Below are 57,494 nucleotides of genomic sequence, written 5' to 3'. Positions count from 1 at the left end.
CCAGCTTAAAGGTAGTTTTTATCATCCCATCAGTCTTCAGGGTATTTTTGGTAATACCATCAATGACAAAGGGGAAACAGTAGGGGGACAGATGTGAACCCAGGATGTCCAGTTCCTTGCGATCCCCGATGATGGACCAATCCACCGTGGTGGGGCCGGAGAACACACTGAATTCTACAAAGGTCCCAAGCTTACGAATAGCGCTAAGGCCCTGAATGACGCTGGAGGGATGGCCGGTGGCCTCAATATAAATATCACAGCCGTAGTTATCGGTCATCTTCATGATCTCGGCGATCACGTCCATCTTACCGGGGTTAAAGACATGGGTGGCTCCGAAGGCCTTGGCTTTGGCAAGCCGGTCATCAACCATGTCAAGGGAGATGAGCGCCTTGGGGTTTTTCATGGCCGCATAGGTTACCATGCCCAGCCCCAGGGTACCGGCGCCGGAGATTACAACGATATCTTCACACTGGATCTTGGCGCGGTCAACGGCGTGTTTAGAGCAGGCGTAGGGTTCGATAAGCAGGGCTTTATCAAGGCTCAGATCCTTGGGGACCTTGTGCAGAATCGCGTTTTTTGTATAGCGTACATATTCGGCCATACCGCCGTTAAATTCCTTATGGAAACCGTGCATACCGTGGGGCTGACACATCCAGTACTGCCCGCTTTTGCAGAACCGGCACTCACCGCAGGGAACTATCTGATCCGCAGTAAGCCTATCCCCAATTTCATAACCCTTAACGTTCTTGCCCATTTCAACCACGAAACCTAAAAATTCATGGCCGGGAATAAAGGGGGGCCTTACCCACGAAGGCTGAATATCATCACCCCAGAACATCGCTGCGCCGTGCTGACATTTCACGTCCCCCGCACAGATGCCGCAGCCCTCAACTTTAATGATGATATCATCATCACCGCATTCCGGAGACGGGTATGCTTTTTCGAAACGGTAATCGGTCGGGCTATACGCGACCAAAGCCTTCATGGTTCTCGGATAATTACTCATAATATACTCCCTATGTAAAAAAATAAATTTTCTGAAGCCTTATTTAATAGAAACCCCTGTTTCCGCACTGAATAGGTGCGTTTTATCGGAATTAAATTCCAGATGAATGATGTCGCCATGCTTATAAAATACTTCCGATGTGGTCGTGAGGTTGAGGTGATTCTCCCCGACACGAACACTAACACGGCGCTCATCACCGAAATTCTCATAGATCGACACCGGCGCCGGTGTGCTGGAATGTTTTTCGGTGATAAGCACATCCACCGGCCGCACCCCGAGGGTCAGGTTCATGCCATCGGTAACAACCCTGTTATACCGCTCGGGGACCTGTACCCGCAAATCGCTGGCCGCGAAGGTAAAAAAGAAACCCTCCTGGGTCTTTGCGATGGTGGAATGCAGCAGATTCATGGGGGGCTCGCCGATGAAGCCCGCCACAAACTCGTTCGCCGGATTATCATACACCTCAAGGGGGGTACCCATCTGCTGCAGCCTGCCGTCCTTCATGATGATAATCGTATCCGCCATGGACATGGCCTCGATCTGGTCATGGGTAACGATGATGGTGGTACACTGGATCTCCCGGTGCATACGTTTGATTTCCTGCCGGAGGGTCTGACGCATTTTGCCGTCAAGGTGTGAAAGGGGTTCATCCAACAACAGCAGCCCGGGCTGACGCACAATGGCGCGGGCGATGTTAACCCGCTGTTTCTGCCCGCCCGAAAGGGCGCTGGGCTTCATACGGAGAAGCTCGTCAACCTTCAGCAGGGGGGCGACCCGATCAATGGCTTCCTTTATCTGAGGCGCCGGCAGACCCTTTGCTTTCAGGTTGAAGGAAAGATTGTCATAAACCGTAAGGGGCGGATAGAGCGCATAATCCTCAAAGGCGAGCCCTATGTTCCGATCCTTGGGCAGAAGTTCATTGATACAAACATCATCAATAAACATCTGTCCATCGGTAATTTTTTCCAACCCCGCAATCATGCGCAGGGTTGTGGATTTTCCGCAGCCCGAGGGGCCGAGGATACCGATAAATGAATTGTCCGTACATGAAAAGGAAAGATCCTTAACGGCGAATTCGTTTTCAACCCGCTTGCCAAAAAGCTTCTTTTCTCCGTCCTCATACCGTTTGTATATGTTTTTCAGGGTAAGACGCGCCAATTTTTTCTCCTTATCCCAGGTATCGCTCAAGATCGCTTCGGGTGATAAATTCTTCCGTTTCGCCGTTAAAATAAATGGCGTTTTTCATGTTGAACTTGACATACACAACCTGATCCATGTCTGCTAAAGTATCGTTGGATGCGGAAATCCGTATTTTCGTACCGTTCACATCGATGGTCATGATAACCTTATTACCGATAGGTTCGTTGGCGTATACGACGCCGCGTATCCAATCCTGCCCCTGTGCGGAGAAACTAAAGGATATGTCCACGCCCCTGATGCCCACATCTATCTTTGCGGCCCCGGAATCTTTGAGGGGCTGAAGGACATCGGCCTCCGGCACAAGGGGTGTTTCCTGTCCCAGGGCGCGGAGGGTAAGGGCGCCGCCTTCACTTACCGGATCGCAGGGAAAGATATTCAGTTCCGGTTCGCCGAACAGGCGGGCAACAAATTCATTCTTCGGCGTGTAGTACATGTGCAGCGAGGTACCAAGCTGTTCAATCTTGCCCTTGTTAAGCACCGCGATACGGTCCGCCAGGGACATGGCTTCCATGAAGTCATGGGTAACGTAGATTGTTGTTGTGTTAAAGGCGCTCTGCATTTCCTTGAGCTCCCCCCGCATAAAATGCCGCAGCTTAGCGTCAAGGTGGGCCAGGGGCTCGTCCATGAGGAATACCGAAGGTTCCCGTACCAGGCAGCGGCCAATGGCGACGCGCTGACGCTGGCCGTTGGAAAGCTGGCTGGGTTTGCGCTGATAAAGGCCGTCGATTTTCATCATCTTGACAACCTTTTCTACCGCCTCTTTTATATACGCCTCGTCCTTGCGGTGCAGTTTACTCCGCAGGGGGAAGGCGATATTGTCGTAGACGCTCATGTGGGGGTAGAGGGCGTAGTTTTCAAAAACCATGGACACATTACGGTACATGGGTTCTATGAGGTTGACGATCTCGCCGCCAATCTTGACCAGCCCTTCCTGGGGAAACTCTATGCCCGCGATTGTTTTAAGGGTCGTTGTTTTGCCCGCCCCGGCGGGGCCGAAGAGTACAAAAAACTCGTTATCCTTAATCGTCAGACTCAGATTATCTACCGCAACCGTATCTTTGTACTTTTTAGTAATATTAATCAGTTCAATTTCTGCCATGTATCAATCCTTTAATTAGCCTTTAACCGCGCCGAAACTTAAACCCCGCACCAGATGTTTCTGAATAAAAAGACAAATGATAATTTCAGGCAGCACGGCGATGAGCGCCGCCACCGCGACCTGTCCGTAGTGTACGGAATCGGAAGCCAGGAACCTGAGGGATGTGATGGTGATGGTCTGCACACGGGTCCCGGAGAGAATTAACGGGAAGGTAAAACTGTTCCAGGCAAAAATAAAGGCCAGGAGACCCGCCGCCACAAGGCCGGGTTTGATAAGGGGAAGCAATATCTTAAAGAAGACCTCGTACCAGGTATACCCATCAAGCTGGGCCGCCTGTTCTATCTCAACGCTGATATCCTCGAAATAACCACGGACAACCCAGATGAGCAGGGGCATGGTGATGAGCTGATAAACCCAGATGAGACCGAAGTAGGTATCGTAAAGTTTGAGCCGCTGGAAGATCATAAATACCGGAAGTATTACCAGAATCTCCGGGGCAAACTTAAAGGACAATATCTGGAAAGCCCAGCCTTCTTTATTCTTAAAATCGTAACGGGCAAAGGCATAGGCGGCCGGTACACCGACGAGTACGGTAAGGAGAATGGCGCCCCCGGACACAATAAAGTTTTGGAAAAATGCCAGGATGAAATTTGAATCCTGGCGGAAAAGTACCACCTGGTAATTTGAAATGGTCGGCGTGAATTTAAAAACCGTACTTACCACTTCCGCATCCGATTTAAGGGAACAGATAAGCATCCAAAACAGGGGGAAAATGGCAAATACCAGCCAGATGGTCAGGGCCACATACCGAAGTACATTCAGCCCCGCACCAATAGTTTTCTTATTCCGTGTTGCCTTTTCTAAGGCGCTTATAGTATCCATACAACCCTCCTTTTTTATAATCCCGCAGCTTCTTTGGCATACTTGCGCTGCTTTTCAACAATGAATTTGGCCGTAACATTTACGACCAGCCAGAGTATCAGCAGATAGGGCATGGCCCTGGCAAGCCGCTGGTATGTAAAAGCCGTCAGGTATGCGGTGAGGGAAATGTTCATCAGGGTATTACCGGGCCCTCCCTTGGTGGTAGCAAAGATAATACCGAATTCCTGGAGCGCCGCCATGGAGCGGAATAAAATGGCGATGTATATAAAGGGCTTCAACATGGGAAGCGTTAATGTTCTAAAGGTAAACCACGCGCCGGCGCCGTCCACCTGTGCGGCCTCGAAGGGAGACTTAGGCAGGGACTGGATACCCGCAAGTACCAGGAGCATGACAAAGGGAGTGTTCACCCAGGCGTCTATGAAAACAACGGTGAACAAAGCGGTTTTTGGAGAAGCGGCCCAGGGGAAATTGAACAACCCGAAAAGATTGAGAAACTTTTCCACAATACCAACCGAGTTGGAAAGCATGAGCTGCCAGATGAGTACCGCGATGGCGGGCGCAACCATGAGCGGAAACATAAACACTACCTTGAGGATATGGGTGTACCGGTTTTCCTTACGGAGGAGGAAGGCAATCCCCATTCCCAGGAGCAGTTCCGATCCGGTGGCGCAGATCGCATAGGAGAGGGTGACAAAAACGGCGTGATAGAATTCGGGATTGGTAATCATTTCAATCCAATTTCCCAGCCCGGTAAACTTCCATCTATCCATGGGTAAGCGGTAGGAAGCGTTGGTAAATGACAGTAGTATTGCGACTATAAAGGGGACCATGATACCAATCAAAACGATCATTCCCGGCAATATAATGTAGTACGGCCGCATTCGGATATTTTTAGGTAACTCATTGTAATTGATTGCCGCAGCGTCCGGCTTACTTTTTCCCATAGATCACCCCGTTTTAATCTAAAATCTCTAAAAAACAGTCTATTTTACCGCAAAAGGTGCAGAATACATTTGTATCCCGCACCTTCCGCAAATCAGATCATAAAAATAGTAAACCTATTCCTGAACCATCTTGTCCTGAAGGGCTTTCAGGGCATCCAATCCTTCCTTGATTGAGCGGTACTTGGTACCGGCCACGAGATCCTGAAGGGTCGCAGCCCATTCATAGGTAGTCTGGAAGAAGGCCGGCTGGGGGGTAAACTGGACCTTCGTAGTGGGAGAAGTCTTCTGCCATGACGCATACCAGTTGGGCAGTTTGGCGATCTTCGCCTGGAACGCCGCATTGTTGTAGATGGATGTCCGGACGGGGTCCATGTTGTTCGAATCAACCGACGCAGAAAGGAGGAATTCCTTGCTGCTGAAATACTGGAGGAAGAGCCACGCGGCGGTCTTCTGCTTGGAATAGGAGTTCATCGCCATTGACCAGATCCAGTAGTTGGAGTTGATCGTATCCCCGGGCTTCGCGGTCGGCGAAGGGGCGTATTTGATATAGGGAGATTCGGGCATGTTCTTGAAAATGGTCTGCGCCTGGACATTGGAAGCGTCCCAGAACATGGCGGCCTGGCCGTTTTCGAAGTCAACTTCGCAGTCATACCAATACTTGCTGGACCACTGGGGAGAACCGCCCCTCTTAATCATGTCAACAAAGAAGGTATTCATGGCGACAGATTCGGGGGAATTTACCTTGGATACGAGCTTTCCGCCTTCAACGGCAAAGTCTGTGGCGCCGAAGTTCTTGTAGGTGGTCATGTACGCGGGGTGAATGGTTCCCCAGTCACGGGCGCCGCGGACGGCGATGGCATAGGAGCCGGGTCCGTTCCAGCCCTTGAGCTTATCAACGGCGGCAAGCAGTTCGTCGTAGGTTTCCGGAACCTTGGTGATACCCGCTTTGTCGAAGGCGCGCTGGTTATAGGCGAGCGTATAGAGCTCCATCCCCAGGGGGATGGCCAGGTGAGCGCCGGTACCCACGGCATGACCGGCCACGCCGTCCCATTTGAGGGAGGAGAAGGCGCTGGGCACAAAGTCCCCGGGCTCATAGCCGCTGTTGGTAAGGGAAGGGTTGCTGAGATAGGTATCCAGGTCTTCCACGTTACCGGCGGTGTAATAGTCCCAGAGCTGATAAACCCCCGACATAAAGAGGTCCGGAGATCCTGACCGGCTGGACAGGGCATTCGATACCTGATCGAAATAATTGGCTTCCGGGGTAACCTGGGTGTTTACTTTGATACCGGTTAGGGCGGTGAATTCAGCCAACTTTGCTACGATGGATTCCTGGGTAGGATGCTGTACCATATATACGGTGATTTCCGAACCCGTCGCCCGTTTCCAGTCAAATGCGCCGGTGGATGTTGCCGCTGCCGAATCGGTTGTGCCGCTTTTCTTAGCGCCGCAGCCGGTAAAAACTATCCCTACCGTGATCAGCAGGAGAACCCCTACTACCAATACATTCCTTTTCATCTTTGTACTCCTTAGCTTGCTTGATTTTGTTTACAAGCTTTGCATTTCTTCATTATACACCCCTTCCGTTTATTACACAAAGGAAAAGAATAAAAAGGCCGGTTTTTCAAATCATTACTATTTTAGTAATGATTTTTAGGCCCTTTTCGATATGATTCGGTAAAAATTTCCCGAATAAGGCGCTTTAGTGGCAATTTTCGGTATTTTTTACTTGTAAACTATTAGGATTTCTGGTAGTATTTACTCGTAATGAAAAGTACTATAGCAACTACAGTTAACCGCCGCATCAAACAGGTACGGGAGGCGTTAAGTCTCTCCCAAATGAAATTCTCTAAGGTTATCTCTCTCTCCAGCGGCTACCTTGCGGGGGTAGAAGTGGAAAAGAGGAAGGTCAACGACCGGATTATCAAGCTAATTTGCGCTTCCTTTGGGGTTAATGAGAAATGGCTCAGGAACGGCGAAGGCGAAATGTTCAACATTGATCCGGATAAGGAATTTACCAAACTGGTATCCCTTTATAAGGAACTTCACCCTAAGTACCAGGATTATATCCTAAAGCAGATCGACCTGCTTCTTGCTATACAGGATACCCTTAGCTAGCTTTTCCGCCGGCCAAATATTTTCGGAGCAGATCCATCACCTCATTAAAATCAATGGGCTTTCCAACGTGGCTGTTCATACCGGCGGCGAGGCATTTTTCAACGTCCTCTTTAAAGACATTTGCGGTCATGGCAATAATGGGGACCGTTTTTGCCCAGGGATGATCCAGGGCCCTGATAAGACGGGTGGATTCGTAGCCGTCCATGCCGGGCATGTGTATATCCATAAAAATCAAATCATAGCTTTCGGGATTGGCGCTGAACTTATCATAGGCAATCTTCCCGTTCTCCGCCTCCTCTATGACCAGCCCCGTGGGCTCCAGGATGGTTACCACGATTTCACGGTTGATATCCACGTCCTCCGCCAGAAGTACCCGCTTGCCGGTGAAATCATCCGCGGGGGGCTCTGCGGGAAGTGCCGCCTCTTCGGGTAGAGCCCCGGTCTCCGATTGGATCGCCGGGGTTTGGTCCGGAAGCTTCACCGGAAGCGCCACGGGTAAATCCGCCTGTATGGTAAAAATGAAGGTCGAGCCCTTATCCGGTTCAGACTCAATCCAGATGGTTCCGTTCATCATCTCCACAATCCGCTTGGAAATGGCCAGTCCCAGCCCGGTGCCGCCGAATTTGCGGGATATGCTGCCGTCAACCTGTTGAAAGGACTGGAAAAGATTGGCCTGTTGCTCCAGGGAGATGCCTATGCCCGTATCGGTAACCCGGATTTCCAGGGTACACCGGGACGCAGTTTCGCTTTCCTCGCCGGTTTCCGCCCCGGGCAGCTGGTCCGGAAAGGCTGCGTTCATATACTTCGCCGGTATCTCCATGCGGAGCCCCGCCTCGCTGTCCGGCAGCCTCCTCGCCGAGATGGTGATACTCCCCCCCTCGGGGGTAAACTTTACCGAATTGGAGAGGAGGTTGGTAATAACCTGGGCAAGCCGCTGTTCATCGGAAATAAGCCGCTGGGGAATATCGGGCTCCACCGTAACCGTAAGGCTCTGTTTTTTTTCGGCTACCCGGAATTCCTGCACATTGACTACCCTGTTCAGCATCTTGGAAAATTCAAATTCCGTATTGGATAGTTCAAACTTGTCGGCCTCTATCTTGGACATATCCAGGATATCGTTTATCACCCCCAGGAGATGGGTTGAGGCGCCCTCGATTTTTTCAAGGCAATAATCCCGGCGTTCCATGTCGCGGCTCCCCTTGGCGATGGTGGTCATGCCGATGATGGCGTTAAGGGGGGTGCGTATTTCATGGGACATATTGGCCAGGAAGCTCGACTTGGCAATATTAGCCTCCTCCGCCCGCTGTTTTGCATGTTTAATTTCGGTTGTGTCGTGGAAGAGCACAAAGGCGCCCTGATAAATTCCGGCGTTGTTGTACATGGGGGTAAAGTGTATTTCGTAATTCCGCAGGTTACCGTCCCCGCTCATATCGATGGTTTCCTCGGTTACGGTGGAACTCTTCTCTTCTATGGAAAGCTGAAACATTGAGTCCAGAGCGTCCAGCAGTTTTGCTGCGCCAAACCGGGAAAAAACATCCCGGTAATTCTGCTTCCTGATACTTTCAAAATTTTTTACATGTATCCGTCTGAGAAATATATCCGCACAGTAAATAAAACCGCCGCTTTCATTCAGGAGGATAATAATATCCGGACTGTTGGCAAAAACCATGTTCATGTAACTGTCCTGACGCATGAGCCACCGGTCCTTTAAGGAACGGACCACTTCGTAGATCACCGTCAGGGTCATGACAAAAAAATACACACCGCAGATCAGCATTGCCTCGGAAACAGTATACCTAAACGCCGCTAATCCCGGCACAAAGGTCCCCACAAGGACCACCGCAAAGAGGAGCAGCGCGGGGATAAGCCCCAGGGGCAGACCCAGGGTAAAGATGGACATCAGGGGATAGGAATAGATCCATACACTGTCAAAACCCTGGCTGCTGTTTTCGGTAAATATGGTTGCCCCGCAGAATACGCCGAAGATGGCGGTAACAATGAGCCCCCCCACAATGAAGGGGAATTCGGTGTGCAGGAGAAGCAGGTTTGCAAAGATCATAAACCCGATGATCATCTGCATGAGCCCCTGCTCGACGAGTCCCCTCTGCATATCCGTTACACCCACGGCGAGGATAATGACCGTGACGATGGTATAGGTGATATTAAGGACGATCAGACGGATTATTTCGTCCATGGCCGTCTCATCCCGCATACCGGAGTATTTGCCGCCGGTTAACAGTAAAAAAAGCCGGTCCTTGATGGATACCATGCCTATGCTCCTATCTCCGCTTTGGATAGTTCGGGGAACTCATCCTTCTCCCATATTTTTACTATACAGGAGATGACCACCATGATTCCTAACACAAGGAGCAGGACGGCTATGATCAACTGCAGGCCGTCGGTGGCGAAAACAAAACTGCCGCCTTGCAGCCGTAAAATTTTGCTCCTGATGGTCAGGACCAGGGAACTGAAGGTAACCGCAAGCATAATAAAGGTGGGGATATACAGCATGAAGCTCCGGCGTTTTGTTTTTTTAAGGAAAAGTATGCAGGCAATAAGGGTAAGGGCCGCTAAAAGCTGGTTCGCCGCGCCGAAGAGGGTCCAGATATTCTGATAGCCCGTTACCGCGAGAAGGTAGGCGGGTAACAGGGTAAACACCGAAGCCGCCGGTTTGGAAGCCAGTATTTTGCTTGAGGAAAAGAGTTCCTGAAATGAAAGACGCCCCAACCGGGCAACCGTATCCAGGGTGGTGAGTACAAAGGAGGAAACCGCCAGGGAAACAAGGGTAAAGGAGATCTGACTAGGCAAGCCGATCTGGTGCAGGAAACCGGAAACCGCGGTGGCAAAAATTACCGGCGGGGTTCCTGAAGGAAACTTACCCCCATGGGCCAGGGAACCCACGGCAATTAACGCCAGGATGGCCACCAGGGTCTCCACCAGCATGGCCCCGTAGGAAATAGGGAGCATATATTTTTCATTGCTGATTTCCTTGGACGCCGCCCCGGTGGCGACCAGACTGTGGAACCCGGATATGGCCCCGCAGGCTATGGTTATAAAAAGGGCAGGAAAAAGGTAGTTACCCTTCACCTCGAAGCCGACAAAGGCGGGGATGGCTATTTCCGGGGCGGTAAATATCACCCCGATAAATGCGGCCAAAATCATGGCGATGAGCAGGAAGGAACTGAGGTAGTTCCGGGGCTGCCCTAAGAGCCAGACGGGGACGATGGAGGCGACGAATATGTAGGCAAATATCAGATAGAGCCAGATGGACTGGGACAAAAAGATGGGATTAAAAATCCCCAGGACGATGCAAACGATGAGCAGATCCACCGCGATAATACCACTGGCCAAATCGGAGGCCTTTCTTTTCCTGATGAGGAAGCCGATGAGCACGGCGGCGACGATAAACAGGGCGGAAGCGGTTGCCACCGAGCCGCTGGTCCGGTTATTAAGGCCCGCGGCGTCTATCCCCGCAAAGGTTCCCGCCACGATATCCGAGAAGGCGGCGGCTATGAGTATGGAAAAAAGCCAGACAAAGATGAGGAAAAGCCGTTTGCCGGTCTTTCCTGCGTAAATTTCGATTACGTACCCTATCGATTTCCCCTTGTTTTTTACCGAGGTATAGAGGGCTACAAAGTCATGGGCTGCCCCAAAAAACACGGTCCCCACCAAGAGCCAGAGCATAACCGGCAGCCAACCGAACATGGCGGCAATAATTGGCCCGTTAATCGGTCCCGCCCCGGCAATGGAGGCAAATTCATGGCCGAATACCACCGCCGGGGTGCTGGGCACATACTCCGCCCCATCCTCAAATTCCCGGGCGGGAGTTTTTTTCGATGGATCTATCCCCCAGGTGCGAGCCAGATAGCGCCCGTATAAAAGATAGGCCAAAACGAGAACTACAACGGAAATAATAAGCAGCACAAGCCCATTCATACACAAACCTCTTTAATGGCAATCACCCGGAAAATTATACAAGAATTATTTAATTTATGCAAATATGCCCCGGGGAGAGGGAATAGGGGCTGATAGTAACAAAAGCCCCGGAAAGCACAAGCTCTCCGGGGCTTTTAAAAAGGCGCCGGGCGCCTTTTCCTGTGTTTATTGCTAGTCCGTCACTTTAATGTAGTAAACCACCGAATTAAGATTCGTACTAACCGCTGATGCAAAGTTGGATGTCACAATCGTAAGCTTATAAATCCTGCCCGCAGTTCCTGTTAAGACGCTGGCTTTGATTGTATACGGATCGGCGCCTGTAGCACGGGTTAGTACCGCAGTGATGGCCGGCAGCGCGTCAGCGTCCCCGCTCTCTTTCACTATCGAACTAAAAGTACGGCCTGACAGCACAATAGCTTTCGCAAAATCATCGTTGTTAAAGGCAATAGTTTCGCTCTTGAGCACATCAATAGTAGCCGTTGCGGTATTAGCATCAACCCAGTTCCCCGAATCACCGCTACGCGCCAATTTGGGGCGGGCAATAATTTGGTTTACCGTAAAAGTGGGTGTCTTGTAAACAGTGCCGGAGGTTATTGAGAGTGAATATGCACCCTGATAGCCCGCTGCAAAGAAACCGTCTTTCAGCGTAATGGCTATTTCGCCGTCCGCTTCCTCCAGTGCAAGTTCGTAAGCAGCATTACCAACATTGGGGACATCCGCTGTGCCCTTTTTAAGTACCCCGCCGTTTGCAGCGAAATCCGATAACGCAGCAGCACTCAAACCGGTAACGTGCAGTACCTTAGGAATGTCCAAACCAGTACTGTTTTTGAAAGTCGCGCCACCGCCCGTTCCCTGTGCATAGAAGACCGAACCTTGTTCAATAGACGCTTCGCTGTCTTCGTATCCTACTACGGCCTGATCAAAAATAATGTCCGGCAAACCGTAGGCAAAGATCACCACGTGTATAACGCCCTCCGGGGTTAAATCGTCCATGCGGGAAATACCGGCGCGGTTAAGGGCTACTTCAAAATTAGTGTGTCCCCGGTGGGAAAACAAATTCTGCAGCCAGACAAGAGGCTCCTTGTGTCCGGTCGAATCTACAACATAACCGCCGTAAAGCTTCTCAAAATAGGTACTCCAAAGGCCTGCACTGTCCAATGGCGCTGTTAACGGTCCAAAATCTGCGGCTATAACCTTGTCCGCCCAGGTACCGCCGTAAGAAACACTCGTCACCGGAGTTTTTGGCCATGTACCGACCACAGACCCATTGAGCGGGTCCTGGTCACGTTTACCCCATGCCCCATCAGGCTGCAGGTATTTGGCCTTGTAAATTTCTCCCGCCCCTTTCCAGGAAGAGATGGCCGCTACTTTTTCCCATACCGCATCCGCTGTCTCTATCTCTTCGCCGGCCGCTCTCAAAAGCGCTGCGTTGGCGAACAAATCAAAGTCCACACCAACTTCTACTTTTTTAATCCCCGTAATTTCATGACCATCCGCTTTAGTCATTGGATCATCATAGTTTATTGCAAGGTTTCCTGTCGGGACAAAATGCGGATTATCGCCATAGGTGGCGCTGGAAACGGTATCAACCCGGTCCTCTTCGTCCGTATCCACCCACTTGGGATATTGGGTTCCGTCGGTTCCGCCGGTACGTGTGCCGGCGGTGATAAAGTACTCCGGCTCTGCAACTTCTCCTGTTTTTGCGAAGACCGTACTCGCAGGACGTATAGCCGTGATATCTGCCGTAACATCATGATAATAATCACTGAAGGTCATGGATGTTTCACCATACAAAACAGCCGGCGCCGCCACACTGCCCGGGGCTAAGCTTACCTCGCTATTCAACACGGGTCTTCCGCCCTTTGTGGCCTGCAAGGTGAGTGAAGTAACGCCTGCCGGCGCCTCAATTTTTATAAATTTTACCTTGCCGCCATCGGTCAGAACGGGTGTCGGCGTTACCACCTCTCCATCAATGGTATAGACATTATCGGTATAAGCGCCTGCCCCCACTGCCAATACGATGTAATTGGTTACCGATATACTATTCGGATGGGATACGCTATAGGCATTACCCATGGTCAGCACAAAATCATCGCTAATACCACCAGGAGTGGGGCAACCGATCAACACGAATAATCCGCAGAGGATCGGCAATGTCCACTTTAGATACTTTGAACTCATAGAGACCTCCTTAAAGGTTGAGTAGATATTTATAGTTAGATATATATAACTATGTTGTGAATCTATAACACTTGTGAGTTTATGTCAACTAACAATTTGAAATTTAATCGTTTTTTCCATAAAAACCGACCCCTCGCCGCCAAATGTCCCTGGACAAGGTGCGCCTATAATATGGTAGATTTATCTATTGGGAAAACCACAAGGAGCCGGCATGAAGGGAATACTTCCCCTTAAACCCCTGGACTTTGCAGCCATATTTTTCTCCGCCGCCCTGACCGTTTTTTCTGCGCTCATGGTCTACGGCCGCCCCCGGGACGTTGTCCAAGTGTTTATCCGGGGAGAAGACCGAACCTGGGTTTTCCCCCCGGATGCCGAAGAAACCGTAACCATTCCCGGTCCCGTGGGGGATACGGTGGTGGAGATCAGCGGAGGCAGGAGCAGGATCATCTCCTCACCCTGTAACAACCAGATCTGTGTAGCCGCCGGGCATATTCAACGCCAGGGGCAATGGGTGGCGTGCCTGCCTAACAAGGTATTTCTATTTATAGAAGGAACCGGGGATGAAAACACCGATCTTGACAGCATCGCCTGGTAAGGCGGAACACCGGCGAACCCTGGCCCTGTTGGGGGCCTTTTGCATCTTCCTTTCTACCATTGAATACCTGATCCCCAAACCCATGCCCTTTATGCGGATAGGGATTGCTAACCTGCCCCTTTTGATGGCCCTGGATATACTTCCCTTTACGGCGTTTCTGGCCCTCCTGGGGGTCAAGGTCATTGGTCAGGCGCTGATTACCGGGACCCTTTTCTCCTACATCCTGCTCTTTTCCCTGGCCGGCGGAGGTATATCCGCCCTTTCCATGTTCGGCCTCCGGCGGCTCCTGGGGCGGGATCGAATCAGCCTTATTGGGATCAGCGTCCTTGGGGCGCTCCTGTCCAACGGCGCGCAGCTTGCCCTGGCAAGGGTCTTCATCTTTGGAGAGAGCGCCCGGTACATCACCCCCCCGTTCCTGGCTATGGGAATAATCACCGGCCTGGGTCTGGGCATCTTCTGCGAATACTTTATACGACGATCACGGTGGTACGCAGGATTTCAAACCACAAAGGGAGAAGAAATTCTCGCAACGAGAGAAGAAATTCTAACCGCGAAGAATGAAGAAATTCAAACCGCGAAGGCGCAGAAGGCGAAAAAAGGGGGGGGAAGAGGGGAAGGAGGGGAAAGAGAATTTCTGCTCTCTTGCTCTTCCTCTTCTTCACCTTCTTCCTCTTCTTCTTCTTCACCTCCTTCCTCTTCTTCACCTTCTGCGCCTTCTGCGCCTTTGCGGTCCATATCCTCTTGGTCCATATCCTCTTTGCGGTCCCGACTCAGAGAAAGGCGGCATGGAATATACGAAAGGCTTTTCGGCAGCGGGGAGCTTTGTTTGGCGGGACTGCTTATGATGCCTGCTATGGTCTTTAACTCTGATCCTTATTTTCGGGTAATGCAGTTTTTGTTTTTTTGGTTTCTTGCATGGCTTTCGGGGAAAAAAAATAATCCACTCATCACTATCCTTATTATCCTGGGAATTGTGGCTTTCAACCTTACCGTTCCCTACGGGCAGGTACTGTTTTCCCTGGGACCAGTTAGAATTACTGTGGGGGCGCTCCTGGCGGGGCTCCAGCGGGCAGTAACCCTGGAGGGGCTGATCATGCTGTCCCGGGCGGCTATACGGAGGGACCTGAGTCTCCCCGGCCCGTTCGGGGAACTAATGGGCGAATCTTTCCGCATCCTCGCCCTTGTCCAGGAACGGAAACACACTATTACGAAAAAAAACCTTGCCATGGATATCGACAATCTGATGATCGAGCTCTGCGAAACCGAAACGCCGGGAGAAACAACCGCCGGACAGCGGGGCTCCACAGCGGCGGGGCGGATCATCCTTGCCGCCGCAGTAATACTGGCGTGGCTGCCCTGGGTCTTCACCAGGTTATAGGCCCTGCAACAGTTTCACAAAGGGATCTATCTCCGCCCGTACCCGCTTGAGGAAGCCAAGGTTACTTAACCCCGGTCGTCTGCCCTCTGCGCCGGCACAGTCCGGGAAGTGGGCCCAGAGATAGCCGCAATGGTCCAGGAGCGTTTCTAGCCGCTGCGGGGAAGCGGAGGCTTCTCCGGTAAGGATACTGCGGAGCTGTACCAGGGATGCCAATTCTTCCCGGATAAAGGCGGCCACCGCTTCCGTTGTAATTTCAACCGTGTTCGTTGTATGTATACTATTCTCTCTCCCGGTATTTTGAGTGCCTTCAACCGCTAATAGGGCATAGGCTTTTTCCGGAGTAAGGGTTTGGAGCCCCAGGGGAAGCCCCGAACCAGCTATGTCACGGATTCGGCTGCTTCCCGCAAATTCCCGTTGAAAGAGATCCCGGTAGGTCTTCATTGCCTGATTGGACCGGACGGGCTCGCCGGTTTTTGAGGAGGTAACGAAACAGCCCTTACGAAAAGCGGCCGCCGGGTCTACGAGGCTGAAAAACCGGGTCTGCCGCCTGAGCCGTTCAAGATGGGCCGGGGCGGAGCGGGCGTGGGAATGGTCCAGGGTAAAGGAAAAATCGATACCCCCCAGGATTATCGGACCGGCGGAAAGGCGGCAGGCAATGGCTGCGGCGCTGAGGCCCACGGAGCCCAGGGGGGGCAGCCTTTCCGGAAGGAGGCCCGCTGTTTTAAGCCGGTCAAAGAGGCTGAGCTTGGTCCAGGGTGTAAAAAACAGATGGGGCCGGCCGCCGAGAATCTCCCCCGTGGCGGGGAGAGCGGAAAGATCCATGGCGACCGGAACTTCCCAGGGAAAGAGGCCGATAAAATCCCGAAGGTTCCAGTGCTGACTTTCCAGGGCAATCACCAGATCCGGCTTGATCCCCCGTTCAAAGAGGGGGGAGAGGGCGGTATCTACGCAGATTATCCTGAAGGGCCGGCGAACACTCTGTGAAAGATCTCCGAAGGCGGCGGAAAGTCCATCCAGAACGCCGTCCAGAGAAGGGCCGGCGCCCAGAACCAGGATCGGCAGAACGCCGAAATTAAGAGCCCCCATGGGGAGCGAACGGGGAAGCAGGGCCAGATTCCGCAGGGCGTTCCGGGCGTAACGGCGGCCCAGTTTTACCAGGGTCATGGCGTTGCCCCAATCCACGGCTATATCCTGCCGGAGGGCGTCCTCCAGACCGTCGTAGAGCTCCGGATTTAGCTGCCAGCCGCCGGTCAGGCGCAGCTGTTCCACCCGGCGGAAACTACGGCCCCCCCAGGTTTCCCGGACCAGGGTGCAGAGAAGGGCCGGATCGCCGGTCTGTACCAGCCGGAACCGGGGCGTTTTCAGTATGGATTCGTCGATCCGCTCCGTAGACAGGGCCATCAGTTTTTCGTCGATCTCCACGCAGAGGACCGCCGAATCGGGGCTCATCCTTTCGAGAAGAAGCTTGAGACCGTAACCGAAAAGGGGGGAGGGGCAAAAATAGAGGGTACCTTGAGCAAAGCCCTTCCCAAGGGCCTCCACGGTTCTATCCGCCAATGCAACGGGGTCCATGGTCGAGAGAAGGGTTTTACCCTTATAGGAAACAGAAAAACCCCGGCGAGATGCAAACTCCCGGGGCGTTTCATCAATCATTTAATTATTTGAATAAAGATACTGCAAGAATGTTACGGCGAATTTATCCTCCAGGTTTTTACTATGGAGGAAATGGGAACGCAGGCTTGTTTCAGCGTTGCGGCTGACAAAAGTTGAATAGAGGGTATTAATCTCTTCGATATCCGTCGTGTCTTTTATTGTTTCTTCCCGGGGATATAAAACCAGTACGTTATCCCCCACAACCAGGGGTTCCGAAGGAGTTTCCAAGGGAGTATAGAAGGCGAGCTGCCAAAATTTTTCATCGGATTCCGCGAACTCCAACTCCGGAATCGACTGGGACTGAAGGGTGACAACAAGGTTTTCCATGCTTATCCCACCGTAATTCAGGGGCAGGGGGCCAAAATCGCGCTTCTGCAAACCCCGTTCTTCCACTGCGGCGTCAAAACCGCTTTCTCCGGCGGCGGCGGTCAAGAGGCCGGCCTGATCGAAGAGCCAGTTTTCTATCCGTCCGCGCTCAAAGCCGCGCATATAGGACCGGACCTTTTCAATATTTGCCGTATCTTGGGTATCCAGGGGACGGACCGCTTCCTCCGCCCGGAAAAAAGCCCATCCAGAAGGGACCTTTACCACGGGGCTGTAATTGCCGGGAAGGACGCTTATTACGGCTTCCCGCTCCTGGCTATCCGGCACATCGCCGGTCAATTCATAGGCCAACCGAACCCCCATTTCCCCGCCCCGGTCCGCATAGGTATCCGCCGATAGTTCCCGGGCCGCTTCTTCAAAGGTTTTGGTCCCCTCTTTAATAGAATCCAGAACCTGCCGGGCCTCCCGTTCGCTGGAATTGATGGTGATCCGGGACAGGTGGGTTATCCTGAACAGATCCGGTTCAGAAAGGACATAACTGATGACCTCTTCATTGGGGTAGCTATCCAGGGGAAAGATCGCCATACCGAAACTTCGCACCCGGGCCGTCATTTCACCGACAAAAATCCCTTCGCCGGAGGGTATTCTGAGGCCCATATTATCATCCATGTAATGCTGCTTGGAGATCAGCTCCTGTACTTCCCGCCACAGGGCAAGCCGGGAAATTTTGTCCATCTGCCGGTACCGGGCTGCGAAAAACCGGCCGTTTTCCTGAAACTGGGGCAACTGTGCAACTTTCCGGTCCACCACCGCCTCGGGCGCCGTATAACCTGCCTGTTTCATCTCCTGAAGCATGGCGATATGGAGCACCGTTTCTTCAAAGGCCTGGCGCCAGACCATCTGGCTTATGCTCTGGGCATTGGATTCATTGAGATAATTCTGATACCACCGGGCCAGATTCCCTTGCACGTTGGCCAAATAATTACCCGGCACATAGCTTATGGGGACTTTATTGTAGGAACCAAAGTTGAGATCCACCGTAGGGCGACTTGCCTCGGGGACTATGGCGGGTACCACAACAAATGCGACGATGACAATGATCAGAACGACGATAGTCCCGATAAAAACAAAGGGATTTGCCTTAAACCGGCGAATCCATTCCCCCTTGGTGGGATTATCTTCATGGACAAGCTGTTTTTTTTGCCTGGGAGCCATAGCGGTTAAACCTCTTATATTGAACGCTGAATTTAGACAGTATTAAACCTTATCATCTTATGCGGTAATCGTCAATTAGGGTCCATGGTATTCATAGGCGCCCATATCTACTGCGGCGCCGACTAAACGCAGATACCCGTCCAGGTCCGTGGTCCCACTCGTATAGTAACTGTTGCTGCCCGCGTTTATTGCGGGGCTGCCGGATTGCAGGCGGTAGTTTCCGCCGTCGGAAGGAGCTACGCCGGGGTCCAGGGGACTGATAAATTGGGGATTATCACTTCGATTGCTATCGCCGGGATGACCGCCCTCCACGATGCTGTAAGTTACTATCGGGTCGGGAGTGCCATAGGTATTGGAAATACTGCTGCTGTTCCCCCAAATAATACTGTTCCGTATCTGTGGGTTGGAACTGCTGGCGTTATACATACCGCCGCCAGTTCCCGCCTTATTGCCCGAGATAGTAACATTGGTGAGGACCGGAAAAGAGGATGTATAGTCGGATATGCCGCCTCCCTGACCCCCTGCGCTATTGCCTGAGATGTTTACATTAGTCAGAGTCGGCGAAGAATTGCTGTTTAATATACCGCCGCCGTTGACTGCGCTATTTTTTTTGATGGTGACGCCGGTTATGGTCAGCGAAGAATTAGTGTTGTATATACCACCACCGCCACCGGTATTGCCGATAGTCGCCGCTTTATTGCCCGAAATGGTGACGCCGGTCAGGGTCGAAGCTGAACCGGAGTTGTACATACCGCCACCATTGGTGCCCGCTTCATTAAGCTCAATAGACCCGACGTTAAAGATAGGGCTGGAAGAACCGGTATTGTATATGCCGCCGCCGCTGTTTGCTGCGATGTTATGCACAAAACTAACCCTGGTGAGGTTCGGCGAGGATGCGCCGAGATTATGTATGCCTCCCCCGCCGCCGCTAGAACTATTGGAGGTATTATCTTTGATGGTAACGTCGATCAGGATCGGCGAGGAACCGTTGTTGTACATACCACCCCCATTGGTTCCTGCGGTATTATTCTGAATTATTCCGTTTTGCAGGGTTGGTGAAGAAGAAGCCAAATTGTATATACCGGCTCCATTACCGGTAACTACATTGCCGCTTATGTTGACCTTGTCCAATATCGGATGGGTTGAAGCGCCTGTGTTAGCCATGCCGCCGCCGTCAACACCGGTATTGTCTCTAATAACAAGCCGTGTCAGGGTCGGAGAAGAGTCATCGTTGTACATGCCGCCGCCGCGGTAACGTAAAATTGATTTACTATTCACTGATAGACTGCCACTTCCATTTGCGTTGCCCCCCGTAATGGTAAAGCCATCCAGTTTTGCCGCGGCGGTCAGTCCCACGCCGAGTACCACATGGGAGCGCGCATTGTTGCCGTTTAAGGTCGCCCGGTAACTTTCGCTCTTTGGCGTTCCATCGGTATTAAAGCGGCCTTGCCGGGTAGGTTCATCAAGATCGCCTCCGGCGGCATCGTAAGCTCCCAGAATACTTATCCCCTCCCGGAGTATAAAAACCGCGTCCGGATCATTGGCCGGGGTTGAGTAATTGGTGGTTCCATCGGAATTCGGTTTGTATAGGGGAATATAGGTCCCCGCGCCCACAAGGACGCTTAAGTCGTTGCCGGGGAAGATGTTCTTCATTTCCCTTGCCTGATCTATCATTTTTTGCAGGTCCCCGGAGGCGTTTGTCCAGGAGGAGCCGGTCCCGGTCCCGGTGGCCACAGCCTTGACGTACCAGTGCTTCTGCAGCGTCAGGGTCACCGTCGCGGAGGTATTTCCCAGAATGTCCACCGCTTTTATTTCAAAGGCACAATCCGAGGACACCGCTTTATAGTAGGTATTCGAAGTTCCGGATATGGTTACAGCAGAGTCCGGCGGATTTGTTTGGTAAATAATAACATCATAAGCATTGGCGTCATATCCCGACCAGTTCAGGGTGGCGCCTGTTCCGTTGTGGCTCAGGGTTGGACTTGTGATCACCGGAGGGGTGGTGTCAATGTCAATGCATATAAGGCCGGTGACCGGTATCTCGTTGAAATTAACCGTATCATCCCATGGGGAAGTCAGGGCGTCGGTGATCCTCAGTACCGGCTTATATTTACCATCGGGCAGGCCTTCCAGAGACAATTGATAGCCGCTTGTGGTAGGAGTGATAGGATCCGGATTGGATATTGGTGTCCATGCGCCGAACCTGCTTACGGCGCCATTGCTTACGCCGAATTGCAATTTAACATCGTTTGATCCCTTAGTCCAGGGAAGATCATTCGTACTCGGCATAGAAATACCGGTGGTTGAAGTAAAATCGGTTACTGTTCCGGTGATCGACATATCCATGTCCATTTTTCGGGAAGCTTCCGGACCGCCGAAATATTTAGTAGGATCGGGACTCAGTCCGCCGCTTACACCCAGGGGAACAGTACCGGTATAGATCGGCCCTTCCCTGTTCAATACTACCCGCAGGTAATTGCCGCTTGCCCGAGCCTGCGCTTCCGTATCGTACATACCCAAAAGGGTATCCGAAGGAAGGATGTACAGGTCGATGATACCGCTTTCTGTGGTTTGCAGATCGTATTCAACAAGGTAGGGCAGCATATTAAACTCCCCGTTATATGTATGCGCCAGGACCGTTTTCTGGGTTTGGGGTTCTGCTAACGCCGACTGCCGGATTGCAGGCTGCGGGGCGGATTTATGATCGCTGTCATCGCTTACCGGACCACCATTAAGATTATTGACTCTTTTTTCCAAAATGTAAAAATCTTTTACCTCGCTGTATTCGTCTGTCGCGTTAAACATGATATACACGGTCCGTCTGTTCCCCGAACTTCCAAGGATACGCCGGTCCTCAGTGGCATACTCGGCGCCGATAATCCCGTTCGGCCTCAAGGTCAGCCCGTCACTATCAAAGGAGCGCAGGGACGCCCCCCGAATATTGCTTACCGTGGGCGGCGTGGTGTCCGCGCTGGGGCCGGTACCAAAGACAAAGCTCGACTCTCTCAGCATCAGGATAGCGGGATACCCCTGGGCGCCGATTCCTCCCTTGAGCGTTATGGTAATGTCGCTGGTTATGGGCAGGTTTTTATTGGCAATCGGAACTATTTCCAGGAGAGTTCCGTTTTCCTTTAACACAAAACTATCCTGGTTAAATGTCTGGCCTTCCCCGTCCCCGAAAAGATCCACCGCGGTCTCGCTTCTGCCATAATCGCCCTTGGCGATAACACTGATATTTTCAGTAATAATCGTTTCCCTGGCCACGGGGTTCTTAAACCGTATCCGGATAGGGTAATTGGTGGGGACCCGGGTAAAGGTACTGTTGGGGAGATTGACGCTTTCCACCTTGGGCCGCTCAATGGCCAGGGGTTTTATACGGAAAGGCTGCTCCACCCGGACTTCCGCCGTTGTATCGGGGTTATTTTCGTCCGCAAAGAATACCAGTTTGGAATCGGTAACCAGTTTTTCCGTTTTTTCAAGGAGATCAAAGGCCTGCCATTTGACGAATACATAGTCCTCGGTGGGGGTAAAAAAAACACGAAAGGGGATACGGAGTTTCGGCTGCGGATTCATGGGACCCGTGGGGGGTACGCTGGTCCCCTCTACCTGGGGCACGTCCATAAACACCTCCAGCTGGGGCGCTTTGGCGTTCCATACCGATTCTTCGATGTCCGTGAGGATGTTTCTCTCTGGTTTATTGATAAAGAGATCACAGCTTCCAAGGAGGGAAGAGATAACAAGGACAAGGATGATACCGGTATTTCTCATACATCCCCTATATAAACCGGTATAAGAATACAACTAAGTAAGTATATTTTTCAAGATCATAGTGACGGATAGTGCATACACTACCATGGACCACACGGACCTCACGGACAAAGAAGACTTACCGCAGAGGGACATAGAGGGGGAGGAAGATTTAACACAGAGATCTCAGAGGAGACACAGAGGACACAGAGGGGAGGAAGATTTCACATCCCGTCAGATTCAGAGTACCCCTTTCTGGCCTTTATCATATAGGCTTCGCGGTAAAAACTTCTTCATAGCCCGAGGTATAGCATTGGATAGCCGCTTTAGGCTATTCTTCCGGTAAGGCAGGTTTGATATGGCGGAAAGCAAGGGCACAGTTTCTGTAACGCGGGTTACCGAATTTGGGAAACGGGACGCAACGGTTCTGGAAAATGATCATTCCCGTATCCTGGTGGACGATCAGGGGGGAATGGTTCCCGAATTTTCATACCGCGGGGAGAATCAGTTTATTAACGCCCATTGGGTTCCCCGGTTCCGGACCAGCCCGGGGAAAGAGGGGCTGCTGAACAATATTGCAGGCAATTTTCCCTGTCTGCCGAATTTCGGCCCGGACCATACCGTTGATGGAGTGGCCCTACCCGCCCATGGCTGGACTGCCAATGAACCCTGGCGCTTTGTGAACAGCGGTATTGACGCCGAATCCGGAGGGGCCTGGACCTATTCCACCCTGGAGAGTCCGGACGCAAAGATGCCCCTTTCCTTTAAAAAAGTTGACGCCCTTTTTCCTGCAGAGGCTGTCCATTACACCGCTGTCCGGGTTATAAACCGGGGAGACCGGGACCTCGAAATTACCGCCGCCTGGCATAATACCGTGGGCGCCCCGTTCCTCCAGGCGGGCTGCCGTCTCAGCGGCGCCGCCGACCGGTGGGCCACTGCGCCCGCGGGTGGGGAGTTTGACGCCACTACCCGGTTTGCCCTGGGGAAGGAGTTCTCCTCCCTGGATAAGGCCCCGCTGGCCAAGGGCGGTACGGCGGACATTTCCCTGGTTCCCGGCCCTTTGGGGTATACAGATTTTGCAACCGGGGTCATCCCTGGTTCGGCGAAGCTCGGTTGGTCCGCCCTGGTGAACCCGGCGCTCAAGCTGGCTTATATTTGTTTCTTTACCGGTCAGGCCGCCGCCGCCCCGGAGGATATTATCCTTCGCTTTAATGAACTCTGGATGCAATACGGCGGACGCCGCTTTACCCCCTGGGCTGCCTACGAGGGCGGCACAGACCACACCTATTGCCTTGGCACGGAAAATGCAATCAGCGCCTACGCCTATGGCCTTGAATACTCCCGCAAAGCGAAAACCCTGCTGGGCGCTCCCACCACGGTGATCATCCCCGCCCGGGGCGAACGTGTTCTCCGCTACGGCGTCCTCTTTGCCCCCTATGAATCCGCTCTGGACGAGGGCATAGGGACCATTGAACCGGAGGCTTCCAAACTGGTTTGCAGCGGCGCTAAAGGAACATGGTCCTTCAGTGCGGACCCGGGCTTCGGCGCACTGAGAAAGCTGGAAACGAAGACTGCGTCCCTGGGGTAAGGGCGGTTCCACTCCATAGGCGAAGAAAGAACGGGCTTTTCTTTGCCTATGGGGTTGCGTAAAGGGGTATGATGAGGAAGTAAGCGGCTATGAAATTAGGGAGGAGGAATTCGTCCAATCTTCAATGGTCAAAGTGTTGATATGGATAAAGTGCTTGGGGTTATGCGTAACCAGGGTATATCTATTTTGTAAGCAAAATGCTGCTTGCAATAAATCCGCGTCCTCCATGGTGTGGTTTATTTTCCTGCATTCGGCATACAGTTTTGCTGCTTGGACCCAATCACCCTTCGTCATATCCTGCAAACCTAATTTTAGGCAAGCAGCTTCAAAAATTTGAAGCTTGTTAGAAGAATTATGCGCATATAAGCCTCGCAAAATTTCATAATACGTCATCGGTGGAATTATCAGGGTATGCCCGGCTTTTAATACTGTGTCAAATTGAGACTCAAGGTTATAAAGACCGCGCAGCCAGAATGAAACAATATTGGTATCAAGGGCGTACATCATAGGAGATCAGTATCCTGGAATTTTGGGCGATTTTTTAAAATTATCTCAAATTCCTCGCCGAGTTCTTCCGGATCGGCTCGTAAAGCAGCGTAACATTCCGCAAAAATCTTCCTTTGCCGTTCTGACTCAGTTTCGCCCCTTTCTTTGGTATCCAAAATAGTAATAATTACTGGTTTTCCTTCGGGTATGGGGATATGACTTTCATTGATAAACGTATCGTTTTTGAAATAGCCTTGTACCGCCACCATTTTATGCCTCGTAATTCAAGTATACTCAAAAAACAGGAATCTGTAAATCACGGAAGACAGGAGGAATTGTACCGGGGGGATGCCGCCCGGATAAAAGGGTAAAAATACGGGTCTAAGCCCCGCTTAGAGCTCTATAAAGGTGGACCTTTATGCCCTGATCCTGATAAAATAGATCCGTATTGAGGAGCGTTCATGTCGAATAATGAAGATACCCGCATCAGACGGGTGTTTGTTGAAAAAAAAGATGGGTTTGATATTGAGGCCCGGCGTTTGCAGTCGGATATCGCCGGTTTTCTGGGCGTCCAGTACCCCGAATTAGCGGGGCTGCGGCGTCTGCGGATATTGCAGCGTTACGATGTTGCCAGGCTCAGCGCCGAACAGTTCGAACCGGCGGTAAACCTGGTCTTTTCCGAACCCCAGTGCGATAGGGTGTTTTACGGCGAGGAAGTTCCGGCGGCGCTTCCAACGGAAAAAAGCTGCGCAGTTTTTGGGATTGAGTACGTGCCCGGCCAATACAACCAGCGTTCCGATTCGGCGGAACAGTGTGTGGAACTGGCGGTGGGGATTAGGCCGGTGGTACGGACCGCCCGTATTTTCATCCTTGAGGCCGGGGAACATGCCATCGGTGACGCTGCTCTGGAGGCGGTTAAGCGATACCTGATCAACCCCGTGGATTCCCGGGAAGCCGCTATGGAGCTGCCCCGAAGCCTGGAGGATGAGGGAGCGGAAGGCGGGGACGTGCCGGTTCTTACGGGCTTTTCCGTTGCCGCCGAACCGGCCTTGGCGGAGCTTGCCAAACAATACGGCCTTGCAATGTCCGCGGAGGATCTCCTCTTTTGCCGGGACTACTTCCGCAGCATAGACCGGGACCCCAGCCTAGCGGAATTACGGGTCCTGGACACCTACTGGTCCGACCACTGCCGCCATACCACCTTCACCACCGCCCTGGAGAATATCAGCATTGATGATGCCGGGGCCGCATCCTCCGCTCCGGCCCTGAAACAGGCCCTTGCTCTTTACGAGGATGCCCGCCGGGAAGTCTACGGCGAGGGGACGAAAAACCGGAAGCAGACCCTGATGGATCTGGCCACCATCGGAACCAAGGTCCTGAAAAAACGGGGCCTTTTGGGGGATCTGGACGAATCCAAGGAGATCAACGCCTGTTCCATCCGGGTCAATGCCGAATTTGGCGGCGCGGCGGGGGAAAAAAGTTCCGAACCCTGGCTTTTCCTCTTTAAGAACGAAACCCACAACCATCCCACGGAAATAGAACCCTTCGGCGGGGCCGCCACCTGTCTTGGCGGGGCTATACGGGACCCCCTTTCCGGCCGGGCCTACGTGTACCAGGCCATGCGGGTAAGCGGGGGCGCAGATCCCCGGAGCAGCCTGTCGGAAACCCTGCCGGGAAAGCTCCCCCAACTGAAAATCGCCCGGGAAGCTTCGGCGGGCTACTCCTCCTACGGTAACCAGATAGGGCTGGCCACGGGGCAGGTGTCGGAATTCTACCACCCTGGCTTCCTCGCCAAGCGTATGGAGCTGGGCGCAGTTGCCGGAGCGGTTCCCGAAGCCTGGGTACGCCGGGAAGAACCTGCCGCCGGGGATTTGGTGATCCTGGTGGGCGGTAAGACCGGCCGGGACGGCATAGGGGGCGCCACCGGTTCCTCCAAGGTGCATACCGGCGAGTCGGTGGAAAGCGCCGGCGCGGAGGTGCAGAAGGGGAACGCCGTGGAGGAGCGGAAACTCCAACGCCTCTTCCGCAACCCCGGTGTTACCGCCCTGATCAAACGCTGCAATGACTTTGGCGCCGGCGGAGTTGCAGTGGCGGTGGGGGAACTGGCCGCCGGCCTGGACATCAACCTTGATAAGGCGCCCAAGAAGTACGCCGGTCTGGACGGTATAGAATTGGCCATCTCCGAATCCCAGGAGCGTATGGCCCTGGTGGTTGCCGCCAAAGACGCCGACAGGCTGATCGAATACGCCGCAGCGGAAAACCTGGACGCCGTGGTCATCGCTGTCGTCACCGCAGGTGATGATGAGGATGAACCAGCCTTTACCCCGGCGACGTCCGATACGGGTCCCCGGCTCAGGATGAGTTGGCGGGGAAAAACCATCGTTGATATTTCCCGGCGCTTCCTCAACTCCAACGGCGCGCCCCGTTCGGCTGCGGTGGTGATCGATGCGGGTTTGAAGGGACCATACGATAGAGCCTCCGATTGGCAATCCTATGATTTGGATAGCTTAGAGCGGGAACTGGGTTCCCTCCGGACCGGCAGCCGCCGGGGTCTGCAGGAACGGTTCGACGGTTCCATCGGGGCGGCCTCGGCGCTCTACCCCTGGGGCGGGGCGGAACAGGGCGCCCCGGAATGCGGCATGGCGGCGCTGCTCCCCTCGCCGGATAAGGAGAGCCTCACCGCGGGCCTCATGAGCTTTGGTTACGATCCGGATCTGGCCCTGCACAGCCCCTACGAGGGGGCAAAGGGGGCAATCCGGGAAGCCCTGGCCAAATATGCTTGCCTGGGGGGTAATCCCTGGGCTGCCCGGCTTTCCCTCCAAGAGTACTTTGAACGGATGGATAAGCCTGAATCCTGGGGCAAAGTCCTGGGAGCCCTGCTGGGAGCCCTGGAAGCTGAACTGGCCCTGGGTGTTCCCGCCATAGGCGGCAAGGATTCCATGTCCGGCAGCTACAGGGACGATGCCAACCATATTGACTTGGCGGTCCCCCCTACCCTGGTCGCCTTTGCCGCCGGAACCGCCCCGGCCTCCGCGGTCCGTTCCGGCGCCCTGAGCGGTAAGCCGGGAAACACCGTGATCCTCCTGTACCAAGGCTCAGGCCTGGAGGAATGGGATGTGTTCAAGGCTAACATGAACGCCCTGGCAGCCCTTTCCGCCAAGGGCCTGGTCTGCGCCGCCTATCCCGTGGGGCCCGGCGGACCCGCCGCTGCCCTGGCCATCATGGCCTTTGGAAATATGGCCGGCCTTGAAGCGGACAGCGATGCCCTGTCCCTGGTATCCCCGGGTCTGCATCAGGGTTCGGTACTGGTGGAAATCAACGGCGCCGCCCTGGATGAGGCCGCAGTATTACTGCGGGAAACCACTATGGACGGAACCGCGCCCCGCTGGGCTATAGCGGCCCGTACCGTACAGGAACCGGTCTTCCGCATGGTCCAAAAGCCCGCCGGAAAACCTGCCGAGAAATCCTTAGCGATACTGCGCCGGGCCTACGAGCGTACCCTGGCCCAGGTGTTCCCCCAGACCTCCTCCGGCGCTACGGTTGCCGAAACCCCGGTCCTGCCTTCCGGTTCCGTACCCGCAAGTGACGCAGCCCTGGAAGCGGCTATCCGCAGCGCCGGGAAAGCTTCCGCCGGACAGCCGGGCAAAGCGGATCAGGGGCACAGAAAAAGTGCTGCCGGGAAGGCAGCCGGAACCGCCCGGCCTCTGGTGGTACTGCCCGTATTCCCCGGTACTAATTGTGAGTGGGACATGGAGCGGGCCTTCCGCAAAGCCGGAGCGCGGACCAGGCTGGTTATTTTCCGGAACCGGAATTCGGAGGACATCCTGGAATCCAGGCGGGAACTGGCGGCGGCCATAGGGGAAGCCCAGATCGTAGCCCTCTCCGGCGGCTTCAGCGCCGGGGACGAGCCTGACGGATCGGGAAAGTTTATCGCCAACGTATTCCGTTCCCCCGCCATCGCGGAGGAGTTAACAAAACTGTTGGAAAAGCGGGACGGCCTGGTCCTGGGTATCTGTAACGGCTTCCAGGCGCTGATCAAGCTGGGACTGGTCCCCTACGGCAAATATCTGGATGCGGAAAGTTCCATGCCCACCCTAAGCTTCAACCGTATAGGCCGCCACGTTTCCCGTATGGTCCGCACTAAAATTATTTCCAACACATCCCCCTGGCTTTCTCTGGAAGAACCGGGAGCCATCCACATACTCCCCGTAAGCCACGGTGAAGGCCGCATCGTTATCCGGGAAGCGGAAGGCAGGGCGCTCTTCGCTTCCGGCCAGGTCCCCTTCTGTTACACCGATGAGCGGGGGAATCCTACCATGGCCGAACCGGACAATCCCAACGGTTCGGATTTCGCCATCGAAGGGCTCACCAGTCCTGACGGCAGGATTCTTGGTAAGATGGCCCACTCGGAACGCTGCGGAGAGTATGTGCATATCAATGTACCGGGGAATAAGTCCCAGAGGATTTTTGAAGCCGGGGTACGCTACTTCGGCGATTGAAAGCGATCCCTTTTGTAAGGAGATAATGAGAATATGGAAAAATCCGTCATTGAATTATTGGAACAGGTAACAGGGCAAGCGCATATTGTGGATCTTACCCATACGATGGAGAGCGGAATGCCCGCATGGCCCACACAGGCACGGTATGGAGCGGTCGTCTACGAGTCCTATGACCGGGGGGATATGGCGCTGCACTCCATGGTCACCTTCTCGGAACATACGGGGACGCATATTGATGCGCCGAAACACTATATCAAGGATGCTTGCCCGATAAACGAGCTGCCCCTTACACGGGTAATAGGACGGGGTGTTACTATTGATGCGACATCCGTACCGCCCCGGGGTGTCCTGCCCGTGGAGAAGATTAAGGAATTCGAGGCGGCCCACGGCCCTATCAGGAAAGGTGATATCGTGATGTTCCGTTTCGGCTGGGACCTGAAGTACCGGCTGCAGCCGGATTGTCACGATTATCTCAGCGACTGGCCGGGGCTTTCGTCGGAAGCGGCGGAGTACCTCTGCGGTAAAGCGGTGGCCGCGGTGGGATGTGATGCACTGGCCCTAGACGCTTTCGGGAACAGTATGGATGACCCGGCCCACCATATCCTGCTGGGACAGGGTATCCCGATCATCGAGAACATTGATAAGCTGTCCGGGCTGCCGCCATTTTGCTTCGTCATCGGCTTACCGAACAAGTTTAAAGACGGTTCCGGATCGCCCCTCCGGTTGATAGCCTTTGTCGATTGAACCGGCGCTCTGAAAAAAGCAAAAAAAAAGTTGACAATACCGAAAAGTGCCCCCATACTGATGTATACAACGTTGTATTACTCATACTGTCTTAACTAAAGGAGAAAGATTGCATGAAAAAGATCACGTATATCATTGCGGCGCTTGCGTTTGGTGTGTTTCTCGCCGGCTGCGGCGGGGTAAAGGTTGATAATGCGGCGTCAGGCAGCGGTACGGCAGCAACGGTAAAACATCGTACCCCAAAAAAGGCATATGAGGATCAGATTAAACTGGCGTGGGTTCCGTGGAATGTGAGTGATGCGGTTGGCACGGCATGGGGCGAAGGTATCCGGCGCGAAATTTCCGTGTACCCCAATGTTGCCTTCCAGATTTTTGACGGAAAGTCCCTTGCGGAAACACAGGTTCAGATTATCACCGATTTGATAAATCAAAAATATGATGCGATCATTCTGCAGAGCGCCGACTCGGCGGCCCTTGCCGACTCGGTGCGAAAGGCTGAGGATGCGGGTATCCCCGTTATCTGTCTTAACCTCGACGCCGATACGCCCCATGCCGGCCTGATTGCGATGATTGACATCGAAGCCGGCGCCCTTATCGCCCAGCAGATCGCCAGGGCGCTGAAAGACCAGGGTAATGTGGTGATTATTCAAGCGGCAATCGGCGCAAGCCGCGGTGAGCGTCTCGAAGCGGGTTTCCGTGCCGAAATGGCCAAGCACCCTAACATCAAGATTCTCGACGCGCAGACCGGTGAATGGATTACCGACAAGGCCCGTGTCGTGATGAGCGACTACCTGACCAAGTACCCGAAGATCGACGCCGTTTTTGCCCACAATGATGCGATGGCGGAAGGCGCTTCCCAGGCGGTGGAGTCCGTCGGCAGGCTCAAAGAAATGGTTATCTGGGGCGCCGACGGCGAGAAGAAAATGCTTGAGTACATCGAAAACAACAAACTGACCGGAACAATTTACACAAACTGCTACGATCAGGGCGCTACCGCAGCGCGTCTTGCGATGTATCTGCTCAATTCGGATATTGATACCAGCCAGAATCAGGTTACACCGGTGATCAAAATGTCGCCGATTATTGTTACCAAGGAAAACGTAAATACCATCGGCGAAAACATACGGTGGTAGTGTATTGCGCCAGGAAACGATACGTAGACTGACATCCATTGGCCTGCTGACAGTACTGTTATTGTTTTTCGGTCTGTCTAACAAGACTTTCCTCACGCCGGCCAATCTTACTGCGCTGTTACGGGACTGTTCACCCATTGGCATTGTCGCCGTGGGTGTTACCATGATCATCATCACGGCGGGTATCGACTTGTCCACCGGCGCGATGGCAGGTTTTGTGGCGATGCTCTGCGCAAACCTGCTCTACTACGCCAAGCTCCCCGGAGCGGTCATTGTACTTATCGCCCTCGCGGCGGGTACCCTGAGCGGTCTGCTCAACGGGGCCTTGGTGGCGTACCTCCGGTTGCCGGATTTTATCGCCACCCTGTCCACCCAATTTCTCTTCCGGGGCCTTTCCTATGTGCTCGCCATTCGCAACGAATTCGGCATGATCTCCAACAAAATCATCACCGATCCGGTGATCCTTACCCTGAGCGGCAGTATCGGCGGCATCTATCTGGTGACCTTTGCCTTTGCCATTGTGGCCATTGCCGGCCAGTTTATCATGAAGCGGACAAAACTCGGCACCTATACCTACGCCATTGGTGCGAACCGGCGATCGGCGGAATTGTCCGGCATCTCCTACGAGCGCACTAAGATGGCGGTCTTTGCTATCACGGGCTTCCTCGTGGGTATGGCTTCCGTATTTCTGATGGGACGGATTCGTAGTGTAACCCCGGATACCGGTACCGGCATGGAGTTCGATGTCATCGCCGCCGTGGTAATGGGAGGGGTAGCTTTCTCCGGCGGACGCGGCGATGTGGTGGGTACCGTTATCGGCACAGTGTTCATGATGACCCTGATAAATGGTATCTACAAGTATAACCTGCCCACCGCCGTGCAGCTTATCATCAAGGGCGGGGTGATCATCATCATGATAATATTTGACTCGGTGTATGCCGGCTATATGTACAAGCGGGATGTGCATTTGATCGACACCGATGCCGGGACGCCCCCTGCAAACCGGAACACCCCGCGAAGGTCCCGGCATGGGTGAACAATTGCTCCTCATGAAGGGTATCGGAAAAAGCTTTAATGGCATTGAGGTACTCAAACATGTCGATCTCGACATCAATACCGGTGAAGTTCACGCCTTGATGGGCGAAAACGGAGCGGGAAAATCAACATTAATCAAAATCCTTACCGGAATCTATCCGAAAGACACGGGAACCATCATTTTTAACGGGAAGGAAGTGTCTATTGAGTCGCGTACAGACTCCGCTGCCTGCGGAATTGCCGTAATTTATCAGGAATTGAGTTTGATTCCCACCCTGACGGTTACACAAAACGTGATGCTCGGCAAAGAGCCGGGGAAGTTCGGTGTATTGAATACCGCCGGTATGCGAAAAAAGGTTAAGGCCCTGATCGACCACTACGATTTCAAGCTGAATCCTGACGCCGTTGTCGAAACATTAAGTATTGCCCACCGGCAGACCGTGGAGATTCTCAAGGCCTTGAGCGAAGATGCCCGGCTGATCATTATGGACGAACCGACAGCCTCCCTGAGTACGAAAGAGTCGGAGATCCTGTTCAGTATTATTGAGCAGCTTCGAAAAAAAGAGGTCAGTGTCCTCTATATTTCGCACCGGCTTGAGGAGGTATTCCGTTTGGCGGACCGCCTGACCGTGCTGCGGGACGGGGTGAAGGTCGGCGTCCTCGAAAAGGGCGAGATTGACCCGCACAGGGTTATCCACATGATGATAGGCAAGGATCTCTCCGCTTCGTCCGCTTCCCATCCGATGCGGAAAACGGATACCGAACCGGTGATCGAAGTGAAGGAGCTATCCCGCCGGGGCGTATTCAGGGACATTACCTTCAGCGCCCATAAGGGGGAGATTCTCGGCATTGGCGGTCTTGTCGGTTCCGGCCGTACAGAGGTGATACGCTGCATCTTCGGCGCCGATCCCGTTGATTCCGGTGAGATATGCTATAACGGGAAGCCGCTTAGCGGTAATACCCATGCCCGCATTCGCCAGGGTATCGGGCTGATACCGGAAGACCGGCGTTTACAGGGATTTGTTCCGCTCCTCTCCATCGAACGGAATGTCGCCAGCACCAACTACGACCAGTTGACCCGCTTCGGTATAGTGAACACGATGAAAGAAAAAATGATGGGGCTCGCTTCCACGAAGAAGCTTGATATCAGGCCGGCGAACCCGCTGATTCAAGTGGGAAACCTTTCCGGCGGAAATCAGCAGAAGGTTGTCCTGGGGAAATGGCTGGCCCGCAACCTGAAGGTACTCCTCGTTGACGAGGCCACTGCGGGGATTGATGTGGGCGCCAAGGATGAGATTTACAAACTCCTTGAAAGCCTTGCCGCGCAGGGGGTTACCATTATTGTGGTGTCGTCGGATTTGGAGGAACTGATCCGCATTTCGACGCGGATTTTGGTGTTCCGCAGCGGCCGTATTTTCCGGGAATTCTCGGATGGGTTTGTGACACAGGAAGATATACTTGAGGCAGCGTCCGGTATACAAAAAGAAACGGAGGAAGCCTGAAAGTGGACATAAAAAAATTCAACCCGCTGGTAATGCGTTTCCAGAAACCGCTGATTCTTTTGGCCGCCGTTCTGTTGCTTTCGATACTCCAGCCGGGGGTGTTTCTTACATCGGCGAATTTCAAGAGCATACTCCTCGCTATCTCGATTTACGGGATAATGGTCTGCGGCAGTATTTATGTAATACTCATCGGCGGAATTGACCTGGCGGTTGGTGCGACGGCGGCAACAGCGGGGGCGGCGGCGGTGGTGATCATCACCGCGCAGAACTTTACCTCAGGCGGCGTTGTGCTCGGCATCATCGTTGGACTCGGCAGCGGAATCGTCGCGGGGCTATTCCACGGGGTGCTCGTGTCGGTGTTTCAGGTACCGCCCTTTTTGATAACCCTGGCGACACAAAACGTGGTGTACGGCATCGCCCAACTCCTTACAAAAAACCGGGTGATTAACGCATTAAAGCCCGAGTCCTTTACCTTTTTAGGCGGCGGCAGACTCTTCGGGGTACCGTTTTCCGTGTACATCCTCGCTGTCTGTGCGCTGGTAAGCTATTTTTTGTTAAACCATACGAAATTCGGGCGTGACATTTACGCAGTGGGGGGAAACAAAACCGCCGCCGACCTTTCCGGCATCTCAAGCCGCAAAATTACATTTTTGGCCTATGCGATTTCGGGCTTCACGGCGGCGCTCGCCGGTATCGTACTGGCCAGCATGAACCAGCAGGCCGTTGCAAAAGCGGCGTATGGGTACGAAAACGATGTGCTTGCCGCGATTGTTGTGGGCGGTACAAGCCTTTTGGGCGGTGAAGGTTCCCTGCAGGGAGCGATGTTCGGCGCCCTCCTCATGGGCATCATCAATAACGGGCTGCGCCTCCTCGGTGTGCCGTCGATTTACCACAGTGTTGTTAAGGGCATGGTAATCATCGCCGCCGTCGCCGTGGACACCTATTCGCGGTACAAAAACTCCGGGCTGCTGCGCCGGGGCAAAAAAAGGCTGTAGGACACTCAAGCCTTTGCCTCAGTTAACGGTTAAGCAAAAGTTGTAGTTTAGTGATGATACTATAAGAAATTTCTTTTGAATGGAGCAGATGCACCCGGAGGGCCTTCGCCGCTTTTTTCCAGCTTTTTTCCAGGCAGTATTGGGTAATTTCACAATGTTCCTTCTGGGATTTTTCTATGCGCGGCGTCCCCAAGGTTCCGCTTAAAATACGAAGCCGTATATTCTGGATATAAGGATATTGATATGCCTGTGTAAGATAGGCATTTTTAGCGGCGCTGATAAACATATGATGAAATTCATCGTCCTTTTTATGAATTTCATCCAGGCTAAACTTTTTGGAACTGCGGGTAAAAAAGTCCTTTAATTTTTTATAGACGCCCTGGTCTATGGTTTCTCCATACCGTTCCAGCGCATAGGGCTCAATAAGCAGCCGCAGCTCATAGATTTGTTCCACTTCCTCCAGGCTTATCCCGGCAACAATAATACCCCGTTTAGGGAGTATCTGTATCAGCGATTCCTGCTCCAGCCGGCTCAGGGCGTCCCGGATGGGGGTACGGCTTGCCTGTATATCTTCGCAGAGCCTTTCTTCTTTCAGCAGAATATTTGGGGGATATTCACAACTGAGAATTTTTTCCTTAATCGTAGTATAGGCCTGCAGTTTTAAACTCATCACTTATTATAAAATAAAAGCGCCGCTCTGTAAATCTAAAAACAAAAAAATTAAGAAATAAAAAGGTTGACAATACCGGAGAGTGCCACCATACTAATGTATACAAGGTTGTATATAACGACACAAGGAGAGATATATGGAAAATTCATATCTTGCATGGATGGCGGCGAATACCGATACCCGCTGGTGTAACGATTCGGCGCTGCGGGATGATTATCTTTCCGCCCTGCAAAACGGCGCGGTAGGCTGTACGACGAATCCCCCGCTGACCTTTGAGGCGCTTACCACAAACACCGATCGTTTCGGCGAGAAGCTTAAGCTGATACAGGCCAAATTTTCAGGACGGGAAAAGGTGGTGGAATATTTCCGCATACTTGTCTCGGATATTGCCAAAGAGTTTTATCCGGTTTACGAAAAATCGGGGGGGAAAACCGGCTACGTGCGCAGTCAAGTGGAGCCCCGGCTTTCAGGCGATGCGGAGGCGATGCTGGGGATGGGCAAAACGATCAGTACCTTTGGGAAAAACGTGATGGTAAAGATTCCCGGCAGCAAGGCCGGTGTGTGGGTGCTGGAGGAACTTGCCGCCCTGGGGATTCCCACTACGGCAACGGTTTGTGTATCTATTCCGCAGATGATTGCCGTGGCGGAAGCTTACGAGCGCGGTGCAGCGCGGGCGGAAAAGGCCGGGTTAAAGCCTGCGCCAACAACGTCGGCCCTGGTGCAGGGGCGCTTGCAGGATTTTCTTGTGGCGGAAAACGCGAAAACCGGTAACAAAGTTGCCCTGAGCGATCTTGAGGCAGCGATGACGGCGGTATTGAAACGCTGTTACAAGATTTTCAATGAGCGCGGCTACCGTGCGGTGATTATGCCCGCGGCGTTCCGCTGCGCCAGTCAGGTGTCGGAACTGGCCGGCGGCGTCTTCGAGATGACGATACACCCGAAGATACAGAAGCTCGTCATTGAAGCGGACGAAAACGGTTCCATTAAACATGAGAAACGTATCGATGCCCCGGTGGATCAGGATGCTATTGAACGGGTGCTCAAGGGACTGCCCGAATTCCGCAAAGCCTATGAGCCGGATGGTATGACGATAGATGGCTTCGACTCCTTCGGCGGTACCATTATGACGCTGGATGGCTTCGATAAAACCGGCTGGCAGAAACTGCTTGTTCTGTAATATAAGGGGAGGAAAAATACACCATGGATTTTTTAACTTTAACCGGCCGGGTTGCCATAATAACCGGCGCAGCTCAGGGAATTGGGTATCATACCGCAAAAATGATGTGTAAAAGCGGTATGCGGGTCGTACTTGTTGATATGAACGGGGAAAAATTGCAGGCTTCGGTAAATGAATTGAACGCACTGGGAGGAGCGGAGGCATTTCCCATCGTCTGTGATGTTTCGGATGAATCGGCAATTGAAAAAATGCTCAAGACTACGGTGGAACATTTCGGCCAGTTGGATGTTATTGTTAACGGCGCAGGTATTTTGAGTGCAACAAAAATACCTGATATTAAAAGATCCGAATGGGACAAGATACTGTCGGTAAACCTGAGCGGGGCTTTCTTTATTATCCAGAAAGCATTACCGTACTTGAAAAGCAGTAAAGCTCCCCGGATTATTAATATTGCTTCCGTTGGCGGCAGAATGGGCGGTGTCGGAAATTCCATGAGTTATGCAGCGTCTAAAGGGGGAATGATTGCTATCACCCGCGGCTGCGCCAGGCATTTGGGTCCCTTTAAAATCACGGTAAACGCAGTTTGTCCCGGTCCGACCCGGACGCCAATAATGGATGCGTATTCCGCAGAAGAAATGCGTAACCTGGAAAGCAAGAATGTTCTTGGCAGGATAGGTGAACCGGAAGATGTGGCTGCGGGTATCTGCTATTTGGCCAGTGAAGAAGCTGGATATGTTACCGGGATAACCCTGGATATCAATGGCGGATTTTGGATGGGCTGACAGTTTCCTTTAACAAAAAAATATCAATTACGATAGATCCCATAATGTAATTATAAGTGTTTCATCAGGCGGACAGAAAGGAACATCCGATATTTCCTTTGTAGTTGCGACAAGAATATCCTGAACGATGCCATAGCCCAACATAACAAAAGAACCATCTTTCGCTACATCATCGCGGGCATTAAGTCCTTGTTCTATCAACGGCATAACATCAATAGTTTTAGCGCTATATATATACGGATATCCTCCTCCATCATGAATAAAGACCGCTTTGCCCTGTTTCGCCAGATTTCTTAATTCCGCATGCAAATCTCCATATGGTGTATGACTCCATTGTGCAACAATGGTACCGCCGTTTTCTTCAGTTTTTTTAACCTCTACTAACCAACCAAGCATAATAATTTATCCTTATTTGATTAAACACTGGTATTTATTCAAATTAATTTATATTATTATTCTTTTATTTACCAAGCCGTTTTAACACATTTCCGTATTTTTGATTTATTCTTCCCAGTGATTCCATAGTGTTATTTTCTTGCGCGTTTTCAATCTGAGGAGAAAGTATTAAATTTTTGCCATCGGTACTTAATTCAAAAGTTGTTTCATTGGTTATATTTAACATTTCCAGGATAGGCTTATCAATAACCAAAGCAACGCTATTCCCATGTTGTATGAGTCTTTTAACCATATAATTTACCCTCCAGTGAAATTTTCCAATTGATTGTATACATAATGTATGTACTTGTCAACTATATTTTTAAAATGTTTTATAAAACAAGTTTGCGGTATGTCGCATAATGTTCCGACTGTATATGACCGAGCCGCCTACCGGCATGGACCCTCGATTATCTTATAGATTACCGCTCAAGATTTTGTCTATAACAAAAAAATAATATTTTCATTTACATAACCATTTATTGTGTCTTCTGTAACACTTCTAATACTGGCTAGTGTAACACCTCTGTCGCCATTATGCCCAATAGATTGTTCACAGCCGGCAATAAAAAAAACACAAGCCAAAACAGCAAGTAAATTTATGCGGTTACTTTTTATGTGCATAAATTATTTACCTACCTATGGCTTCGTGAAAAATAATGATGTCCATTATGTGCATGAACACCTGCCAAATTACAATTATTTGCAGGACAAATTTCATGCCAGTTATGCCCATCATTAAAGGAGTGTCCACTGTAACAAATGCCATTATGATAATGATAATCCGTTACATAACAATCCTGAATGGAACAAAGGGGATAATATCCATTGTTGTGTCCACTGCCATTATGCCCATGTGCAAAAAGTGGCAAAACCGCTAAAACAAGCAAAAAACCGACAATCAAAGCCTTTTTCATAAAATACCTCCAAAAAACTGTATTTTTTATAGCATATATGCAAAAGGATGTCGATACTAATTTTCAATGATTTTTCAACCAATTTAGCCCCCATTTCGCATAACGTACTTTATACGAAATACACTTAAACCATCCACTCCTGGTATATATGCGCATTCGCATATATCTCCTAGCGGTTCTTATACAGATTATCAAATCCACTGCAATCTATTTGGGTTTCTACTATTTTATTTAATGTCCACTCAAATGTCACCGGTAATAATTATTCTGCTTTTTATTAACTTTTTCGTGCGATCATTTCTATTTCTATTTTTGCCCCTAAAGGCAATGATGCAACCCCTATTGTTGTTCTTGCAGGATATGGTTCAGAAAATTGTTTTTTATATATTTCATTCATTGCCGAAAAGTCATTCATATCTGTTAAAAAAACATTTACCTTTTGAACGTCATCTGGGCCTAAACCGACAGTTTCTAATACCCCAAATAGATTATTAAAACCCTGTTGTGTCTGACTTTTAATATCCCCTTCGGCGAGTTTTCCCGTATTAGGATCTATCGGTGTTTGGCCTGATAAAAATATTAATCCATTTGAATCAATCCCATGCGAATAAGGCCCTACAGAAGTTGCCTTTTTTGAAGTAATTGCTTTTCTTGACATAATGTTCTTCCGCCTTTGTGTTAATATTTATCAAATATGCGGCATAGATGCCGCCGTTCCTATACTATCAGAGATATTCAGAAATTAATTTCACCCAACCCCATTTACACGCACCCCCACAGCATTACTGACAAAACAGTAGACCTGCGCAGATAAAAATAACCCCGATTAATGCTTAAGAAACGTCAGCTTCCCGCCAAACTTATGCCACTTACCAACATTCCGTCTGCCATCCTCCAGGGTCTTAAACACAAAGGCGCCAACATTATTGTCTTCCCCTGTTCCAAGGTAGGTTCCCGCAGGAACGGAGAAGGCGTACACCCCATAGGGTTCATCCTGGGATGACGCCATGAGCCCCTGGGCAAGGGAACGGAAGGATGCCGATACCGAGGGGCCGATAAGATCCGTGTCGTCCCGGCCTCCGCCGTTAACGGTATCGGAAAGCACCAGCGCCAGGGACCCTGCCTGACGGGCCTTAAAAACTACGGCCAGTTCCTTTACCAGAAAAAACCAGCCCTTAATGTGATCGTTTACAATGATTTCGATGTTGGCGCTTTTTAGATCCTCTGCGTTCTTCCGAACCGCCGGAGGTGTACACACAAGAATTGCTTCGTCGATCCTGCCAAGCTGATTTTCTGCGGCCAGCACCATGGCGCGGGTGGAAACGGGACTTCCGGGATTCCAGACCAGGGGAGATGGCTGCCGTTTTTCCGTCTGGAAATTTTCCAGCGGATAGGGAAGACGGTTAGGGAAAAAGGCCGCAGCAAAATGCTCGACCTGTTTTCCGGCCTCCGCAGCAATTGCAGCGGAGAGAGTAGATTCGTTACCGGCGATTAGTATTCCTTTTGTCATGGCATCAGAATTCGGCGGTCTTGGCAGCCTCGAATTCCAGTTCGATTTCATCGGAAGGCTTCGGGGTAGCAAGACTCACCAGGAAAATAACCAAGCATGAAAGTATGAACGAGGGGAGGAGTTCGTACACCGCAAAGGCCCCGCCAATTTTACTGATCACTTCCTTCCACAACACTACCATAACACCGCCGGTGAGCATCCCCGCGATGGCCCCTTTTAGGGTGGTCCGTTTCCAAAAAAGGGAAAAAAGGATCAGCGGGCCGAAGGCGGCGCCAAAACCCGCCCAGGCGTAGGACACGATGCGGAATATGGATTGGTTCCCCGAAAGGGCGATAGACACCCCGAATATCGTTACCAGCAGCATGGCAACCCGGGCCACCCACATGATGAGGAATTCCCCGGCGTCCTTTTTTATCAGTCCCTTGAAAAGATCGTTAGCCAAGGCCGATGAAGCGATGAGCATATAGGAATCGGAGGAACTCATGGACGCCGCCAGAATCCCCGAAATCACCAGCCCCGCAAGGAGGGGTGGGAAAAAGTTTACCGACAGGTGAATAAAGATGTTCTCCGAGCTTCCCGCAGTGGTCAGCAGGGTGGGCATAACGGCCCGGCCGATTATGCCAATGGCCACCGCCGCAGCAAGGGAGATGAAACACCAAACCACCGCGATAAGCCGGGATTTGGCAATCTTGGAAGATTTCTTAATCGCCATAAACCGGAGCAGCACATGGGGCATACCGAAGTAGCCAAGCCCCCAGGCCAGGCAGGACAGGATGCTCAGGAAGGAATAATTCGCTCCGGCGCCGAAGCTGGGCAAGCCGTTCACCACCGCCTGCCGGCCTGTTCCGCCCACGGCGTTTCCCACAGCATCCGTCGGCACGGCGATACCAAAAATATCCGTAAACCGGGGGAAATTCCGCAGATTTTCCGAAACCCCCGCAAGCCCCCCGGCATGGACAACTCCGAAAGCCAACACCAGGAGCAGGGAGCAGACCATCAGGATAGCCTGGATAAAGTCGGTGGTACTTTCCGCCATAAACCCACCAATGAGGGTATAGATCATCACCAGGGCCGCCCCAAGGATAACCATGGCGGTGTAATAATTTTCCGCCCCAAACACATAGCCAAAGAGCTTCCCAAAGGTAACAAACTGGGCGCCCGCATATATTGAAAAAAACACCAGGATCACCACCGCAGCGATGGTCATGAGGATCCGCTTCTTATCATGGAACCGGTTGCTGAAATAATCCGGCAGGGTGATAGCATTATTGGCTACCTGCGAATAGGACCGGAGCCGTTTAGCCACAATTTGCCAGTTCACCCAGGTCCCGATAAAAAGTCCGATGGCTGTCCAAAAAGCTTCTCCCATTCCGGTAAAATAGGCCACCCCAGGCAGACCCATCAGGAGCCATCCGCTCATATCCGACGCTTCGGCGCTCATGGCGGCCACCCATGGCCCAAGTCCCCGTTTCCCCAGGAAATACTCCTCGGGACTGCTGTTACTTCGTCTGGCGTACCACAACCCGATGCCAATCATCACCACCAGGTAGGCGCCCATGCCAATTAGGGTCTGAATATTAGAAGCGGCCATATCTTCTCCTTGTAATATACGACTTAGAAATTTATACCTGAAAGAGGGGTGAATGTATACTAGCTTACAAAAAGAATCGGACTTTGGACCACTCAGAGAGCGGCGGCGATATGGAGCATACCTTCCACGGTTTCCGGGGCCACGTCCGCCTGAATGATATGGGCCGGGGCCATGAGGTAGCCGCCGTTTTGGCCCAGAATCGCGGCGCGGTTCCGCATATCCGCTTCGATCTTCTTGAGATCCCCTTCGGGCAGCAGCCGCTGCTGGTCTATGCCGCCGAAAAAGCTGATATGTTCGCCGTATTTGTCCTTCAGCTCCTGAGGGTCCGATCCGGGAACATTGGGCTGAACAGGGTTGTAAATATCAATGCCCATCTCGATAAAATCGTCAAGCAGGGGGGCGACGGCGCCGTCACTGTGCATAATAAGCAGGATATCAGGATTGATGGCCCGTACCCTTTTGATGATCCGCTCGTGGCGCGGCTTGAATACTTTCCGCCACATATTCGGGGAAATCAGGGTTGAAATCTGGCTGCCCAGATCTTCCCCAAACCAGATCGCATCCACCCCGGCACGGGCAAGTTGTTCCGCAATGCCGGTGGTAAAATATTCAACCTTGTCATTCAGCGTTTCTATCCATTCATCTTCGGAAGCCATGCCGATCAGATACTTCTCAAGCCCGGTTAAATGCCAGGCAAGCTCAAAGAGGGAAAGCTCACAATCCCCGATAATAAAATAATCCTTCCCGAACTTTTCAATATCCCGGTTGGCGTCCTCCATTCGGCCCGGCGCATGGGGGTCCGGGAACGGGTATGCTTCCACCTCCGCCGCGGTTTCCGCTTCCTCCAGGGGACACTTTACCACCTCCACATACAGGGGGGTGGGCTTCATGTGCATACCGAATTCATTGGCCGTAATAGCATCCCTGACCGGTTTCGGGGTAAACCCCTTTGCAACCTGTCCGCCCACCACCACACAATCGCTGCCCATTTTTGTGCGGATTTCGTTCGCAGAAATACGATAACTCAAATCTTCGTAGTAAGACGGAGTATAATTTGGGCTTATGCCGAGTTTTTTACCAAAGTGATCCGTCAGGCTTCTGCACAGATCAAACTGAAAGGGAACACGGTCCGGAGGGGAACCCCGGCCTCCTCTTTTAAATGCGGAAAAAACTCTTTCTTTGGAATTCATCGGGCTATCCTCCTGGGGCAGCGATGGGAAGGACCTGCCCGAAATGCGGACAGGCCCTTCTGTTACGCAGAATAATTAATAGTTAAACTGATCCACATTGTTCTTGTCGAATATCAGCGCAGGACCGAGGATTATGGTCTTGTTTGATATGTCCCGCTGGCCAATGCGTCCGGCGGTCAGGGATGCCGAGGAACCGGTGATGGTTCCCTTCGCCAGCTGATAACCGCTCTGTATGGCAAGGTAGCCTAAGTCCATACAGCTCCACAGAACTCCCGCATCCAGGGGATTGGCGGAGTTTTTGATATAGGACTTGAGCGCGTTCGGCGTGGCCAGACCGGTGATAACCGTTTTGGAAACATCCGGTTTTACCGATGCCGCTTCATACTGGGAACCCAAGGCCGGGGATGCCATGGAGGTCAGGCCAATGGCCGCCTGGATCTGATCGGCGCCGGGGCCCATTCGGCCAATCAGGGTGCCGCTCTGGGACTGGGTGGCGGTCTCGTCCGGGCCGGGGTAGTACACATCGGAGTCTTCATTCTTGATTTTTAACCAATTGTAATCACCGGCGGCCAGAAGCTTCTTGATCTCCGCAAGCCATTCCTGCTGGTTGGCGTCGGTCTTTGCAGAAGAAACAAGGGCCACATTCACCGGAGCACTCGGGCCATAGCCCTTAAGCTTCAGGTTATCCGCAGCGCTTTTGACAAGACCCAGGGCAATGCCCGATGAGACGGCCTGGTTAATAAACAGATCCCGGGCGTCCGCCTGGGCATCGGCGTCAAAGGTAAGCACCTTAATACCCCGGGACTGGGCCTTCTTCAATGTCGGCGCAATGGCGGTGGGATCGTTGGGGGAAACGAGGATAACACTGACCTTCTGGGCAATCCATCCTTCAAGGATATCCACCTGTTTTTGATTGGTGGCCTGATCCTGAGACGGACCGTCGTACAGGAAATCTACTACCTTCCCGCTTTTGTTAAGTTCGTCAACCGCTTCCTGGGCGCCAATCTTAACGGCGTCAAAATAGTTTTCGCCCTTGAACTTCGGCATCATGGCGATCTTGAGCGTTCCCGATGACGAATCCTTGCTGCAGCCTTCAAACACTATAGCCGAACACACTACGAATAGTACCAATACTGTTCCTAAAACTTTCTTCATAATCTTCCTTCTGAATTTGGTTTTATAATCAGCGGCACAGCGCCGCCGAAAACACATGTTTATACTGCCCCGGTCCGGGGCTTTATTTTCACAATGCGGCTCCTGGTCACCCTGTTGTTTAGGATAAAGTAGCTTACCAGGCTTATTACCAGAATAAGACCGTGCACAATGGTCTGGGCGGCGATAGGAATATTAAGTACCGTAAGGCCGCTGTTAAGAACCGCAATGATAAGGGTCGCCAGGATGGTGCCCTTCATATCTCCGATACCGCCCATAATACTGGTACCCCCCAGCACAATTATGGTAACAACCTTTAAACCCAGGCTGGTACCGGCGTCATATTTGATGCTGGTAAACCTGCCCAGCCAGATAAGCCCCGCAAAGGCGCAGATCAGGCCGCTTAAAACGTAGATGATCATCTTTACCCGGCGGGTGTTTACGCCGCTGAACATGGTGGCGTTTTCGTTGAGCCCGATGCCGATAAGTTTACGGCCCAGGGTGGTCTTTGCCAGGATGAACCAAAACACCAGCGCCAGTATTACATAGAAGAATATCTGCACCGGAACCCAGCCGCCCACATCGGTGGAGCCCAGCCATTGGCTTGCGGGGTAGGAATAGACGCTGTCCCCGTGGGAGAAGCTCCGGGCAAGTCCCATGTACAAATACATGGTGGCCAGGGTAGTCACCAGGGGCGAAATTTTTATCCGGGCAATTAAAAAGCCGTTAAAGAGCCCGCAGGCAATTCCGGTAAGCAGCGCTGCGGAAACCCCCAGGACATTTCCGCCCCTGGCCGCCGCAATACCGCCTATCATGGCGGATAGCACCATGATGGACCCCACGGAAAGATCGATCCCCCCGGTAATAACAATAAGGGTAACCGCCAGGGCCATCATACCGATTTCAACAATATTGCGGAGCATAACCCCCACAAGATAGTCGAAGGAAAGAAAAACATTGTTGATGCAGGCAATCCCCACAAAGAGCGCCAACAGAAGTATTATGAGCGCCCAGGTAAAGGTAAACTTGAGTTTTTTCCGCTTCATAGGGAAGCCCCCCCTGTTACTGCGGGCGCTGCCTGTTTCCGTCCCTCTAAGCGCAGGGCGCTTACGATAACCGCAAATATGATGATGGCGCCCATGATCGCGTCGGACCAGTCGGAACTGATCCCCAGGTAGTTTACCGCCGGGGCGATAACAGACAGCACCGCTGCGCCAAACACGGTTCCCAGTACCTTGCCGCTGCCCCCGGCAACGCTGGTACCCCCCAGGACAACCGCCGCAATAAAGGTCATCTCCAGCCCGGTACCCATGGTGGTGGTTACCCGCTGGCTGGCGGTGGCAATAATGGTGGCGGACACCCCGAAGAGCGCTCCGGCTATGGCATAGGCGACCAGCACAACCTTATTAACATTGATTCCCGTCAATCGGGCGGCCTCAGCGTTATTACCAATGGCGTAGATTTTTTTGGAGAACCGGGAGTACTTCATAAACAGCAATGCTATGATGGTAATCACGATCATGATAAGCACACTCCCCGGTATTATCCCGAGGAATTTGGCTTCAAAGGCCAGCCAGGTAAAGCTGCGGGGCAGATCGTAGATGGAACCCTCCACGATCAGGGGCAGCACGCCGGAAAAAAGCTGGGCCGTCGCCAGGGTCGCCACTATGGCGGGGATACGGAACCTGGTGATGAACAGGGCGTTTATCAAACTGAGTAAAGCCCCCATGACCATGGCCACGGGCAGCAGGATGGGGAGCCCCGCGTTCAGTTTCCCCAGGGCGGCAATGGTAAGACAGACCACGGATATCAGATTTCCCGCGGAAACATCAATATTGGAAGTTAGAATGATGAGGTTCATACCGATGGCGGCAATGAGAATATAGCTGAACCGGTTGAGCATACTCATCACATTGTTGGTGGCGAAAAATCCGGGGGTAAAAATTGCCAACAGCGCCAGTATCCCCAAAAGAAACAAGCCCAGATAGGCTTCGGCGGAAAAATGAATCTTTTGCTTCATAGGGCCGCCTCTTTTTTCCCCTCGGAAGCCAGGGCGATGTGCAGTATTTCTTCCTGGGAAAACTGGTCCCGGTTAAAACATCCCGCAATAGTTCCGTCCTTCATCACATAAATACGATCGCACATCCCGATGAGCTCCGGCAGTTCGCTGGAGATCATCAGAATTGTTAAGCCCGAAACAGCCATCTTGCTGATGATACGGTGAATTTCCGCCTTGGCGCCCACATCGACCCCCCGGGTCGGCTCGTCCAGGATAAGCAGTTTGGGGTTCAGCGCCAAAGCTTTGCTGACCGACACCTTCTGCTGGTTGCCCCCGGAAAGGTTCATCACCAGAAAGTCCGTGTCCGGGGCTTTAATGCCCATGCTTTCCCGCATCTTTTCTGCCACCGTATATTCCTGCTCGTGGTCTATTACCCCCCAACGGGCGATCCGTTCCAACTGGGGCATGACAATATTGTTCTTAACACTCATGTTAACAATTATGCCGTACTTGCCCCGATCTTCGGACACGTACACCAGCCCCTGTTCCATTGCCTGACGATAATTCTTAAAACGTACCGGCCGGCCTTCCAGGGTAATTTCTCCGCGTACCGGGGGGGTAAAGCCGCTGAGGGTCAGGGCCAGCTCCGTTCTTCCGGAGCCCGCCAGGCCCGCAAAGCCCAGTATTTCTCCCTTTCGGATAGTAAAGTTGATATCGTGGAGCAGTTCCTGTGCCCCAAGACCTTTTACGGAAAAAAGCTCCCCTCCAATTTCCACCTCCGCCTTGGGGTAGTAGCTGTCCATGCTGCGGCCTACCATATCGGCCACCAGTTCGTCCTTATTGGTTTCCGAAACCTTCCGGGTAGAAATATAATGCCCGTCCCGTATCACCGTGACCCGGTCGCAAAGGGTAAAAATTTCTTCCAGCCGGTGGCTTATGTACACCACACTGACCCCCTGGTCCCGCAAACCCCGGATAATGGTAAAGAGGGCGTCCACTTCTTCCTGGGTCAGGGAGGCGGTAGGTTCATCCAGAATCAGAATTCGGGATTCAAAGGTCAGCGCCTTGGCGATCTCCACCATCTGTTTTTGGGCCATCCCGAGGTTTTTGATTTTTTCATCCACCGGAATGGAAATATGCAGACCCTTGAGGATGTTCCCCATCTTTTCCGCCATGGCCTTGTAGTCCAGCACCGTAAAAGGCCCCGCCTTTTTAATGATTTCCCGGCCCAGGAAGAGGTTATCCAGCACGGTCATTTCCTCAAACAAACTGGTTTCCTGGTGAATAATGGCAATGCCCTTGGAAAAGGCGTCCAGGGGGCTGGTAATCTTTTCTTCCCGGTCGAACAGGGAGATAGTTCCCCGATCCGGCGCATGAACCCCGGAGACCACCTTCATCAGGGTGGACTTCCCCGCGCCGTTCTCCCCGCAGATCGCGTGAATTTCCCCGACGCGGAGCTCGAAATTCATATCATCCAGAGCAACGATTCCGGGAAAGGTCTTTACAATTGACGATAAACCCAGAGCTATCTGGCTCATTCCTACCTCTTAATTAAAGTTTAAAAAAATCATTTACGGATGAAAAAAAACCTGCTCCAATTGGTAGGCGGTTCCGGTTTGGGGATCAATTTCCATCCGCATAACATCCTTCATATATTCATTCCAGCGATCAACTACCGGGCTCCCTGCCTGCGCTTTTGCGGCAAAATCGACCCCCTTTTCGGCTTCATAATAACCGAAAAGCTCGTCCCCCATACACCAGATGGTGTAATTGTGGATCCCCGCATTGTTTAAGAGTTCAGTCATTTCCGGCCAAATCTCGTTGTGCCGGCGAATGTATTCCGCCTTAGCCCCCGGGAGCAGTTTTGCCTTCCACGCAAATCGTTCCATAGCTTCCTTCCTTAATGAGCGTTAATTTTTAGTCTCCCCCGGATTTTTCATGACGTAAATGGATATTTCTCCTGTGAGGATGGAAATAAACCACCTTTTTTTGTATTATAGAATAGTGGAATCAAAATCCGGCAATGCCCGGGGGCCCTTTTGGCATTACCTTCCCTACAGCGAAGAGGATGAGAAGCTGGGCATGGTCTGCGCCAATGTGGGCAGCATGGAGGCGCCCCCAAATATCGAGTATCCCCCCTATAAAAACGACCATCCCGCCCTATTCCGGTCGGTCGCGGAAGGCCGTGTGCTGCCCACATTTCAGCTAATATACATCACCGCTGGGCAGGGTACACTTGAGCTCGGGGAGACTGTCTATACCCTTATGCCCGGCTCTGCTTTTATCCTATTGCCGGGGACGAGGCACCGGTATAAGCCGGTGTTTGAGATCGGGTGGCATGAATATTGGGTTGGTTTCCAGGGGGAATATTTTATCAAATTGATGGAGAGGGGCGTTCTTTCCAAGGAACGGATCTTTTTTGAAGTCGGTCTCTATGATTTTATGATATCCACCTTTAACCAGATCATTGATGAGGTCAAAAACCAGCGCCCCCTCTTTCAGTTAAAGGCCTGTTCGGGGATTATTTCCCTGCTTGCGGAGATCCTGACCCGGGAACGGCGGAAGGATCAGCCAAATTCGTACCAAAAGATAGTAGAAAAGACGAAATATCTTATGGAAACGAATATTTTCAGTGCCGTCAACCTATCGGATATCTCCGAACAGATTGGGGTAAGTACCTCTAAGCTGAATGAAATATTCAAAACCTATACGTCCATGACGCCCTATCAGTATTTTATCCATATAAAGATACTTAAGGCCGAAAGCTTGCTGGAACAGAAGGATGCATCGGTAAAAGAGGTGGCGTATCGCTTGGGGTTTGAGGATCAGTACTATTTTTCCCGGCTTTTTAAGAATAAGACAGGGATTGCGCCTTCGGACTGGAATAAGCTGATTTAGGGGAGACAAAGGCGGGAGTCGCGGCTGACGCCGACGGGTTCCAGCTTCGCGACCATTCGAAAGGCTTTCGCCTTCCGAACGGCCCAGGTCCCCGGTTCAAATCCGGCCTTTTGTGGATAAGAATTTATTTTGTCGGGCAACCCGGATTTGAACCGGGGACCTCTTGGTCCCGAACCAAGCGCGCTACCAACTGCGCTATTACCCGAAAAAAAAACCCGTCCCATGGGACGGGCTAGCGGACCGTTTGGTCCGACGGGAGCGACGGGGCTTGAACCCGCGATCTCCGGCTTGACAGGCCAGCGTGATAAACCAGCTTCACTACACCCCCATAAGTTTTAATAGCATAATAAACGGATTGAAAAAAGTCAAGTATACCATTTTACATTATCGTCCTTGTCCGTGCGGTCAGTGTGGTCCGTGGTTATTCTTGGGTAAATACGTTTTTGATCATCCGCTTCCCGGGTAGGCGGTAGATGTCAAAATCAGAGTCGATGCTGATGATGGACCTGATGCCCCGCTTCTCCGCAGCTATCACCAGGGTCGCATCGGCAAAATCCATACGCTCCTTCAAGGCAGCCGCTTGCGCGGCATCTAAAGAGTTTGCCGATAGGAAGGATTCAAGGGGCGCTACCGCGCCCGGCGTCATGGGTAAGTCATGGTATTGATTGATCAGCGATGATACTTGTAAAAGGTCTTCCTGGAGGATTTCGTGGAGGATAAGTCCATGGCGGTTCACCCACTCAAAGAAGTCCGTCTGGGCCTTGATACTGAAATCAAGCATATAACAAACTTCGGTAAGTACCGCCAAGGTGCTGATAAACTGATAGTTTTTGCCGCGAAGGAAGTTTATTACCGGTTCGTGGTAGGTATCATCCTTGTCAAAGAGGGCTATCAGGGGACCTGCGTCAATGAGGATGGTGTTTAGCATGGAGCTTTTCCTTTATACGGGTTTTATAGTTTGCGGATAGGCCGCCGTCCCCGCTGCCGTATTTTCCAAAATAGGGTTCCCCAAGCTCCCAGGAGCTTTTTTCGGTCTCTTCCCGGGATAAATAGACAGCCACCGCCTCCCGTATGAATTCAGTCTTGGTAATATGTTTTGCCTTGACGGCGATATCGAGACGCTGTTCTAGTTCTTCAGGTAACCTGGCGCTGGTCATGACATTCTTCTCCTGTAATACAGAGTGTATTACAGATAGCTGCTCACGTCAAGGCTTATAGGACGTTTTTTTGTCAAATAAACCGTGTTTTTCGGCGGATACAAAAAAAAAATACAATACACAACAAAAACCAGTTGACAGATACTGAACCTTCCCCTTATGTTTCAAGGGAATCCTCATATTCTAACGGAGAATGATATGGTTCTAAGCAGTACGTACAATGACAGGTTTCCTTCCTTCTTTGCCCTGGATGACGATGATGATGACGATCTGGAGGAAGAAGACGATTTTGATGACATGGAAGACGATTTTGAAGATGACTTCGATGACGATTTCGACGATGACGACGACGATTTTGATGACGATGATGACGACGACGATTTTGATGACGACTATGAAGAGGACATGGATTTCGACGACGACTTTGATGAATAGCCGGAGCTATGGGCTTATGATCACCGCAGCGCTCCAAAGCCGCTCCAGTTCATAAAATGAACGGGATTTCTCCGACATAAGGTGAATCACAATGTTTCCCAGATCCGTGAGGTTCCATCCGTCATCGGCATTGGTTTTCCGCCGCCGCCGGAGGATTTCTATGCCCTTTTCATGGGCATAATCCTTGATATGCCGTTGTAAACCCTGTAAATGGGTATTACTGGACACGGTGGCTACCACAAAAAAGTCGGTCCAATAGTTGATTTCCCGCAGATCCATCACAATAACACTTTCCCCACGGTGCTCCTTGATAAGGGCAGCCAATTCAAGGGCAGTGTTTTTATCATCCGCCCAAAACGTATCTTCCATTAAAATCCTTTCCAATGATGAGGGTAAAGTCTGAACGATATTCCAGATTCTGGATATTTATCTCTATCCCCAGTTCAATATTTTCCGGCGTCAGCGAATCACGCCGGATATTCCGGCACCGGATGATATCCGCAAAGGTCCTAACCATGTCCTCGTAACCGGACCTATCCACTATTTCCGTGACTTCGTAGTCATTGTGGTCCGCATTCCCGATGGAAATAACGTCATACCCAAAGCCCCGGAGCAGATCCGCGGTCCTTCCCGCAAGTCCCGCCGTGGCGGTTCCGTTCAGGATCTCCACGGTAAAAACCCGCTCGGAAAGCGTCCCCTCCCCCTGCCTCGTCAGGGCTGCAAGGGACTGGCGGACAATTTCCTTGATAAGGCTGCCGTCGTATAGGGGAAGGAGGAGCACCTGCCCCGAAACTTCCCGGGTAATACCCCCCACGGACTGAATGTTTACCCGATCCATATCAATCTTGGCCAGCTCGTCAAAAAGCCGAATCCGGGTCCGGGGATCCATGGGCGTTTTCAGCAGGGGCCGGTATATCTGGGCAACGGTTGTTTTCTTGAGGTATTCGGCCTTTTCGCCCAGCCGTTTAATAAACCCAATGAAAAAACGCTGCCGGCGGAAATGGGCCAGTTCCCGGTCCTCCTCGGGAAGCTCATAGGTGACGTAACTCCGGGATTTGTCCCCATCCAGCCGGGTTACACCGGAGGGAAAGAGTACCGTGTTGCCCTTTTCGTATATTCCCACCGGGGCAGGGATAAACAATTCGACCCCTTCAATGAGATCAACCACCTTTCCCAGGTTCTCCAGATCTATCACCACAGAAAAATTTACATCAATCCCCAAAAAATTTTCTACTTCCCCCTCGAATAAGCTTATCCTCTGGGGGTCGTACATTGTATCAATCCGGTCTACCCGGTTGATCCGCGGGATGATCAGTCCTACTTCACCGGGTATATCAAAGACAGCCGCCCGCCGGGTTGCCGGATAGTAGAACAGAACGTAGGAACTCAGGGGTTTTTTGTTCCCCTCAATAATAAAAAGAGTCGAAATTACCCGGTCCCCCGAAAGGGCTTCCTCAATCGGGTCGAATCGCATGGCCAGAATGATGAAGGAAATCCCTCCCCCAAGGAGCAGAAGGATCAACAGCAAAAGAAAAGCACTGGCATCAGCCTTTGTTTTTCTCAAAAGCCTCTCCTTTAATGACTTCCAATAAGCGCAGCGTTCCCTTGGAAAGGGTAAGTTCCTGGGAGCGGAGATACGCCACGGTTTCTTCCAGAACCGCAGCAAACAGGGCGTCCAGGCCGGTAAAACTCCGGAAGTCCCGGAGGCCGGAGCTTACATGTTCCCGGGAAACCTCAATTTTATCGGCAATAAACACCGCCTTTGCCAGGGGGCCCATTTCGGTGTCCACCATAGTATGGAGCCGTATTGCCTCGAGGATATCTTTATTATGGATGCCGAAGCGTTCCCTAAGCAATACCGCCGCAGCCCGGGCATGGAGCAGGGAGGGCTTTTTTTCCTCCAGATTGGATAGCGGTTGGCCATCCTGCTTAGTCAGGCGAATCAATTCTTCCTCCGAAAGGGACTTGCACATATCGTGGGCGATTCCGGCCAGGTAACCCGAGGGGGGATCCATGCCGAAACGCCGGCAAAGATCCTCCGCAAGGAGGGCAACGTTCCGGGAATGGAGGAACCGGGAGGGGCTTATCATGGTATGCACCGCATTTTCTATACCCGTAATAAGCTCCAGGGAGATGCCTTCCCGGCTCTTTGCCGGTTCGCCCAGGCCGTACAGCAGGCGGTCTTCAATAATGAGCCGCGCCCCCTGGGGGACCAGATAGCTCCAGGCTTCTCCGTTCCGGAGACGATCCCGGATGTTCCCCGAAGAAAGCTCCATGATTTCATTTTCCAGCCGTTTATGGGGAAAAGGAAAGGGCAGGTCCTCCGCAGAAAGCCGGTGGGCAATGATGATATCCGTAAGGGATACTATCTCCGCGGCGCTCCGCCATTTGTGGAAATCCCGGGCCAGATCATCCCCCAGGATAAGTCCCGGCTTTCCCTCGGGCCGGTATCGTTCCAGGATATCCTTAATGGTATCAATGGTATAGGAAACTCCTTCCCGCCGTATTTCACCGTCCTCAATGGTAAGCCGGGAATCCGCAGGTATGGAGGCGATCAGCATATCCAACCGATCCTTGGCGGAGGCGCCCTGGGCGTCGGGCTTAAAGGGGGAAGTATAGGCGGGTACCAGAATGACCCTATCATACCCAAGGGAGGAAAGGGCCGTATCCGCCAGAAAAAGATGGCCCATGTGGATGGGGTTAAAGCTGCCCCCCAGGATCGCGAATCTCAATTTTCCTTTTCCCCGGCGGCGGCCAATCTTCCCAGGCCGGCGGTCAGTTCCTCCAGCCCTTCCCCGGAAAACACCGAGATCCCCAGCACCGTCTCTTCGGGATACCGGGCCTTTAGTTCCTCCAGCCGCTTCGCCGGGAAAATCTCCCCGCCATTCCCCAGATCGGTTTTGGTTCCAACCAGGAGCCTTGGCTTCCTGACCAGATCCGGCGAAAAGGCATCCAGTTCTTTGTAAAGGATATCAAAGGCTGCCAGGTAATTGTCCTGGGACAGATCGATAAGAAAAACCAGGGCGGCGGTACGGGAAATATGCTTGAGGAACCGTATTCCCAGGCCGGCCCCTTCCGAAGCTCCTTCGATGAGCCCCGGTATGTCCGCCAGGATGATGTCCCGATCTCCCAGGGTAAGCACCCCCAGGTTTGGTATCTTCGTGGTAAATGGGTAGGGGGCAATCTTAGGCCGGGCATTGGTGAACCGGTCCAGGAGGGACGATTTCCCCGCATTGGGGAAGCCCACCAGACCGATATCCGCCAGAATCTGTATCTCCACCCGGAGCCGCCGCTTTTCGCCGGGCTTTCCCGGCAGGGCCTTCCGTGGCGCCTGGGTTACCGACGACTTGAAGTGGATATTTCCCCAGCCGCCGTTTCCCCCCTTGAGGAACAGGAAGGACCCTTCCTGGCGGCCAAAATCCCGAATAATCTCTCCGGTCTCCGCATCCTTGAGTACCGTCCCCGGGGGTACGGGTATCACCGTATCTTCCCCGTTACGGCCGTAACGCTGGGAGCCCTCCCCGTCCCGGCCGTTTTCGGCCTTGAAACTCTGCTTGTAGCGCAGATGGACCAGGGTGCGCAGGTTACGGCGGACCTCAAAGACCACCGCCCCGCCCCGGCCGCCATCGCCGCCGGAAGGCCCGCCCAGGGGGACATACTTTTCCCGCCGGAAGGCTACGCAGCCGTTACCCCCCGAGCCGGAGGAAACCTCGATCAACGCCTCATCGGCAAATTTATCGATCATAAATAAAAACGGCGTACCCCCCGGCACGCCGCGCGTTTATCATTGTCATCGAAACTCCGATCCGCATTTCCGTCTGAGGGTTACCAGCGGCTATTCCACCACCGCGGGTACTACCCCGGCTAGTTTCCGGCCCCTGCGGGTAGTAAATGTCACGGTTCCATCGGCCAGGGCAAAGAGGGTAAAATCCCCTCCGCAGCCCACATTGGCGCCGGGATGAACCCTGGTTCCCCGCTGCCGTACGATAATGGTCCCCGCCTTTACCGGCGTCCCATCGGATGCCTTAACCCCAAGGTATTGGGGATTCGAATCTCTTCCGTTTTTAGCGCCGCTTCCGCCCCTTTTCCGAGCCATTTCATTCCTCCGTTGATATATGCATGGTACAATAATCCGGGTATTCCCCGGCAACCGATTTTAACCCCTCCAACAGGAAGGCCCCGGCTGCGGAAAGGAACTCCCTCCCTGGGCCGGTATAATCGATCTCTATTCTGACAATTCCCCGTTCAGGGGCTTCCCCCCGAACCGTGATCCCCTCCCGCTGGGAAAGGACCTGCAAGGCCGTCCTGGTTAAGACCGATACGGCGGCGCATACGATATCGCCGCCCTTTGGTCCCGCCCCGGCGTGGCCTTCGACCCGGCAGGACCTCAGTAGTCCCGCCTCATCCAAAGCCGCCTCGACACGTATCATCTAAGCTTTGGTTCGAGGGCTAAGCCCCGATAATATCCTCAATCTTGATGATAGAATACTGCTGACGGTGCCCCTGCTTACGCCGATAATCTTTCTTCGGCATATACTTAAAAACGATGATCTTAGCGTCCTTTCCATGGCTTTCCACCACCGCGGACACCTTCACGCCCTTCACATAGGGGGCGCCCACGGTCACCTCTGAAGTTCCATTGGCAACCAAAAGCACCGAATCGATATCCACTGCGGAACCGGGTTCGGCGTCGATCCTGTCAACCTTTAATATGGCCCCTTTCTCGGCCTTGTACTGTTTTCCCTTAAATTCAACCAAAGCGTACATGGTATATCATCCTTTCTTCAAAATACGAACAGTAGTAATTTATACTACAAAGGGCTTCGGATAGTCAAGTGGGCTTTAAGAATAACCACGGACCTCACGGACAAAAAGATTTAACACAGAGGACGCAGAGGGAAGAACACAGAGGAAAAAAAGAAGTACCCCCTTTCTCCCCCTCTGCGTCCTCTGTGTCTCCTCTGCGTCCTCTGCGGTTTCTCTTTCTCTCCTCTTAGTCCGTGTGGTCCGTGATTATTCTTAATTGGGTTAGCCCAGGGCTACATCCAGGATCATCATCAGGAGGAAGCCGGCCATAACGGCCATGGTTCCGGCGTTGGAATGTTCTCCAAGGTGGGCCTCGGGGATGAGCTCCTCCACTACCACGTAAAACATGGCCCCCGCGGCAAAGGACAGGAGCCATGGCATGTAGGGTGCGATAAGGGCGGCAATAAGCACCGTGAGGAGGCCGAAGATGGGCTCCACCACCCCGGAAAGACAGCCTATAAGGAACGCTTTAACGCTGCTCAGCCCTTCCTGCCTTAGGGGGAGGGCCACCGCCGCGCCTTCGGGAAAGTTTTGTATCCCAATCCCCAGGGCCAGGGCAATGGCGGAGATATACATGGAGGGATCTTCGCTATGTTGGGCTGCCAGGGCAAAGGACAGGCCCACCGCCATCCCTTCGGGGATATTGTGCAGGGTTACCGCAGAAACAAGCAGGGTGGTCCGCTTCATGGAAGAAGAAGGGCCCTCCCGGGTGTTGGTTTCGGGATGCAAATGGGGGATTAGGCGGTCAAGGAGGAACAGGAAAAAGACCCCGATAATGAAGCCGCCGGCGGCAGGAACCCACCCTACCCCGCCGTTGGCTTGCGCCTCGTCAATGGCCGGAACCAGAAGGCCAAACACCGCTGCGGCAACCATGATGCCCGCCGCGAATCCCAGGAACAGGGTCTGCAGGATCCTGCCGGTCTGCTTGCGGAAGAGGAAAACCATGGCCGAACCCAGGCAGGTCATGAGAAAAATGAAACCCGTACCGGTGGCAACCCATAGTAGTTCACGCATGAGTTAAGTATAGGGTCTTCGGGGCTTTCTTGCCAGTTCTAAATTAAGAATAACTATCGGCAAATCGGGAGGGGTCGGGGGCATCCCTGGCGCTCGCACGCATGTAGAACCCACCTCCGGAGCCCCGCAGGCGGGTCTCCTGCGGCGGTGAATTCCATATGTGCTCGGTCAGGGATGCCCCCGACCCCTCCCGCCTTTGTCAGTAATACTGAAGAAAGGGCATTGGGGGTGCACAAGAACCCGTTTGAGCAGCCCCGCTACGCGTCTTTCGTCTCCAGTCGACAGGGCGGCATCGAACCATATAAGATGGTATTGAAAAGCACTTGCTTTTCAATACTGGTATGGGTTAGGAGTATTTTATGGGTTCAAAATTTTTTACCACGAATGAAATTGCCCCTCGTACTACCGCTATCATCGGTCTTGGTAATGAGTTGTGTTATCTTGTGGAGGGGAAAACTAATTCGCTCCTCATAGATTCACTTATCGGAGTAGGGAATTTAAGGGCTTTTTGCCGGGAACTAACGGACTTACCCATCACCGTAGTGAATACCCATGGTCATATAGATCATGTAGGGGGCAATTTTGACTTTGATACTTGTTTTATCCATCCCGCTGACATTCCTCTGATATACGAAACGGAAGAACGAAGAATAGAATACGTTAAAAATGGTATAAAAAAATCAGGTAAAAATATTATTTTGCTGGAAAGTGATTTTAGTATAGCCAAGCCCATAAAAACATTTCCCGTTAATGATGGTTTTACTTTTGACCTGGGGGACCGGAATATCGAAGTGATTTCCGTCCCCGGACATACCAAGGGCAGCATTGTCCTTCTGGATCGTAGTAACAAAATTGTTTTTTCAGGGGATGCCTGTAACAGCAATACTCTTTTATTTCTCCCCCATTCAACCCCGATACACGAATATCAAGAAAGCCTGGAACACTTCAAAAGATTTCAGCCCTATTTTGATGTTATGTGGGGAGGCCACGGCCTATGGCCTGTACCGAAAATCATCATTGATGAAGCAATCGAATTATGTGGTGAAATTATCGCTGGAACCGATGATGCGGTTCCAAGTGAGCACCTGGGCCGCCCCTGCGTTTATGCCAAAAAGAAAGATAGTAATTTTAAACGGTTGGATGGCAAAATAGCCAACATTGCCTACCCGTTTTTATGAATATTCGTTATAAAGGGGAAACAAAAATCGGCATACTATATAAAGAATGTATTTATGAAAAGGGACAAAAACGGTGCCTGACACCCTTCCCTGGAAGAAAGTCTAGAAAATCCCCTCCAAGTCTGGACAAAAGATAGCTGTTTTCCGCCAAAAACAAGATATACTGCAATATATGTGGGATTTCAAAACGGCGCCTGGCGTCCTTCCGGATACAGAGCATGAACACGTTGCTTCTATAGTAACTAAACTAACTAACTCTACCCCCCCCCCCCCCCCCCCCCCCCAACCGCCGCGTCAGAGAAACAAAAACAAAATCATCCCCTGCG

52 protein-coding genes and 2 tRNA genes (1 of these 54 running past the window's edge) are annotated in these 57,494 nt (G+C 52.2%); 15 read left to right on the top strand and 39 right to left on the bottom strand.

From position 1 onward, the window contains the following. The 6 genes from LQZ19_RS11075 to LQZ19_RS11050 all read right to left on the bottom strand — a co-directional run. On the bottom strand, positions 1-1,006 hold the 5' portion of the coding sequence (locus LQZ19_RS11075) for an alcohol dehydrogenase catalytic domain-containing protein (protein WP_411047725.1). It extends 71 nt beyond the left edge of the window; the window shows 1,006 of its 1,077 coding nt (coding positions 1-1,006); its start codon is at positions 1,004-1,006; its stop codon lies off the left edge, out of view. A 39-nt stretch (positions 1,007-1,045) separates the two neighbouring features. Then, complete coding sequence (locus LQZ19_RS11070) at positions 1,046-2,164, bottom strand: ABC transporter ATP-binding protein (protein ID WP_411047724.1); 1,119 nt, start codon at positions 2,162-2,164, stop codon at positions 1,046-1,048. 10 nt (positions 2,165-2,174) lie between these two features. Beyond that, on the bottom strand, positions 2,175-3,305 hold the full coding sequence (locus LQZ19_RS11065; protein WP_411047723.1) for an ABC transporter ATP-binding protein: 1,131 nt from the start codon (positions 3,303-3,305) through the stop codon (positions 2,175-2,177). Between the two features lie 15 nt (positions 3,306-3,320). Then, positions 3,321-4,187: a carbohydrate ABC transporter permease gene (locus LQZ19_RS11060; protein ID WP_411047722.1), complete on the bottom strand. Its 867-nt coding sequence runs from the start codon at positions 4,185-4,187 to the stop codon at positions 3,321-3,323. Between the two features lie 14 nt (positions 4,188-4,201). Beyond that, positions 4,202-5,038, bottom strand: coding sequence for a carbohydrate ABC transporter permease (locus LQZ19_RS11055; RefSeq protein ID WP_411047721.1), 837 nt, complete (start codon positions 5,036-5,038; stop codon positions 4,202-4,204). Between the two features lie 207 nt (positions 5,039-5,245). After that, positions 5,246-6,646 (bottom strand): ABC transporter substrate-binding protein, encoded by a 1,401-nt coding sequence (locus LQZ19_RS11050; RefSeq protein WP_411047720.1) that lies wholly within the window; start codon positions 6,644-6,646, stop codon positions 5,246-5,248. Between the two features lie 249 nt (positions 6,647-6,895). Here LQZ19_RS11050 and LQZ19_RS11045 point away from each other — a divergent pair, with 249 nt between their 5' ends. Continuing rightward, the gene (locus LQZ19_RS11045; protein WP_411047719.1) at positions 6,896-7,246 is read left to right on the top strand and encodes a helix-turn-helix domain-containing protein; all 351 of its coding nucleotides are present in this window, start codon (positions 6,896-6,898) and stop codon (positions 7,244-7,246) included. On the opposite strand, the gene LQZ19_RS11040 is transcribed toward LQZ19_RS11045, so the two are convergent. The 3 genes from LQZ19_RS11040 to LQZ19_RS11030 form a co-directional block, all read right to left on the bottom strand. Further along, the gene (locus LQZ19_RS11040) at positions 7,239-9,515 is read right to left on the bottom strand and encodes an ATP-binding protein (RefSeq protein ID WP_411047718.1); all 2,277 of its coding nucleotides are present in this window, start codon (positions 9,513-9,515) and stop codon (positions 7,239-7,241) included. The two genes, LQZ19_RS11045 and LQZ19_RS11040, sit on opposite strands and share 8 nt — an antisense overlap. A gap of 2 nt (positions 9,516-9,517) precedes the next feature. Continuing rightward, the gene (locus tag LQZ19_RS11035; protein WP_411047717.1) at positions 9,518-11,182 is read right to left on the bottom strand and encodes a carbon starvation CstA family protein; all 1,665 of its coding nucleotides are present in this window, start codon (positions 11,180-11,182) and stop codon (positions 9,518-9,520) included. A gap of 171 nt (positions 11,183-11,353) precedes the next feature. Beyond that, on the bottom strand, positions 11,354-13,363 hold the full coding sequence (locus LQZ19_RS11030; RefSeq protein ID WP_411047716.1) for a hypothetical protein: 2,010 nt from the start codon (positions 13,361-13,363) through the stop codon (positions 11,354-11,356). Positions 13,364-13,574: 211 nt separating this feature from the next. Between LQZ19_RS11030 and LQZ19_RS11025 the strand changes: the two genes are divergently transcribed. Then, positions 13,575-13,958, top strand: a complete 384-nt coding sequence (locus LQZ19_RS11025; RefSeq protein ID WP_411047715.1) for a NusG domain II-containing protein — start codon at positions 13,575-13,577, stop codon at positions 13,956-13,958. Next, a complete protein-coding gene (locus LQZ19_RS11020; protein WP_411047714.1) occupies positions 13,924-15,336 on the top strand; it encodes a Gx transporter family protein in 1,413 nt (470 codons plus the stop codon). The genes LQZ19_RS11025 and LQZ19_RS11020 overlap by 35 nt, the downstream gene beginning before the upstream one ends. On the opposite strand, the gene LQZ19_RS11015 is transcribed toward LQZ19_RS11020, so the two are convergent. The 3 genes from LQZ19_RS11015 to LQZ19_RS11005 form a co-directional block, all read right to left on the bottom strand. Next, positions 15,331-16,989, bottom strand: coding sequence for a 6-hydroxymethylpterin diphosphokinase MptE-like protein (locus tag LQZ19_RS11015; RefSeq protein WP_411047713.1), 1,659 nt, complete (start codon positions 16,987-16,989; stop codon positions 15,331-15,333). The two genes, LQZ19_RS11020 and LQZ19_RS11015, sit on opposite strands and share 6 nt — an antisense overlap. After that, positions 16,990-18,528, bottom strand: coding sequence for a peptidylprolyl isomerase (locus tag LQZ19_RS11010; protein ID WP_411047712.1), 1,539 nt, complete (start codon positions 18,526-18,528; stop codon positions 16,990-16,992). 75 nt (positions 18,529-18,603) lie between these two features. Beyond that, positions 18,604-22,296 carry a choice-of-anchor Q domain-containing protein gene (locus tag LQZ19_RS11005; protein WP_411047711.1) on the bottom strand — a complete coding sequence of 1,231 codons (3,693 nt, stop codon included), beginning with the start codon at positions 22,294-22,296 and terminating at the stop codon, positions 18,604-18,606. Positions 22,297-22,633: 337 nt separating this feature from the next. Here LQZ19_RS11005 and LQZ19_RS11000 point away from each other — a divergent pair, with 337 nt between their 5' ends. Beyond that, on the top strand, positions 22,634-23,863 hold the full coding sequence (locus tag LQZ19_RS11000; protein WP_411047710.1) for an aldose epimerase family protein: 1,230 nt from the start codon (positions 22,634-22,636) through the stop codon (positions 23,861-23,863). Positions 23,864-23,950: 87 nt separating this feature from the next. Here LQZ19_RS11000 and LQZ19_RS10995 read toward each other — a convergent pair whose 3' ends face one another. Beyond that, complete coding sequence (locus LQZ19_RS10995; RefSeq protein ID WP_411047709.1) at positions 23,951-24,370, bottom strand: PIN domain-containing protein; 420 nt, start codon at positions 24,368-24,370, stop codon at positions 23,951-23,953. Then, the gene (locus LQZ19_RS10990) at positions 24,367-24,618 is read right to left on the bottom strand and encodes a hypothetical protein (protein ID WP_411047708.1); all 252 of its coding nucleotides are present in this window, start codon (positions 24,616-24,618) and stop codon (positions 24,367-24,369) included. Before LQZ19_RS10990 ends, LQZ19_RS10995 begins: the two co-directional genes overlap by 4 nt. Positions 24,619-24,810: 192 nt before the next feature. Here LQZ19_RS10990 and LQZ19_RS10985 point away from each other — a divergent pair, with 192 nt between their 5' ends. From LQZ19_RS10985 to LQZ19_RS10960, 6 genes are all read left to right on the top strand, one after another. Beyond that, a complete protein-coding gene (locus LQZ19_RS10985) occupies positions 24,811-28,848 on the top strand; it encodes a phosphoribosylformylglycinamidine synthase (protein WP_411047707.1) in 4,038 nt (1,345 codons plus the stop codon). A gap of 33 nt (positions 28,849-28,881) precedes the next feature. Further along, complete coding sequence (locus LQZ19_RS10980) at positions 28,882-29,592, top strand: cyclase family protein (RefSeq protein WP_411047706.1); 711 nt, start codon at positions 28,882-28,884, stop codon at positions 29,590-29,592. A 113-nt stretch (positions 29,593-29,705) separates the two neighbouring features. Continuing rightward, positions 29,706-30,725 (top strand): sugar ABC transporter substrate-binding protein, encoded by a 1,020-nt coding sequence (locus tag LQZ19_RS10975; RefSeq protein WP_411047705.1) that lies wholly within the window; start codon positions 29,706-29,708, stop codon positions 30,723-30,725. 4 nt (positions 30,726-30,729) lie between these two features. Then, entirely contained in the window at positions 30,730-31,761 is a 1,032-nt protein-coding gene (locus LQZ19_RS10970; protein ID WP_411047704.1) for an ABC transporter permease, read from the top strand. Continuing rightward, a complete protein-coding gene (locus LQZ19_RS10965) occupies positions 31,754-33,262 on the top strand; it encodes a sugar ABC transporter ATP-binding protein (protein ID WP_411047703.1) in 1,509 nt (502 codons plus the stop codon). The genes LQZ19_RS10970 and LQZ19_RS10965 overlap by 8 nt, the downstream gene beginning before the upstream one ends. 2 nt (positions 33,263-33,264) lie before the next feature. Then, positions 33,265-34,257, top strand: coding sequence for an ABC transporter permease (locus LQZ19_RS10960; RefSeq protein WP_411047702.1), 993 nt, complete (start codon positions 33,265-33,267; stop codon positions 34,255-34,257). A gap of 22 nt (positions 34,258-34,279) precedes the next feature. Here the strand turns inward: LQZ19_RS10960 and LQZ19_RS10955 are convergent, their stop codons facing one another. Continuing rightward, positions 34,280-34,927 (bottom strand): GntR family transcriptional regulator, encoded by a 648-nt coding sequence (locus LQZ19_RS10955; protein WP_411047701.1) that lies wholly within the window; start codon positions 34,925-34,927, stop codon positions 34,280-34,282. 136 nt (positions 34,928-35,063) lie between these two features. On the opposite strand from LQZ19_RS10955, the gene LQZ19_RS10950 reads away from it, so the two are divergent. Then, positions 35,064-36,104 (top strand): transaldolase family protein, encoded by a 1,041-nt coding sequence (locus LQZ19_RS10950; RefSeq protein WP_411047700.1) that lies wholly within the window; start codon positions 35,064-35,066, stop codon positions 36,102-36,104. Positions 36,105-36,127: 23 nt separating this feature from the next. After that, the gene (locus LQZ19_RS10945; RefSeq protein ID WP_411047699.1) at positions 36,128-36,886 is read left to right on the top strand and encodes an SDR family NAD(P)-dependent oxidoreductase; all 759 of its coding nucleotides are present in this window, start codon (positions 36,128-36,130) and stop codon (positions 36,884-36,886) included. Between the two features lie 27 nt (positions 36,887-36,913). Here the strand turns inward: LQZ19_RS10945 and LQZ19_RS10940 are convergent, their stop codons facing one another. The 12 genes from LQZ19_RS10940 to LQZ19_RS10885 form a co-directional block, all read right to left on the bottom strand. After that, a complete protein-coding gene (locus tag LQZ19_RS10940) occupies positions 36,914-37,282 on the bottom strand; it encodes a hypothetical protein (RefSeq protein WP_411047698.1) in 369 nt (122 codons plus the stop codon). A 64-nt stretch (positions 37,283-37,346) separates the two neighbouring features. After that, on the bottom strand, positions 37,347-37,574 hold the full coding sequence (locus LQZ19_RS10935) for an AbrB/MazE/SpoVT family DNA-binding domain-containing protein (protein ID WP_411047697.1): 228 nt from the start codon (positions 37,572-37,574) through the stop codon (positions 37,347-37,349). 382 nt (positions 37,575-37,956) lie between these two features. Beyond that, positions 37,957-38,238 (bottom strand): hypothetical protein, encoded by a 282-nt coding sequence (locus LQZ19_RS10930; RefSeq protein WP_411047696.1) that lies wholly within the window; start codon positions 38,236-38,238, stop codon positions 37,957-37,959. A gap of 277 nt (positions 38,239-38,515) precedes the next feature. Beyond that, the gene (locus LQZ19_RS10925; RefSeq protein ID WP_411047695.1) at positions 38,516-38,896 is read right to left on the bottom strand and encodes a RidA family protein; all 381 of its coding nucleotides are present in this window, start codon (positions 38,894-38,896) and stop codon (positions 38,516-38,518) included. A gap of 168 nt (positions 38,897-39,064) precedes the next feature. Continuing rightward, positions 39,065-39,748, bottom strand: coding sequence for a hypothetical protein (locus LQZ19_RS10920; RefSeq protein ID WP_411047694.1), 684 nt, complete (start codon positions 39,746-39,748; stop codon positions 39,065-39,067). Positions 39,749-39,752: 4 nt separating this feature from the next. Further along, the gene (gene putP, locus LQZ19_RS10915) at positions 39,753-41,339 is read right to left on the bottom strand and encodes a sodium/proline symporter PutP (protein ID WP_411047693.1); all 1,587 of its coding nucleotides are present in this window, start codon (positions 41,337-41,339) and stop codon (positions 39,753-39,755) included. 92 nt (positions 41,340-41,431) lie between these two features. Then, positions 41,432-42,529, bottom strand: a complete 1,098-nt coding sequence (locus tag LQZ19_RS10910) for a uroporphyrinogen decarboxylase family protein (RefSeq protein ID WP_411047692.1) — start codon at positions 42,527-42,529, stop codon at positions 41,432-41,434. A 75-nt stretch (positions 42,530-42,604) separates the two neighbouring features. Further along, positions 42,605-43,684: an autoinducer 2 ABC transporter substrate-binding protein gene (locus LQZ19_RS10905; protein ID WP_411047691.1), complete on the bottom strand. Its 1,080-nt coding sequence runs from the start codon at positions 43,682-43,684 to the stop codon at positions 42,605-42,607. A gap of 59 nt (positions 43,685-43,743) precedes the next feature. Then, complete coding sequence (locus LQZ19_RS10900) at positions 43,744-44,727, bottom strand: ABC transporter permease (protein WP_411047690.1); 984 nt, start codon at positions 44,725-44,727, stop codon at positions 43,744-43,746. After that, positions 44,724-45,701 (bottom strand): ABC transporter permease, encoded by a 978-nt coding sequence (locus LQZ19_RS10895; protein WP_411047689.1) that lies wholly within the window; start codon positions 45,699-45,701, stop codon positions 44,724-44,726. The genes LQZ19_RS10900 and LQZ19_RS10895 overlap by 4 nt, the downstream gene beginning before the upstream one ends. After that, the gene (locus LQZ19_RS10890; RefSeq protein ID WP_411047688.1) at positions 45,698-47,218 is read right to left on the bottom strand and encodes a sugar ABC transporter ATP-binding protein; all 1,521 of its coding nucleotides are present in this window, start codon (positions 47,216-47,218) and stop codon (positions 45,698-45,700) included. The genes LQZ19_RS10895 and LQZ19_RS10890 overlap by 4 nt, the downstream gene beginning before the upstream one ends. Positions 47,219-47,251: 33 nt before the next feature. Continuing rightward, positions 47,252-47,569, bottom strand: a complete 318-nt coding sequence (locus LQZ19_RS10885; protein WP_411047687.1) for an L-rhamnose mutarotase — start codon at positions 47,567-47,569, stop codon at positions 47,252-47,254. A gap of 115 nt (positions 47,570-47,684) precedes the next feature. Between LQZ19_RS10885 and LQZ19_RS10880 the strand changes: the two genes are divergently transcribed. Then, on the top strand, positions 47,685-48,578 hold the full coding sequence (locus tag LQZ19_RS10880) for a helix-turn-helix domain-containing protein (protein WP_411047686.1): 894 nt from the start codon (positions 47,685-47,687) through the stop codon (positions 48,576-48,578). 132 nt (positions 48,579-48,710) lie between these two features. Here LQZ19_RS10880 and LQZ19_RS10875 read toward each other — a convergent pair. From LQZ19_RS10875 to LQZ19_RS10860, 4 genes are all read right to left on the bottom strand, one after another. Then, positions 48,711-48,783, bottom strand: a tRNA-Pro gene (locus LQZ19_RS10875). A gap of 48 nt (positions 48,784-48,831) precedes the next feature. Beyond that, a tRNA-Asp gene (locus LQZ19_RS10870) sits at positions 48,832-48,906 on the bottom strand. 93 nt (positions 48,907-48,999) lie between these two features. Next, positions 49,000-49,506 (bottom strand): type II toxin-antitoxin system VapC family toxin, encoded by a 507-nt coding sequence (locus LQZ19_RS10865; protein ID WP_411047685.1) that lies wholly within the window; start codon positions 49,504-49,506, stop codon positions 49,000-49,002. Further along, positions 49,484-49,735 (bottom strand): CopG family transcriptional regulator, encoded by a 252-nt coding sequence (locus LQZ19_RS10860; protein ID WP_411047684.1) that lies wholly within the window; start codon positions 49,733-49,735, stop codon positions 49,484-49,486. The genes LQZ19_RS10865 and LQZ19_RS10860 overlap by 23 nt, the downstream gene beginning before the upstream one ends. Positions 49,736-49,933: 198 nt before the next feature. On the opposite strand from LQZ19_RS10860, the gene LQZ19_RS10855 reads away from it, so the two are divergent. Further along, on the top strand, positions 49,934-50,170 hold the full coding sequence (locus LQZ19_RS10855; protein ID WP_411047683.1) for a hypothetical protein: 237 nt from the start codon (positions 49,934-49,936) through the stop codon (positions 50,168-50,170). A 6-nt stretch (positions 50,171-50,176) separates the two neighbouring features. Here LQZ19_RS10855 and rsfS read toward each other — a convergent pair whose 3' ends face one another. From rsfS to LQZ19_RS10815, 8 genes are all read right to left on the bottom strand, one after another. After that, complete coding sequence (gene rsfS, locus LQZ19_RS10850; RefSeq protein WP_411047682.1) at positions 50,177-50,539, bottom strand: ribosome silencing factor; 363 nt, start codon at positions 50,537-50,539, stop codon at positions 50,177-50,179. Further along, positions 50,514-51,734 carry an LCP family protein gene (locus LQZ19_RS10845; RefSeq protein WP_411047681.1) on the bottom strand — a complete coding sequence of 407 codons (1,221 nt, stop codon included), beginning with the start codon at positions 51,732-51,734 and terminating at the stop codon, positions 50,514-50,516. The genes rsfS and LQZ19_RS10845 overlap by 26 nt, the downstream gene beginning before the upstream one ends. Next, a complete protein-coding gene (gene nadD / locus LQZ19_RS10840) occupies positions 51,715-52,902 on the bottom strand; it encodes a nicotinate (nicotinamide) nucleotide adenylyltransferase (RefSeq protein ID WP_411047680.1) in 1,188 nt (395 codons plus the stop codon). The genes LQZ19_RS10845 and nadD overlap by 20 nt, the downstream gene beginning before the upstream one ends. Continuing rightward, entirely contained in the window at positions 52,899-53,912 is a 1,014-nt protein-coding gene (cgtA, locus tag LQZ19_RS10835) for an Obg family GTPase CgtA (protein WP_411047764.1), read from the bottom strand. Before cgtA ends, nadD begins: the two co-directional genes overlap by 4 nt. A 93-nt stretch (positions 53,913-54,005) precedes the next feature. Next, complete coding sequence (gene rpmA / locus LQZ19_RS10830) at positions 54,006-54,266, bottom strand: 50S ribosomal protein L27 (protein WP_411047679.1); 261 nt, start codon at positions 54,264-54,266, stop codon at positions 54,006-54,008. Position 54,267: 1 nt separating this feature from the next. Further along, complete coding sequence (locus LQZ19_RS10825; protein WP_411047678.1) at positions 54,268-54,600, bottom strand: ribosomal-processing cysteine protease Prp; 333 nt, start codon at positions 54,598-54,600, stop codon at positions 54,268-54,270. 19 nt (positions 54,601-54,619) lie between these two features. Beyond that, positions 54,620-54,937, bottom strand: coding sequence for a 50S ribosomal protein L21 (rplU, locus tag LQZ19_RS10820; RefSeq protein ID WP_411047677.1), 318 nt, complete (start codon positions 54,935-54,937; stop codon positions 54,620-54,622). Between the two features lie 261 nt (positions 54,938-55,198). After that, entirely contained in the window at positions 55,199-55,990 is a 792-nt protein-coding gene (locus tag LQZ19_RS10815) for a ZIP family metal transporter (protein ID WP_411047676.1), read from the bottom strand. 359 nt (positions 55,991-56,349) lie between these two features. On the opposite strand from LQZ19_RS10815, the gene LQZ19_RS10810 reads away from it, so the two are divergent. Further along, positions 56,350-57,168 (top strand): MBL fold metallo-hydrolase, encoded by an 819-nt coding sequence (locus tag LQZ19_RS10810; RefSeq protein WP_411047675.1) that lies wholly within the window; start codon positions 56,350-56,352, stop codon positions 57,166-57,168. Positions 57,169-57,494 lie beyond the last annotated feature (326 nt).

The organism is Treponema primitia, assembly GCF_046533075.1.
Taxonomy (GTDB): Bacteria; Spirochaetota; Spirochaetia; order Treponematales; family Breznakiellaceae; genus Termitinema; species Termitinema primitia_B.
This window is presented reverse-complemented; position numbering and strand designations above follow the sequence as displayed.

Bases quoted from the DNA above. Each gene is read 5' to 3' on its own strand.
- LQZ19_RS10900 (WP_411047690.1), bottom strand. From the start codon at position 44,727: ATGAAGCGGAAAAAACTCAAGTTTACCTTTACCTGGGCGCTCATAATA.
- LQZ19_RS11065 (WP_411047723.1), bottom strand. From the start codon at position 3,305: ATGGCAGAAATTGAACTGATTAATATTACTAAAAAGTACAAAGATACG.
- LQZ19_RS10895 (WP_411047689.1), bottom strand. From the start codon at position 45,701: ATGAAGCAAAAGATTCATTTTTCCGCCGAAGCCTATCTGGGCTTGTTT.
- LQZ19_RS10945 (WP_411047699.1), top strand. From the start codon at position 36,128: ATGGATTTTTTAACTTTAACCGGCCGGGTTGCCATAATAACCGGCGCA.
- LQZ19_RS10950 (WP_411047700.1), top strand. From the start codon at position 35,064: ATGGAAAATTCATATCTTGCATGGATGGCGGCGAATACCGATACCCGC.
- LQZ19_RS10825 (WP_411047678.1), bottom strand. From the start codon at position 54,600: ATGATACGTGTCGAGGCGGCTTTGGATGAGGCGGGACTACTGAGGTCC.
- LQZ19_RS10965 (WP_411047703.1), top strand. From the start codon at position 31,754: ATGGGTGAACAATTGCTCCTCATGAAGGGTATCGGAAAAAGCTTTAAT.
- LQZ19_RS10855 (WP_411047683.1), top strand. From the start codon at position 49,934: ATGGTTCTAAGCAGTACGTACAATGACAGGTTTCCTTCCTTCTTTGCC.
- LQZ19_RS11010 (WP_411047712.1), bottom strand. From the start codon at position 18,528: ATGGCTCCCAGGCAAAAAAAACAGCTTGTCCATGAAGATAATCCCACC.
- LQZ19_RS10925 (WP_411047695.1), bottom strand. From the start codon at position 38,896: ATGTCAAGAAAAGCAATTACTTCAAAAAAGGCAACTTCTGTAGGGCCT.
- LQZ19_RS10975 (WP_411047705.1), top strand. From the start codon at position 29,706: ATGAAAAAGATCACGTATATCATTGCGGCGCTTGCGTTTGGTGTGTTT.
- LQZ19_RS10920 (WP_411047694.1), bottom strand. From the start codon at position 39,748: ATGACAAAAGGAATACTAATCGCCGGTAACGAATCTACTCTCTCCGCT.
- LQZ19_RS11020 (WP_411047714.1), top strand. From the start codon at position 13,924: ATGAAAACACCGATCTTGACAGCATCGCCTGGTAAGGCGGAACACCGG.
- LQZ19_RS10860 (WP_411047684.1), bottom strand. From the start codon at position 49,735: ATGACCAGCGCCAGGTTACCTGAAGAACTAGAACAGCGTCTCGATATC.
- LQZ19_RS11025 (WP_411047715.1), top strand. From the start codon at position 13,575: ATGAAGGGAATACTTCCCCTTAAACCCCTGGACTTTGCAGCCATATTT.
- LQZ19_RS11000 (WP_411047710.1), top strand. From the start codon at position 22,634: ATGGCGGAAAGCAAGGGCACAGTTTCTGTAACGCGGGTTACCGAATTT.
- LQZ19_RS11040 (WP_411047718.1), bottom strand. From the start codon at position 9,515: ATGGTATCCATCAAGGACCGGCTTTTTTTACTGTTAACCGGCGGCAAA.
- rsfS (WP_411047682.1), bottom strand. From the start codon at position 50,539: ATGGAAGATACGTTTTGGGCGGATGATAAAAACACTGCCCTTGAATTG.
- LQZ19_RS10955 (WP_411047701.1), bottom strand. From the start codon at position 34,927: ATGAGTTTAAAACTGCAGGCCTATACTACGATTAAGGAAAAAATTCTC.
- LQZ19_RS10890 (WP_411047688.1), bottom strand. From the start codon at position 47,218: ATGAGCCAGATAGCTCTGGGTTTATCGTCAATTGTAAAGACCTTTCCC.
- LQZ19_RS10885 (WP_411047687.1), bottom strand. From the start codon at position 47,569: ATGGAACGATTTGCGTGGAAGGCAAAACTGCTCCCGGGGGCTAAGGCG.
- LQZ19_RS10995 (WP_411047709.1), bottom strand. From the start codon at position 24,370: ATGATGTACGCCCTTGATACCAATATTGTTTCATTCTGGCTGCGCGGT.
- rpmA (WP_411047679.1), bottom strand. From the start codon at position 54,266: ATGGCTCGGAAAAGGGGCGGAAGCGGCGCTAAAAACGGAAGAGATTCG.
- LQZ19_RS11015 (WP_411047713.1), bottom strand. From the start codon at position 16,989: ATGATTGATGAAACGCCCCGGGAGTTTGCATCTCGCCGGGGTTTTTCT.
- LQZ19_RS10815 (WP_411047676.1), bottom strand. From the start codon at position 55,990: ATGCGTGAACTACTATGGGTTGCCACCGGTACGGGTTTCATTTTTCTC.
- putP (WP_411047693.1), bottom strand. From the start codon at position 41,339: ATGGCCGCTTCTAATATTCAGACCCTAATTGGCATGGGCGCCTACCTG.
- LQZ19_RS10930 (WP_411047696.1), bottom strand. From the start codon at position 38,238: ATGAAAAAGGCTTTGATTGTCGGTTTTTTGCTTGTTTTAGCGGTTTTG.
- LQZ19_RS11030 (WP_411047716.1), bottom strand. From the start codon at position 13,363: ATGAGTTCAAAGTATCTAAAGTGGACATTGCCGATCCTCTGCGGATTA.
- LQZ19_RS10905 (WP_411047691.1), bottom strand. From the start codon at position 43,684: ATGAAGAAAGTTTTAGGAACAGTATTGGTACTATTCGTAGTGTGTTCG.
- LQZ19_RS10980 (WP_411047706.1), top strand. From the start codon at position 28,882: ATGGAAAAATCCGTCATTGAATTATTGGAACAGGTAACAGGGCAAGCG.
- LQZ19_RS11035 (WP_411047717.1), bottom strand. From the start codon at position 11,182: ATGAATGGGCTTGTGCTGCTTATTATTTCCGTTGTAGTTCTCGTTTTG.
- LQZ19_RS10865 (WP_411047685.1), bottom strand. From the start codon at position 49,506: ATGCTAAACACCATCCTCATTGACGCAGGTCCCCTGATAGCCCTCTTT.
- LQZ19_RS11060 (WP_411047722.1), bottom strand. From the start codon at position 4,187: ATGGATACTATAAGCGCCTTAGAAAAGGCAACACGGAATAAGAAAACT.
- LQZ19_RS11045 (WP_411047719.1), top strand. From the start codon at position 6,896: ATGAAAAGTACTATAGCAACTACAGTTAACCGCCGCATCAAACAGGTA.
- LQZ19_RS10935 (WP_411047697.1), bottom strand. From the start codon at position 37,574: ATGGTTAAAAGACTCATACAACATGGGAATAGCGTTGCTTTGGTTATT.
- rplU (WP_411047677.1), bottom strand. From the start codon at position 54,937: ATGTACGCTTTGGTTGAATTTAAGGGAAAACAGTACAAGGCCGAGAAA.
- LQZ19_RS10990 (WP_411047708.1), bottom strand. From the start codon at position 24,618: ATGGTGGCGGTACAAGGCTATTTCAAAAACGATACGTTTATCAATGAA.
- LQZ19_RS10985 (WP_411047707.1), top strand. From the start codon at position 24,811: ATGTCGAATAATGAAGATACCCGCATCAGACGGGTGTTTGTTGAAAAA.
- LQZ19_RS10810 (WP_411047675.1), top strand. From the start codon at position 56,350: ATGGGTTCAAAATTTTTTACCACGAATGAAATTGCCCCTCGTACTACC.
- LQZ19_RS10940 (WP_411047698.1), bottom strand. From the start codon at position 37,282: ATGCTTGGTTGGTTAGTAGAGGTTAAAAAAACTGAAGAAAACGGCGGT.
- LQZ19_RS11055 (WP_411047721.1), bottom strand. From the start codon at position 5,038: ATGATCGTTTTGATTGGTATCATGGTCCCCTTTATAGTCGCAATACTA.
- LQZ19_RS11005 (WP_411047711.1), bottom strand. From the start codon at position 22,296: ATGAGAAATACCGGTATCATCCTTGTCCTTGTTATCTCTTCCCTCCTT.
- LQZ19_RS10910 (WP_411047692.1), bottom strand. From the start codon at position 42,529: ATGAATTCCAAAGAAAGAGTTTTTTCCGCATTTAAAAGAGGAGGCCGG.
- LQZ19_RS11050 (WP_411047720.1), bottom strand. From the start codon at position 6,646: ATGAAAAGGAATGTATTGGTAGTAGGGGTTCTCCTGCTGATCACGGTA.